The 57,671-nt window shown below is 51.5% G+C and carries 38 protein-coding genes (1 of these 38 running past the window's edge); 25 read left to right on the top strand and 13 right to left on the bottom strand.

The window, feature by feature from the left end; genetic code table 11:
• The 4 genes from DZK30_RS18580 to DZK30_RS18565 all read left to right on the top strand — a co-directional run.
• Nucleotides 1-737, top strand: the 3' portion of a protein-coding gene (locus DZK30_RS18580; RefSeq protein ID WP_118975684.1) for a FecR domain-containing protein. 238 nt of this gene lie to the left of the window's left edge; only the last 737 of its 975 coding nucleotides appear in the window; the start codon falls outside the window, past its left edge; the stop codon is at nucleotides 735-737.
• Between the two features lie 23 nt (nucleotides 738-760).
• Nucleotides 761-2,632 (top strand): carboxypeptidase regulatory-like domain-containing protein, encoded by a 1,872-nt coding sequence (locus tag DZK30_RS18575; RefSeq protein WP_118975683.1) that lies wholly within the window; start codon nucleotides 761-763, stop codon nucleotides 2,630-2,632.
• 77 nt (nucleotides 2,633-2,709) lie between these two features.
• Nucleotides 2,710-4,956 carry a TonB-dependent receptor plug domain-containing protein gene (locus DZK30_RS18570; RefSeq protein WP_205529496.1) on the top strand — a complete coding sequence of 749 codons (2,247 nt, stop codon included), beginning with the start codon at nucleotides 2,710-2,712 and terminating at the stop codon, nucleotides 4,954-4,956.
• An 11-nt stretch (nucleotides 4,957-4,967) separates the two neighbouring features.
• Nucleotides 4,968-5,873: a DUF4249 domain-containing protein gene (locus DZK30_RS18565; protein ID WP_118975681.1), complete on the top strand. Its 906-nt coding sequence runs from the start codon at nucleotides 4,968-4,970 to the stop codon at nucleotides 5,871-5,873.
• A 78-nt stretch (nucleotides 5,874-5,951) separates the two neighbouring features.
• On the opposite strand, the gene DZK30_RS18560 is transcribed toward DZK30_RS18565, so the two are convergent.
• Complete coding sequence (locus DZK30_RS18560; protein WP_118975680.1) at nucleotides 5,952-9,623, bottom strand: T9SS type A sorting domain-containing protein; 3,672 nt, start codon at nucleotides 9,621-9,623, stop codon at nucleotides 5,952-5,954.
• Nucleotides 9,624-10,443: 820 nt separating this feature from the next.
• Here DZK30_RS18560 and DZK30_RS18555 point away from each other — a divergent pair.
• Entirely contained in the window at nucleotides 10,444-10,812 is a 369-nt protein-coding gene (locus tag DZK30_RS18555; RefSeq protein WP_118975989.1) for a VOC family protein, read from the top strand.
• Between the two features lie 225 nt (nucleotides 10,813-11,037).
• Here DZK30_RS18555 and DZK30_RS18550 read toward each other — a convergent pair whose 3' ends face one another.
• Nucleotides 11,038-11,718, bottom strand: a complete 681-nt coding sequence (locus DZK30_RS18550) for a YceH family protein (RefSeq protein ID WP_205529495.1) — start codon at nucleotides 11,716-11,718, stop codon at nucleotides 11,038-11,040.
• Nucleotides 11,719-12,071: 353 nt separating this feature from the next.
• On the opposite strand from DZK30_RS18550, the gene DZK30_RS18545 reads away from it, so the two are divergent.
• From DZK30_RS18545 to DZK30_RS18535, 3 genes are all read left to right on the top strand, one after another.
• Complete coding sequence (locus DZK30_RS18545; protein WP_162903228.1) at nucleotides 12,072-13,856, top strand: fibronectin type III domain-containing protein; 1,785 nt, start codon at nucleotides 12,072-12,074, stop codon at nucleotides 13,854-13,856.
• A 56-nt stretch (nucleotides 13,857-13,912) separates the two neighbouring features.
• A complete protein-coding gene (locus DZK30_RS18540) occupies nucleotides 13,913-14,830 on the top strand; it encodes a hypothetical protein (RefSeq protein ID WP_162903227.1) in 918 nt (305 codons plus the stop codon).
• 107 nt (nucleotides 14,831-14,937) lie between these two features.
• Entirely contained in the window at nucleotides 14,938-16,095 is a 1,158-nt protein-coding gene (locus DZK30_RS18535; protein WP_205529494.1) for a T9SS type A sorting domain-containing protein, read from the top strand.
• A gap of 361 nt (nucleotides 16,096-16,456) precedes the next feature.
• Here DZK30_RS18535 and DZK30_RS18530 read toward each other — a convergent pair whose 3' ends face one another.
• Nucleotides 16,457-20,302, bottom strand: coding sequence for a choice-of-anchor I family protein (locus tag DZK30_RS18530; RefSeq protein WP_118975676.1), 3,846 nt, complete (start codon nucleotides 20,300-20,302; stop codon nucleotides 16,457-16,459).
• Nucleotides 20,303-20,463: 161 nt separating this feature from the next.
• On the opposite strand from DZK30_RS18530, the gene DZK30_RS18525 reads away from it, so the two are divergent.
• Nucleotides 20,464-21,606, top strand: coding sequence for a S1/P1 nuclease (locus tag DZK30_RS18525; protein WP_118975675.1), 1,143 nt, complete (start codon nucleotides 20,464-20,466; stop codon nucleotides 21,604-21,606).
• Between the two features lie 26 nt (nucleotides 21,607-21,632).
• On the opposite strand, the gene DZK30_RS18520 is transcribed toward DZK30_RS18525, so the two are convergent.
• Genes DZK30_RS18520 through DZK30_RS18505 form a run of 4 tightly spaced genes read right to left on the bottom strand, consistent with a single transcriptional unit; the run spans nucleotide 21,633 to nucleotide 24,202 of the window.
• Nucleotides 21,633-22,304, bottom strand: a complete 672-nt coding sequence (locus tag DZK30_RS18520) for a response regulator (protein ID WP_118975674.1) — start codon at nucleotides 22,302-22,304, stop codon at nucleotides 21,633-21,635.
• A gap of 13 nt (nucleotides 22,305-22,317) precedes the next feature.
• Complete coding sequence (locus tag DZK30_RS18515) at nucleotides 22,318-23,133, bottom strand: sensor histidine kinase (protein WP_118975673.1); 816 nt, start codon at nucleotides 23,131-23,133, stop codon at nucleotides 22,318-22,320.
• Nucleotides 23,130-23,762 carry a hypothetical protein gene (locus DZK30_RS18510; RefSeq protein ID WP_118975672.1) on the bottom strand — a complete coding sequence of 211 codons (633 nt, stop codon included), beginning with the start codon at nucleotides 23,760-23,762 and terminating at the stop codon, nucleotides 23,130-23,132. Before DZK30_RS18510 ends, DZK30_RS18515 begins: the two co-directional genes overlap by 4 nt.
• An 11-nt stretch (nucleotides 23,763-23,773) precedes the next feature.
• Complete coding sequence (locus DZK30_RS18505; protein WP_118975671.1) at nucleotides 23,774-24,202, bottom strand: hypothetical protein; 429 nt, start codon at nucleotides 24,200-24,202, stop codon at nucleotides 23,774-23,776.
• Between the two features lie 443 nt (nucleotides 24,203-24,645).
• Here DZK30_RS18505 and DZK30_RS18500 point away from each other — a divergent pair, with 443 nt between their 5' ends.
• The 7 genes from DZK30_RS18500 (at nucleotide 24,646) to DZK30_RS18470 (ending at nucleotide 34,701) form a co-directional block, all read left to right on the top strand.
• On the top strand, nucleotides 24,646-25,185 hold the full coding sequence (locus DZK30_RS18500) for a phage tail protein (RefSeq protein ID WP_118975670.1): 540 nt from the start codon (nucleotides 24,646-24,648) through the stop codon (nucleotides 25,183-25,185).
• 50 nt (nucleotides 25,186-25,235) lie between these two features.
• Nucleotides 25,236-25,784 carry a phage tail protein gene (locus DZK30_RS18495; protein ID WP_118975669.1) on the top strand — a complete coding sequence of 183 codons (549 nt, stop codon included), beginning with the start codon at nucleotides 25,236-25,238 and terminating at the stop codon, nucleotides 25,782-25,784.
• 20 nt (nucleotides 25,785-25,804) lie between these two features.
• On the top strand, nucleotides 25,805-26,341 hold the full coding sequence (locus tag DZK30_RS18490; protein WP_118975668.1) for a phage tail protein: 537 nt from the start codon (nucleotides 25,805-25,807) through the stop codon (nucleotides 26,339-26,341).
• Between the two features lie 26 nt (nucleotides 26,342-26,367).
• A complete protein-coding gene (locus DZK30_RS18485; protein WP_118975667.1) occupies nucleotides 26,368-27,513 on the top strand; it encodes an ABC transporter substrate-binding protein in 1,146 nt (381 codons plus the stop codon).
• Nucleotides 27,504-28,439 carry a methionyl-tRNA formyltransferase gene (locus DZK30_RS18480; protein ID WP_118975666.1) on the top strand — a complete coding sequence of 312 codons (936 nt, stop codon included), beginning with the start codon at nucleotides 27,504-27,506 and terminating at the stop codon, nucleotides 28,437-28,439. The genes DZK30_RS18485 and DZK30_RS18480 overlap by 10 nt, the downstream gene beginning before the upstream one ends.
• Nucleotides 28,440-28,522: 83 nt before the next feature.
• Nucleotides 28,523-32,245, top strand: coding sequence for a T9SS type A sorting domain-containing protein (locus tag DZK30_RS26685; RefSeq protein WP_118975665.1), 3,723 nt, complete (start codon nucleotides 28,523-28,525; stop codon nucleotides 32,243-32,245).
• A gap of 398 nt (nucleotides 32,246-32,643) precedes the next feature.
• On the top strand, nucleotides 32,644-34,701 hold the full coding sequence (locus tag DZK30_RS18470; RefSeq protein ID WP_118975664.1) for a T9SS type A sorting domain-containing protein: 2,058 nt from the start codon (nucleotides 32,644-32,646) through the stop codon (nucleotides 34,699-34,701).
• 1,018 nt (nucleotides 34,702-35,719) lie between these two features.
• Here DZK30_RS18470 and DZK30_RS18455 read toward each other — a convergent pair.
• Nucleotides 35,720-36,919 carry a T9SS type A sorting domain-containing protein gene (locus DZK30_RS18455; RefSeq protein WP_118975661.1) on the bottom strand — a complete coding sequence of 400 codons (1,200 nt, stop codon included), beginning with the start codon at nucleotides 36,917-36,919 and terminating at the stop codon, nucleotides 35,720-35,722.
• Between the two features lie 417 nt (nucleotides 36,920-37,336).
• On the opposite strand from DZK30_RS18455, the gene DZK30_RS18450 reads away from it, so the two are divergent.
• A complete protein-coding gene (locus DZK30_RS18450) occupies nucleotides 37,337-39,313 on the top strand; it encodes a T9SS type B sorting domain-containing protein (RefSeq protein ID WP_118975660.1) in 1,977 nt (658 codons plus the stop codon).
• A 44-nt stretch (nucleotides 39,314-39,357) separates the two neighbouring features.
• Nucleotides 39,358-41,985: an NHL domain-containing protein gene (locus DZK30_RS18445; RefSeq protein WP_162903226.1), complete on the top strand. Its 2,628-nt coding sequence runs from the start codon at nucleotides 39,358-39,360 to the stop codon at nucleotides 41,983-41,985.
• Between the two features lie 135 nt (nucleotides 41,986-42,120).
• Here the strand turns inward: DZK30_RS18445 and DZK30_RS18440 are convergent, their stop codons facing one another.
• The 3 genes from DZK30_RS18440 to DZK30_RS18430 form a co-directional block, all read right to left on the bottom strand.
• Entirely contained in the window at nucleotides 42,121-42,831 is a 711-nt protein-coding gene (locus tag DZK30_RS18440) for an HAD hydrolase-like protein (RefSeq protein ID WP_118975658.1), read from the bottom strand.
• Nucleotides 42,832-42,867: 36 nt separating this feature from the next.
• Nucleotides 42,868-44,190: a DUF5690 family protein gene (locus tag DZK30_RS18435; RefSeq protein ID WP_118975657.1), complete on the bottom strand. Its 1,323-nt coding sequence runs from the start codon at nucleotides 44,188-44,190 to the stop codon at nucleotides 42,868-42,870.
• An 83-nt stretch (nucleotides 44,191-44,273) separates the two neighbouring features.
• Nucleotides 44,274-44,843, bottom strand: coding sequence for a helix-turn-helix domain-containing protein (locus DZK30_RS18430; RefSeq protein ID WP_118975656.1), 570 nt, complete (start codon nucleotides 44,841-44,843; stop codon nucleotides 44,274-44,276).
• Between the two features lie 164 nt (nucleotides 44,844-45,007).
• Between DZK30_RS18430 and DZK30_RS18425 the strand changes: the two genes are divergently transcribed.
• From DZK30_RS18425 to DZK30_RS18410, 4 genes are all read left to right on the top strand, one after another.
• On the top strand, nucleotides 45,008-47,923 hold the full coding sequence (locus DZK30_RS18425) for a TonB-dependent receptor (RefSeq protein WP_118975655.1): 2,916 nt from the start codon (nucleotides 45,008-45,010) through the stop codon (nucleotides 47,921-47,923).
• A 37-nt stretch (nucleotides 47,924-47,960) separates the two neighbouring features.
• Complete coding sequence (locus tag DZK30_RS18420) at nucleotides 47,961-49,250, top strand: alkaline phosphatase family protein (protein WP_162903225.1); 1,290 nt, start codon at nucleotides 47,961-47,963, stop codon at nucleotides 49,248-49,250.
• A gap of 289 nt (nucleotides 49,251-49,539) precedes the next feature.
• Nucleotides 49,540-53,157 (top strand): LamG-like jellyroll fold domain-containing protein, encoded by a 3,618-nt coding sequence (locus DZK30_RS18415; RefSeq protein WP_162903224.1) that lies wholly within the window; start codon nucleotides 49,540-49,542, stop codon nucleotides 53,155-53,157.
• Between the two features lie 143 nt (nucleotides 53,158-53,300).
• Nucleotides 53,301-54,485 (top strand): TIGR03364 family FAD-dependent oxidoreductase, encoded by a 1,185-nt coding sequence (locus tag DZK30_RS18410; RefSeq protein ID WP_118975652.1) that lies wholly within the window; start codon nucleotides 53,301-53,303, stop codon nucleotides 54,483-54,485.
• Here the strand turns inward: DZK30_RS18410 and DZK30_RS18405 are convergent.
• Together DZK30_RS18405 and DZK30_RS18400 are read right to left on the bottom strand one after the other, a co-directional pair.
• A complete protein-coding gene (locus DZK30_RS18405) occupies nucleotides 54,457-54,966 on the bottom strand; it encodes a cupin (protein WP_118975987.1) in 510 nt (169 codons plus the stop codon). The two genes, DZK30_RS18410 and DZK30_RS18405, sit on opposite strands and share 29 nt — an antisense overlap.
• A gap of 58 nt (nucleotides 54,967-55,024) precedes the next feature.
• Nucleotides 55,025-55,630: an alpha-ketoglutarate-dependent dioxygenase AlkB family protein gene (locus DZK30_RS18400; protein WP_118975651.1), complete on the bottom strand. Its 606-nt coding sequence runs from the start codon at nucleotides 55,628-55,630 to the stop codon at nucleotides 55,025-55,027.
• A 131-nt stretch (nucleotides 55,631-55,761) separates the two neighbouring features.
• Between DZK30_RS18400 and DZK30_RS18395 the strand changes: the two genes are divergently transcribed.
• The 3 genes from DZK30_RS18395 to DZK30_RS18385 form a co-directional block, all read left to right on the top strand.
• Entirely contained in the window at nucleotides 55,762-56,409 is a 648-nt protein-coding gene (locus tag DZK30_RS18395) for a response regulator transcription factor (protein ID WP_118975650.1), read from the top strand.
• A gap of 291 nt (nucleotides 56,410-56,700) precedes the next feature.
• On the top strand, nucleotides 56,701-57,003 hold the full coding sequence (locus DZK30_RS18390; RefSeq protein WP_162903223.1) for a hypothetical protein: 303 nt from the start codon (nucleotides 56,701-56,703) through the stop codon (nucleotides 57,001-57,003).
• Between the two features lie 473 nt (nucleotides 57,004-57,476).
• Nucleotides 57,477-57,671: hypothetical protein (locus tag DZK30_RS18385; RefSeq protein WP_162903222.1), on the top strand; the 195-nt coding region annotated here is incomplete at its 3' end.

Here is a 57,671-nt window from a genome sequence, read left to right as displayed (position 1 = left end):
ATGTGCTTCCCTTGCCGCGCCGGTCGGGCCTGCGGCCGCTGAAGCTGGCCGCTGTGGCTGCCGTCTTAGCGATCCTTCTTGCCGTGCCGCTGCTATTGTTATGGCGAAAGGGCGACAAACCGGTAATACTGAGCGCCGGTAACCGTGTAGTGACCGATACCTTACCCGATGGCTCCGTGATTACGCTGAACAGGTTTTCCGTGATCCAGTATGAGGCCGGCTACCCGCGCAAGCGGGAGGTAACACTGGAGGGAGAAGCTTTCTTTAAGGTGCAACACGATGCGGCACATCCCTTCATGGTGAAGGCCGGGAATGTCCGGGTAAAAGTGCTGGGTACTTCCTTCAATGTTGCTCAGGGCAAAGACAGTACTGAAGTTATTGTAGAGACCGGGAAGGTAGAAATGCGACGCGACCAGTATGCCGTCGATCTGCGTCCGGGGCAGAGGGGCCTGGCGCTGGGCGATACGGCGCCTCCTGTAAAAACCCGGCAGGAAGACCTGTTGTATAATTATTACCGCACGCATCGTTTTATCTGTAAAGGTACACCGCTTAACCAGCTGGTTGTGGTGCTGGGTAAGGCTTTTGATCGCGAGATCGTTATCGCCGACCCTGCAAAGCAGGCATTAAAGCTGGATGCTGCATTTGAGGATCGCTCTTTAGACGAGATATTGGCGGTGGTGTGCAATATCTTTGACTTGCAAGTGGAAACGCAGGGTAAGCGGATTATACTCAAATAAATCCGCTTACATTTGTGCCCCTGATGCGGGCTCGTATACTTCTGAAAATAGGGATAGGACTGCTGTTGCTGTGTGCAGTAGATACGCAGGCGCAATGCCTCGGGAAGATCGTGTCCCTGCAGCTACCCGAGCAACAACTATCCACGGCCCTGGATGCATTGGGACGTAGCTGTGGTTGTCATTTTGCGTTTGAGACCGGTGTTTTGCCGGATAAAATGGTAAGTCTCCGGTACCGGGACAAGACTGTGCAGGCAATCCTGGACGACCTGCTTGATCAAGCGTATACTTATAGCGAGGAGCAGGGCTATATCGTATTGAAGCCTTCGCCACGGGTCATTGTTTCGGGAAGAATAAAGGATGCTGCCGATGGTACACCACTGGCCGCGGTTACGGTCAAAGGACCGGTAGAAATGGTTGTTTCCGATGAAAGGGGCAGGTACCGGATCAGTCTGCCGGCAACAGGCAGCGATCATCGCATCAGTTTTTCCAAAGTCGGCTATACAACACAACAGATACCCGCCGGCGGTCAATCCGCTATGCCTGATATCGCCATGGTGCAGGAAGTCATTTACCTGCCTGAGGTGGCTATTGAAGATGATCCCGCTGGCCGCGGCAGGCAAGGCGCCTTGAGGCATATGACCGACCTCAATACATCTGGTGTCAAGATGGGCGGGCTCCTGCATATCAATACGGGCGAGGTGCAGCCCTTGCAGCTATCGCTGGTATTGAATTATGCCGCGCGCTCGTATCGCGGCATTCAATTTACTACTATCCACAATGAAGTGAAGGACACCCTAAAGGGACTGCAGTTTGCAGGCGTGATCAATAAGACGGAAGGCCATATGATGGGAGGGCAGGTCGGTTGCTTCAACTACGCCCGTATCAACCGGGGCTTGCAGGTGGGCGTGATCAATATTGCCGACAGCACTACGGGTTGGTCGCTGGGCTTGCTTAATGTAGTTAAGGGGAGCAATGGATACCGCCGTTTTTCTTTCTACAGCAACAATATCAACAATGCCAATATTGCGTTGAAAACCGGGAATGCCAACCTGTACAATATCTGGATGCTGGGCTATAATATTTCCGGCAACAATTTGCTGATCACAGTAGGGCTTGGCCTGGGTCACGACTTTATCCTAAGCCGGCGGCTACGGCTGGCGACTCAGGTAAGCTATCATCTGGTAGATGGCGGAGTAGGCTTCGAGAACCGGCTGGCGCAACTGAAGCTGCTGCCCGAATGGCGGCTGTCCCGCTATTTCAGCATTAGCGCAGGCCCTGTGCTCAATTGGTATAAGAACCGGTACGGGCCTTCACAGGAGGGCTTTAAGAACCTGCTGAACCTACCTTATCTGCATCCCGGCGACCATCAAAATGCGACCAGGACCTGGCCGGGTTGGGAGCTGGGGCTTACATTTGATCCCAGGTATCGTTACGACAATCCCCGGTCGCGTTATCGTGCCGGCTGGACGCTGGCTTTCGGAGGCGGTGTCGGGCTTAGTGCTCTTATGGGCTTTCAGAATAGCTCCTACCGGCTGTTGGTCAGGGCTGAAAAATACCTCTTCGATGACATCGCTTTTACCCTTTCATCGGGCTACGTTTGGGTCGACGGATACCCTATGAAGATCGTACCGCTTACGGCAGGATTGAAAGTATTCCAGGAACGATTGCTGTATGTAGCTGTCGAAGCAGGAGGCGCTTTTTTATCGGGAGGCCAAATCATCGAGCAGAAGCGAATGGTGGTAAACCTGGCGCCCTCCATAGGCATCAACCTTGGCGATAAGCTGGACTTCAGTATGCGTTGCGACTTTTTTGGTGTACAGGAGATCCACCTGGGCGCTTGCCTTGCTTACGGCATCTCCTGGAGCCACAAACCTGCAACCACTCCTGCCCGGTAATTTCCGGCATTTTTTCAAAGAAAGGTAGGGTAACGCTTAAGTGCCGCGTCAGAATGGACCTTAAGGTCTGTCGGCATATGATGCAATATTATGGTTTGTTTTTTACTATCGGCTGGATATGGTTTTGCCTGGGCTGTGCGGCGCCTGTCCACGCGCAAGCGCCTGTCCGTAGCGGGAATGCCGGTACGGGTCAACAGTCCCGGGACAGTGCCACGGCTGCCGTATCACTTCACCGGCCGGAAGAGATAGCAGACAGCAGCGGAAATGACCAACCTATTCATGAGCTGCATGGGGTGCAGATCACCGGCAACCGGGAAGATCCTGTAACAGCACCCATGAGCCGGATCACACTGAGCGCCGCGCAAATTGCCGCCTTGCCCCGGTTTTTCGGTGAGCCCGATGTGCTGAAAGCCTTACAAACCCTGCCGGGCGTGCAGCAGGGCGCCGAAGGTACCAGCGCCTTGCTGGTGAGGGGTGGCACGCCCGATCAGAACCTTATTCTGCTTGACGGGGCGCCTTTGTACAATCCTTCCCACCTGCTGGGCATCTTCTCTTCATTCAATGCGGCGGCCATCGATGGTGTTACCTTGTACAAAGGCGCTTTCCCGGCGCGTTTTGGCGGCCGTATCTCCTCAGTGGTCGATATAAGCTTAAAGACCGGTGATACCGGGCGTATCGGGGGGAACATTTCCCTGGGCCTGCTGTCGTCCTCATTGACCCTTGAAGGCCCACTCAAAAAGAATAAGACGACTTTCCTGTTCAGCGGGCGCCGTACCTATCACGATCTGTATGGGGCGCCGGTCATCCGCATCATCGAACCCTCTGTAAAAAAAGTGTCCCTGTATTTTTACGATTTCAATCTGAAGCTGGAACATCACCTTTCTGCAAAAGACCAGCTGAGCCTGAGCGCTTATTATGGCGGCGATCATTTCCGCTTAAAGACGCTCGACGAGCGCTCTTCCGGCGATGGCAGCTCGGCTGCCGACAATAGCCTGCAGTGGCGCAATGCCTTTGCCGTACTACGTTGGCAACACACCTTCTCACAAAACCTGCATTGGTCGGTCGCTTTGTCTGCCGTACAGTACCAGCTGCAACTGGGCAGCAGCCAGGAAGACATCTTTAAAGATAAATTGTCGGGGTACGATCTCGATCTGCGTTCCGGTATCCGGGACTATACCGCCCGGACCGATGTGCACTACCAGCTTTCTGCCCGGCAAGAATTGCGGCTGGGGCTCATGTACACGCAGCATCTGTTCCGGCCGGGTACCAGCTATATGCGGGAAACCACGGAAAGCGGCCCTGTACGGGCCGTTGATATCGACTCGGATATCCCGGCTTCGGAAGCGGATCTGTACGCAGAAGATGAGCTGTCTCTGGGTGAGCATCTGAAGGCTAATCTGGGCTTACATGCCAGCGCCTTTTTTGTCCAGGGAAAGCACTATGCGTCTTTGCAGCCGAGGCTAAGCCTGCGCTACTTGTTGACAAGCGACTGGAGTATCAAGGCTTCATACGCTGACATGACACAATACCTGCATTTGCTTTCCGCCAATTCTATCGCGTTGCCAACGGATCTATGGGTTCCTGCAACCCGGAACATTGCTCCGCAACAGGCCCGGCAGGTAGCCCTGGGTTTAAGCGGAAGCCTCTGGCAGCATCAGCTTGCGTTGACCGCCGAGGTGTATTATAAAGCCATGGACCAGGTGCTGGAATACAAAGACGGAGCGAGCTACCTGGCCACCGACCCCGACGACAATTGGGAGCAGAAGGTAGCTGCGGGCAAGGGCCGTGCTTATGGCGCCGAGCTTTTCCTGCAAAAGACTACCGGTCGTGTTACCGGCTGGATGAGTTATACCCTGGCCTGGTCCAGCCGGCAGATACCAGGTGTCAACGGCGGACAAACTTTTCCCTATAAGTACGATCGCCGCCACACCCTTAACCTGGTAGGTGTTTTTCGCTGGCGGCCGGGAATTGAATTGTCTGCCGCCTTTATTTACCAGAGCGCTTCGCCATACACGATTCCGACACAGCAATACGAAAGCTTATCGAAGTTTGGTACGGTATTGGCGCCAGACATGATCCAGTACCTGCCGGGTAGGAATAACATCCGTATCCAGGCTAACCACCGGTTGGACCTGGCCATTCATTTTATCAAGGAAAAGGCAAATGGCCGCGTCCGGACCTGGACTTTGAGCGTGTACAATGTCTATAACCGGAAGAACCTCTTTAATTACAGTGTAGATGGCTATAGCGACAACAGGGTTTATATTTCCGGCTATAGCCTGCTGCCGGTATTGCCCTCGGTATCCTGGAGTTTCCGTTTCTGAATAGATCGCTTATGAAAAAATGCATCATACTATTGTCCTGCCTGGCGCTTACAGCCTGCCACAAAGAGCTGAGCATACCTATACCGGATGCTGAAAAGAAACCCGTTTTGAATGCGCTCTTTTCGGAAGACAGTGTTATCTATGCCCGCGCTTCGCTGTCGGGACGCTGGACAAGGCAGATGGCCATTTTTCAGCCCGATAGTTTCAGCGCGCCGGAAGGCGCGATCGTAAAGCTATATGAGGATGGGGTTTACCAGGAAACCTTGCAGCCGTTCTCTTTTTATACCACCGCTTTCTTCAGGAGTACGCATAAGGTACAAAAAGGAAGACAATATCGCCTTAGTCTCGAGGTGCCGGGTTATCCTATAGCAGAAGGTATCGATACGGTACCGGACCGGAACACTTTCACGGTTTCGGAACAAAAGGTGTATGAAATGCCTGCTGATGGCGACAGCGAGCTTAACTTCAGCTTTATACTGCACAATACAGGTAATCGCCCGGCGCATTATGTGTTCAAGGCCTATATGCTGTACAACTATACCACAACAGAGCAGGGGCAGACAGTTATCCGGTACGAACGGCAGCAGCTATGGCTGGGAGATAAGAACGCGCCCCCGGACATTATTTTCGATAAAGCATCCCATATGTTCATGGGACTGCTCTCGGGTCAAAGCATTCCCCCCGGCTTCCGGCAGCTGTACGTGCTACGCTCCTCGCCGCGCATCAAGGCCGATTCCCTGGTGCTGGAAGTAAATGTGCTATCAGATGCAGCCTGGCAATACCTGTCTACCTACGACAAAGCGCTGCAGACCCTGGACGATCCCACAGCGGAGAAGGTCAATGTTTTCGGCAATGTTCAAAACGGCTTCGGTATTGTAGGAGCTACGGCTTCAAAAGAATACCTGCTTCTAAAGTGATCCTTATATACGGGGCTCAGTATAGCACAAAGGGCCGCCCGGAACAACCGGGCGGCCCTCAGCAGTATGAGTGTGCGCTTATAGCTTCACGATCTTGAATTGGGTAATGTTGCCATTGGTTTGCTCTACCTGGAGCATATAGGTTCCGCGGGAAAGCTTGCCCAGGCTAATGCCATTGCTGGCTTCTCTGGCCTGGAATACCTGCTTGCCGTTGATGTCGAGAATACGTACATCTGTAATGTCCTTCCAGTCGCCGACGGTGATGTTCAGGATATCGGTAGCCGGGTTGGGATAGATATTGATAGCGTTCTCTTTACCGAAGGATACCTGGCGCACTTCTGTATAAGTATAGTGGCCATCCCTGTCGGTTTGTTTCAGGCGATAGAAGTTAAGACCGGAAACCGGGCTGTTATCATAGGCGCTATAATCCAGGCGCTCGTTGCTGTTGCCGCCATCAGCCGCTGTACCGGTAAAGCCGATCTCAATCCAGTGACGGCTGTCGTTGCTGCGTTCGATAGCAAAGCCCAGGTTGTTCTTTTCAGAATACGTGATCCAGTCCAGTCGTACGGCGCTGCCTTCGGCTATGGCCTTAAAGCTACCCATAGTCACAGGTAGGGGAGCACCCCAGCTGATAGCATAAGTGGCAGGAGTAGGATCGGTTACACGAGCGGCATCGGCGTAGCTAAACTGGAACGATGTACCGGATTGGCCTATAGTTGCCGTTGTTATTTTGATCTGCAGCTTGGATGGTTCGAAGTTGCTGATCTGTTGGTTCAGGGTTACCGGCTGGCCATCGTACAGCAATGTCGTAAACGAGGGCAAGGTGGTGATCACGATCGTATTGCCTGCACCCAGCGGTCCGTCTTCGGGATCGGTAGCGGCGGGAGCGGGAGCATTGGTGCCGTTACCGTCAAGTGTATACAGGGTGCCCAGTGAAGGATAGTGTACGTTAGCAGACGCGTCGGCAGCTTCGGGCAGGCGGTCAAGACCGATATTGTGATTGGTTTTGGAGCCGGTCAGGTTCGGGATGGCGACTGCGGGATCGTTCGTGTTCAGGTAGCTGCTGATGTTGCCGTCGGCATTGGTGCTCACGCTGGTCCATGCAGGGTGCAGGTGCGGTACCACTTTACTTTGGGCTGCACCGTTTTCAGGGGCCGCAGTCAGCGATGCGATATGAACGGCATAGTCGTTGCCTGCAGGCACATTGCTGAAGCTATAGCCGGTATTGGCATTTACCGGTGCAGACATCAGTATGGTCGGCGCGCCGGAATAAGTATGGGTATTCTGGATCAGCACGGCGTAAAGCGTCTGGCCATTGTCAGCTGTATTAATGGTATTCTCCCCTGCATCCTGGATGCCGTTGCCGTTAGCGTCGTTCCATACCTTACCGCTGATATTGTAATAGCTGCTGCCTACAAACTGAAGCGTGAGCGTGTTGGCGCTGCTGCTATCGCGGGCATCGTCCAGGGCTTTGAAAGGAATGGTCACAGTAGCGCCACCTTCCTGTATGGGGTCAACGGAAATGACGGGTACGGGCTGACCGTTGTTCATAGCTACGGCCACACTGCCGGGCCAGGCGGTACAGCTGGTTACCTGGGGCGGACAAGTACCGCCATTGGTATACACCGTATTGCCTATCTTGATATAATTGGCGCCGGTAGGGAAAGCAGTAATGCGTATGCTGTCTACCTTGCCGTCGGCATCGCTTGCCGGGAAGGCATTGCCGGGCAGGCTGTAGTCGTTAAAGCCGCCAGGGTTAGCGATATTGGCAATGGTATTATTGGATGAAACGGGCGGGATCTGAAGACCGAAATTGGCATCGGTTACGCTGGCAGAGCCTACGGTGATAAGCAGCTTGCCATCGGTAAGGCGGTCGTCGCCGGTACCGGCGCCCAGGTGCTCGCCTGTAGGCTTGTAAGTTGCGGGGAAGGTAGCTGCTGTAAAGGTATTGCCCACTGCGGGAGCGGTGGTGCTTACGTAGAGGGCATAAGCGCCTGGCGTTACGGTACCGAAGCTGAAGCCGCCCCCGGCCTGTATGGGTTGTACATCGATCACATGGTTATTGGCCGGATCGACACGCACCACATAAAGATCGCCGGCTGCAAACTGGCTGGTTCCGGTGGCATTGACCAGGGTATCGGCCATGCCGTTGATGTCGTGGTATACATGGCCTTTGATGGAGACACAGTTTAGCGTAGCTGTAAAAACGGCATTGGGACTTTCAAAAGCAGTGTTCCTTACGTTTACGGTAAAATTGCGACTACCGGGCGTAGGCGTGGCATCCGTATTGCTGTACTGCAGCGAATCCAGCAGGGCCTCGGCATTATCGACGGTAAAGGCACCGCTGTTTCGGGTAAAGGTCAGGGTGCGCACACCGTTGGCCAGGGTGCCGGCTACCGTGTAGTTAACGCTATTAAGGCCCAGATTGGTAATATTGGGATTGCTGTTGAGCGCAATGCTACCGTTGGTGGCTCCTTTAACAATAAGTTTTTCACTGGCGCCGTCCAATATATCCGCAGTGGGGAAACTTACCGTAAGGCGGTTAAGGTTGCCCGTAGCCCTGATATTGTTTTGGCCGGGAGGCGTAAAAGACAAGTTGGTGCCGCAACCCGAACCAGTATTGTTGACGCCAAGCACTGTGGTATCAAGGTCGATGCTGGGTGCCGTCGTGGTTACGGCGGTAGTAAAGCCCGGGCCAGAGCTGAAGTCCAGGAAGAAATAGGCAGTGCCGCCGCCGCCCAGGCGGATGCTGAAGTCGCTGATGTTGTTATAGGTGATGCGTACACGGGTAGCATCTGCAGTAGCACTCATGCTATTGTCGTCGGTGCTGGAGCGGTAAGTCGTCAGACCCGTGTTGGCGTTATAGACAGGTGTCTGCAAGGTGGTAGGATTGCCCACCTCACTGGTAGAGAAGCCGCCGAATTCATTGATCTGGTTGGAATTGTTGTCCCCGTTGCCGTCGATATCGTAAGTATTGATCTTCACGTTCTGCAGTACCACAGGCAGGCCGCTGCGGGTGGCTACGCGATAAGTGCCGCCCAGGATGAACTGGAAGTTGAACTGGATGGTGCCGCCGGGGCCGCTGGAAGTACCGTTGGCAAACTTAAGCTGGGGTGAGAAAAAGGCGGGATCGTTGTCGCTGTAGCCGCCACCGTTGGGGCTGGCCTGGTCGTAAGCTGTCCAGCTCACAACGCCGTTCATGGCTACTGTCTTCACAATACAATCGATCGCCTGGCCACTGAGCGTAGCGACGTTGCGGTAAACGACCACATCGCCCACGGCCCGGCCCACGCTGGTGTTGGAGGTATTGCTGATGGTGCTGCTGTCGGCGCCGTTAAGCACTATAACACCAGGACCTCCGAATTTGATCGAGGAGTAGTTGTTGTTGAAAAAATTGTTGGTTACCTGAATGCCGGCCAGGAAGCTGGCCGACTGAGATCCGGCGCCATGGGCGGTGATCGTATAGTCGGTTGCAGCGCTGGCTACAGTGGGAACGCCGGCGATGACGCCGGTATTCGGATTGAAGCTCAGGCCGGCAGGTAGCGTTGGCGCAATGCTATAGCTTGTGGCATTGCCCGCCAGGTTAGGAGAAAGGAAGACATTGCTTACATTGGCAATAAATACACTGGGCGTAGGATAGCTCAGCGATGATGGCGCCTGGGCCATAGCCTGGCTGCCAAGACCTAAGGCCGCCAGAGGTATCAATACCCGGCTTATCTTAAGTGTGTTGTGGAAAAGGAATGGTTTCATAAAGGATAATAATAACAAAGGTGGGTTGGTTGTATATAAAATTTATTAATTCATTTTTAAAAACACAAAGCGATCCCCATCATGTTTTCACATGATTTTTTATTCAATTTGAATGAAAGGCTAATCCGGGAAAATCCTTTTTCTCTCGTTCAAATCTTACCAGTACCGGGCGCTGAATAAGTTATTCGTTTGTGGGAGCGTGCTTCTTCTCTCACCCCCTAAAGCCAGGTAAAAACCTGTAAGAAATGACGATGCAAAAGTAGATGGTGTGTTAATGTTTTTCTAACATTTAATATTCGAAGTGTGAGATAAAATAGCAGGCGTACAGTGTTTATTATGCATTTTAATCAGCCTTTCTTTTATTTTGTAGCATTTATACGACAGCTATATTGAAGAATTACAAGGGAGTATCTCTAATTGTGAAACATCTTCGCATTATATATTGTATTTTATTGTCTATTTTACATAATTATTTTTGTTTAGTTTATAAATTTATATTTTACTTTATTTTACCGTAACTGTTTAATTAATTGTTAAATAATGAATGAGGATTTTTTCCGGAGAAAGATGCATAGGCCATTGCTAGTATTATTACTAAGAGTATTTAAATAGTTGTCTTTGTGGCTAAAGTATGATAGGTTGATCAGTTGCGCTGATAGGCTTAACAAGATGACTCTATTCTTTAACCGCGCTGTTTATAATTTAAATATATTGATAAATGAAATGCATAGAACATCTTCTTCCTATAATGATAAGGTACCTTTTAGGGTATGTAAGCTACCTTTTTAAGCTACCTTCGTACAAGGCAAAAAATAAAAGCATGCACACCGAAGTTATTCTTGCTGTAAAAGACGTGAGGCGTAGCGCAGCATGGTACGAGCAGCTGCTGGGCTGTCGTAGCAGCCATGGCGGATCTGTCTTTGAGATCCTGCGTAACGGGCAGGAAGAGATTATGCTTTGCCTGCATCACTGGGGCGATCATGGCCATCCTACGCTTACCGACCCTGGTATCGCAGCCGGAAACGGCATGATCCTCTATTTTAAGGTGGAAAACCTGAGCGACATATGGCGCAGGGCGCAGATGCTCGACGCCGTAATCGAGGAGGAGCCGCATCTCAATAGTAATTCGGGACTGGAGGAGTTTTCGCTGAGAGATCCCGATGGCTATTATATTTCTATCTCCTATTGATCCGTTTCGTTGGTGTTCCAGGAAAGGTTCGGGAGAGCAATGACGCGTAATGGATCCGATCATGCAGGCGCAACAGGATCATTGGTCACTGCAGGGGTAAGAGAGAAAGGGCTACGATATATGATCGTATTAAAAGCGCAGGGAACCGGGTGACCGGTTTGTGCCAACACCGTTCAATCCCCTGCGCCTTAAAGTTGTCTTTAGCGGCCTGTTTCATTTCGTGTATCAGCCCATCAGCTCTTTCATCAACCGGTTGAATTGTTCCTTGAGGTCGGCCAACTCCTGCTCTACAACCGAAAGCCGTTGCTCTACTGCACTTTCTTTTGTGGTACCGGTAGGGCCGCTCTCGATATCCTCCCATTCTGCGGTGCCACCCATCAGGTGCCTGTAGCGCATTTCTTTCTGACCGGTTTGCCTGGGCAGCTGTTCTACGAAAGGCGCCGGTGCGCCGGCGAGTTTCTCCAGTACAGCCTGGACTTCTTCCAGCGAATCGAATTCGTATAATCGTCCCGAATTACTATTAAGCTCTCCCGGGGTTTGCGGGCCCCTCAGCAGCAGCATGCACAGTACGGCCAGCTCCTCGGGCAACAACTGGTAATTCAGTCCTATATTATGTTTGTATTTAACTACACGGCTACCGCCGCCGGTTACAGTAGCCACAAGGCTTTTCCGTTTTAGCCGGTCCAGCGTCAATACTACAGTTTGTTCATCGTACTGCACCACCGGCCTGCGGGAGGTTTTCTGGTTGCAGGCGGCAGTAAGCCCGTTGATGGTCATAGGGTAATACTCCGGCGTGATCCTGGATTTTTCGATCAGGGAACCGAGCACCCGCAGCTCCTGGTCATCAAGCTGGGGCAGGGTAGGCAATTGTTCTTCCATGAGGCTAAAGATAAGTCCGGATCGCATGATGGCCAAGGGAATTTCAATGACTAACTCCTTATGCAAATTTTTCTAATTGACCAACCTGGTACAAGGGCATGGCGCGAATTGGTCCACTGACGGCCGCCGCGTTTTTCTGACATCATTCTACAACTATCCTTTCGGCACACTCAATATCAAGGCTGATCGGCAATTTTCTATTTGTGAAATCAATAACAAAACAACAACATTTATTTAACAATTCCATCATACCGTGACGCTACTTTTACGCCATGTTTAATGAAAAACATGTAATTATGAATTGCAATTTTGGTATTTCGAAGCTTGGTCTTCTATTTTCTTTAACAATGCTTTTGGGTATTCAGGGAAGGGCGCAAAATTTGACCAATGCGAACCCTACCTATACACAGAACTTTGACGGCCTGCCGACTTCAAATACTACCTGGGCTAACAACAGCACACTTGCCGGCTGGTATTACGCATCGAGTACCACCGGGCTTAACGCCGGAACGGGATCTTCTAATGGCGGTTCCTTGTATAGCTTCGGCGCCAGCGGCTCAAATGAAAGAGCTTTGGGTTCAGTCGCCTCGGGAACAACAGACGATCTTTATTATGGTGTGCTGCTGAAAAACACAGGAACAAGCAATATCACCAGCATCACGATCACCTATACCGGCGAACAATGGCGCAATGGCGGTAACGCTGCTGTCCAAAGTCTTGCCTTTGCTTACTCAACCGCGTCAACCACGATCAATTCCGGCAGTTATACCGCGGTTAGCACTCTGGATTTCAAGAGTCCCATCCACACATCCTCTGCGGCTGCATTGAACGGCAACACCGCCGCCAACCAGGTAGCTGGTATCACCGCAACCATTACCGGTTTGAGTATCGCGCCCAATGGTACTATCATGCTGCGATGGTATGATAAAGACGATTCAGGCAATGATCATGGCCTGGCGGTCGATGACCTAAGCGCGATAGCTACCTTTGCCGCTGCGGCTACCGCACCTGCGGTGAGCACCACCAGGGGCAGCGGTGTGACAGCCGCTTCCTTTACCTCCGGTGGCAATGTTTCCAGTGATGGTGGCAGCACGGTTACCGCAAAGGGCCTTGCCTGGGGCGAGACCACAGCCTTGGGCAACCAGACCAATAACGGGACGGGTACAGGCCCTTATACCACAAACCTGACTACGCTCTCGCCTAACACACATTACTACTTCAAAGCTTATGCCACCAATGGGATAGGCACCAGCTTCGGTACCTTGTACGATACGACTACGCTGGCTGCGGTGCCCGGCATATTCGCCGATCAGAGCAGCACTGACCAGGAACATAAGATCGATTTCATTATTGATGAGAACAGCAACCCTAACGGTAGCGCCGGTACCAATACAACCCAGTATGCGGTATGGGAAAGTACGACCGGCAAATGGGTACAGGCCAATGGAAGCCTGGGGACGACAGCGGTGTGGCAACCCTATAACAGCTGGACGGCTACCGCAAACGGTCTGGAGCCGGCTACCCAATATTGCTTCCAGGTAAAAGCGAGAAACAACGACAATAAAGAAACAGCATTAGGCGCAGCAGCCTGTGTCACTACAGCAGCAGTTACCGGCGTCATCACCGGTGTGGCGGGCAACGCCATCGCCGCCTTCTGCAACGGTACAGCTGCGACCACCAGCATAGGCTTTGCGACTACACTAAGCGCAGGCGTCTATACCGTTCAGCTAAGCAACGCTTCCGGCTCCTTTAGCAGTCCCGCAGTAATAGGCTCCGGCAGTGCCAGCCCCATATCGGTAAGTGTGCCGGCAGGTACTGCAGCGGGCAGCGGTTATCGCATCAGGGTGATCAACGGCGCTGTGATCAGTGATAGCACGGCGGCCTTTACTGTAAAAGCAGCGCCTACAGGCGACTTGCTGGCGTTGCAGGCCGTGCTCTGTCCGGGGCAGGAAAGTACGGCGGCGCTTCGTTTCAATAGTAGCGGTGCCGCAGCCGGTCCCTTCAGCCTTCTGATCAAACAGGTACAGGCCAACAATACCTTCAGCTATACCAATATCGCCTCAGGCGCTTCATTTTCACCCGATGCCAGTCAGCTACCGGCCGCCGGCGCCAATCAATACGAGCTGGTACAGATCACCAGCAGCGAAGGTTGCGTCAATCCCTAAGTTTTTTTACCAATCCAATAAAACATAATCTACCCAAATCAAAAATGCAACGTAACATGAACACTTCTTCGATCGTTAAACGCTTTACCGCAATCGGCGCTTTATCAGCAATCGCTTTCCTGAACGTCAATGAGGCTAAAGCACAGATATCCTCTGCAACGATCACTGTTTCGGCTCCTTCTGCAACCGCTCCCACCAACGTAGCGTATTGCGCCGGCGCCACCACCACTGCGATTACCCTTACCGGTAGCAATAGCGCCACTTTTAATGTAAGCGGCGGTACTGGCATCGGCCTTAACAACCTTACCGGCGTGACGTCCATCCCTGCCTTCCTGGTAACCAATGCCACCAACGCCACCATTGCCCAAACCATAACCATAACACCTACCAACGGTACCTGCGAGGGTACGCCTGTATCCTTTACACTGTCTGTAGTGCCGGTACCTACTATTGCAGCAACCGCTCCGGTACTGGCTTGTAACGGCACCCCTGTTACGGCCATAAGCTTTACCGGGACCAATAATCCTGCAGGCACTGTATATAGCTGGACCGCTACCGGCGATGCGGTAGGTCTTGCTACAACTTCCGGTACAGCCAGCATTGCGGGCTTTACCCTTGATAATACCACCGCTGCCAATAAAGTGGCTGCTATAGCCGTATCGGCCAGCTATACCGATGCCGGGAGGACTTGCGCCAGCACAGGCAACGGCGGTGACTTTACCATTACCGCTTATCCCAAGCCCAACGCCACCATCACAGGCGTTACACCTATCTGTTCCGGCGTTACAGCACAGGTTACTTACAACAGCACTGCCGGTACCGGACCCTTCGATGTTGTGATCAGCGACGGCACCACACCGAATACTTACAACAGTATTGCCAATGGCGCGGCTATTTCTTTAGGCATGCCTTCTGCTACCATTACTTATGACCTGACCAAGATTACCGATGCCAATGGCTGCATCAACCAATAAGGCATCCGTTGCCTGACGCTTGCATAAGCCCGCCGGGAACGGCGCGTATTATAACCGCCCGGTGGGCTTATGCTCTTTACACTATTAAATCATTACCTACGATGTGTTTGAAACGAAATACAATAACAGCGGCGCTGACCGGACTTTTCCTGGGCAATAGCCTGTATGCGCAGATCGCCAGCGGAACAATCGTCGTAACGCCTGCAAGCATACCTTCCGCCAGCTATGTGGCCGCGCCGCAGCCGCAGGGCCCGGGCAGTACCACGCAGTACACGACCAACCACAATTGCGAGATGATAGGCACTATCAGCTCGGCTGCCAACCTGGGCAATGTAACGGCTTCGGTTACGGTAAATAACGCTGCCTTCCTGTTCAACGGGCAGCCCCTTGTAGGACGCTACTACGAATTGCATCCCAGCCAGAACGCCCAGCAGAGCGCCACCGTTACCCTGTATTTCAGCCAGGCCGATTTCGATGCTTACAATACCTTGGCAGCAACGCTCGGCAACAGCGATTATCCGCCGATCGATGTTGCTACCAATCCCAATCTTAGGATCACAGTATTTCATGGTCTGCCCTCAGACGGTACCACAGGTCCGAACGGTCAGTATAACGATGCCGTCAAAGAAGTATTGACGCCCGGCAGCATTGTACATAATGGCGCCGGCTTTTACGAAGTGACCTTTACCACGCCCGGATTTTCCGGTTTTTTTGCCCACACCTTAAACAGCACGCCTTTGCTGATCGTCCTGGGCGATATCACTGCTCAGAACGCCGGTAATCGTAACCGTATTGAATGGAGTACATTGAGTGAAGCGGCGGGAGATGAGTTCCGTATAGAACGGAGCACCGACGGCAGCCATTTTGAAACCATCGGCTCGCTCGATGCGAAAGGGAAGGCGCCTTCGCAATATAGCTTTATCGATGAGCAGCCCTATACCGGCGTCAGCTATTATCGCCTGTACCTCGACAATGCTGAAAAAGGTACAGGAACTTACTCGCGTATTGTTGCGGCAACCATGAAGGGCGAAGCATTCGCTATGAATGCCTATCCTAATCCGGCCGGCGATTATCTTAATATCTCGATCCGCGGCGGACAGGATGGCAAGCTCCTGCTGATGGATGCCATGGGCCGGCAGCTGCTTGCGACCCAACCAGGGAACGGCAGCACTATGCTTTCCATGAAGCACCTGGCGCAAGGATTTTACCTGGTGCAATACCAGGATAGCCACCATAGCCAAACCCTTAAAGTCTACAAAAAATAGAAAGGAAAGATAAATGTGTGCATAGCTGCCTCCCAGGAGGCGGCTATTTTTTTGTCCTTGGACAGATGGCAATCTGCCGGTCGGAGCGCTGAATTTTTGTCTTGCTAAGCTGCGCTGGAGCACGGCAAAAATCTATGGCGTCCGGATTGCCTTTTTCATGGTTCGACTGCGCTCACCATGACAGTGGTTTCCCGCTTCCTGCAGCGCCGCAACCTGCCGGTCGGAACACAATAGCGGTCCGCACGGTGAAAGGGGTTACCGATGTGCCGTACCGCTTTCTGTTGCTTAACGATTATACAAGTCTTAAAAAAGAAAGGAGCTGCCAGCCGGCAGCTCCTTTCGATAGCAGGTACTTACAATCTTATTGTTTGCTTAGCTTCATATGCACGGCATGCGCACCGTCTTTGTAGTGCAGCATATAAATGCCTGCGGGCATGCGCTTCATATCCAACCGGACAGAAGGTGCTGTCATTTGTTCCTGCAGCACTATTTTGCCGCTGACATCGCGTAATGTCACTGTAGCTTCATGATCAAACTGGTTTACGGATACAACCAGGGCATCGCTGGCCGGATTGGGATAGGCGTTCAGGCGGAAGGCATTGTCCTTTTCCTGGTAGGCCTTTACGATCTGGCTATAGCTATAGTCGTTGCCGGTATTGCTCAGCTTCAGCCTGTAATAGGTCCAGCCAGTGGCTGGTTGCTCGTCCCAGTAAGTATAAGCGGCGGCATTACCTTTTGCTGTAATCCCGGCCAGGGTGTTGAAGTGCTGTCCATCGGTGCTTTTTTCCAGCTCATACCTATCACCGATGTCTTCGCTGGCGCTGTTCCAGTCAATGCGGTTGCGGCTGTTCACATTCGTTGCCTGGATACCGGTGAGCTTGATCGCCAGCGGCGTATTGTCCTGTACCTGGAAGATCGCCAGCGTGGAGGAGACTTCGTTGGCCAGGATCAATATTCCGGAACCGTTGGGTGAATCTTCGGGCTTGATGTACATGATACCTTCCGCACCCTGGTCGCCGCCATAAGAGGCGATGGTACGGGTATTCTTATAGTCGCTGAATACGGGAGCCGCCGGATTGGTAATGTCGTACACCATGCAGCCTCCGATCCTTTCCAGGGCGACAAAAGCATATACTTTATTGTTGATCGTGGCTACAGTAATCCCTTCCGGCTCGGGGCCTTTATCGTCGCTGCGGTTCTTGAAGGTATTGTTGGCATTGCTGGCATTGAACAAGGGACCGAATACCGGATGGTGTGCGATGATCTGCTCCATATCGTCGCCGCTGTCCCATACCAGGGCACCGGTCGTAGCATTCCATATGGAAAAGGAGCGGCCGCCGTAAGCGTGGATCTCATCAAAGTCGCCGTCATTATCGGTATCGCCCGAAGCTGTGGTAATGTTGAGCCGCCCGATATTGGCCTTAATGGCTTCAGGATATGGGAAAGCCACGGGATCCAGTACATAGGAAGCATCGCTGAGGCGCTTGATCTCCGAATAGCCGTTGTATTCGCGGGAGTCGCCTTCATTGGCGGTGAGCAGGTAAGTCTGACCACCTGTACTAAAGGAAGTGATAGCGTCGGGCATATACAAACCTTTAACCGGCCAGTTGGCGATCTGAACTACGCCGCCCTGGTCGCTGGCGTCGAGCGCATTCCGGGTCTGCATATGATCTTTGGTGCCCAAAGGACGGAGCGCCGTGATCGTCGCCGTCTGCAGATCAAGGGTGGCCAGGGCATTGTTTTCCTGGCAGGTTACCCATGCCGTCTGATCATCAGCCGAGATCGTAATGTATTCGGGTTCTATATCCTGCGCTACAGTGGCCCCCGGGCCGAAGATACGGACCCCGGATGCTTTCAGCGTAGCTACCTGGCTGTTGTAAGCGGTAAATGCTGCCGTGCTTACATTGGCTTGCGTAAGACCTGGAATGCCGCCGGAAATATCAATGATAGAGACCGATCCTTCGGGATCGGAAGTGTAAGCAGTATTGGGTTCGCCTTCATTGGCCGTAAGCACTCTGGTCCCGGCATGGTTGAATACGATCATGTCGGGCATGGCCCCTACCGTTACCTGGTTGATGAAGACGCCGTTGGTATCGAAAAAGACAACCTTACCGGCAGTTTGCGGATCGGCGCTTTCTACGGCTGCCGCTACGATGCCGTTCTTTACCACTACAGAGTTGATATTGCCGTAGGGCGTTATCGAAACAGACTGAAGCAATACCGGGGCTGCCGGATTGTCAAAATCTACAATATCCAGTTTGGCGCCAAGCGAATTGGCGATGAACAGGCGTTGTGAGGCGGGGTCATGCACCACGATCTCGGCCGAATTGGGACCGGCAGGGCCATTGCTGAAGGAATTGAGGTGGTTCAGTACAAGGTTATTGCTGGGCGCAGGAGCAGTAAAATCGTCATCCTGGATGAATACGGTAAAATTGTTGGCCGCAGCGCCGGGAGCTATAGTGTTCACAGGATTGCTGAGGCGCAGGATAAAGTATTCGGAAGGCTCGGCGAGGACATCATTATTGATCGTGATGCGGATGGTGTCATTTACATTATTCGCATTAGCCGGCCAGTTGAACTGCATATCGGCAGGCAGGGTAAAATCGCTTCCGCTGGTGGCGGTACCGATAGGTAACAGCTCCAGGTCGATAGAAGCGGGGCTGGCGCCACCACCGGTAAGATTGGCTACGATGGCCACTTCTGTACTATTCTCCGAAACATTGGTTTTGGTGCCGACAAAGCTTACCGTCGCGGTGGGTGCGATGGCAGGGGCAGGATATTTGCCTGGAGTGGCCCGTACCACACCGCCGGCAGGTTGCGGGCTTACCGTATTGAGGGGTACGGCCCAGTTGCTGCCGAGGTTATTGTCGTTCGTGGCATTATTCAGTTCAAAGGAGTAACCATAGGTACCGGTGGGGGCGGAGGGCCATCCGTTGATGCCTACATAATAAGCAACGGAATCGATCACCTGATTGAGACCATTACGAATTACGAGGATGTCGTCGGTAGAGCCAAGACCATTGTTGATAGTATAAACGGTATTGACATGAAGGCTTGCTGAGGCGGTTGTGGGTGCTGTGGCAAAAATAATGGCGCTGTCGGGTTGCAATGTCATCACCGGAAAGGCGCCGGTTGTACCGTCCGTCCATTTCAGACCACCCAGGGGAATGGCTGTAGGGCCAGGGTTGTAGATCTCGATCATCTCGATATCGTTAGGAGAGTGGATGATCTCGGTGATCACCAGCGGCGGCAGCGCTGCGTTGAACAGCAGGTTGAAGCTGGCGGCGCTCATGGTATTGCCGGCAAGGTCCTGGACACCGTTAACGTCCAGGGTATAGGGCTGACCGTCGGACAAGGCTGCATGGCTGAGCCAAACCGTATCTCCTGTTGGGCTGAGGGTAGCGGTGCTGATCGTCAGCGAAGGTGTAAAAGTATAGTGCGACAGCGTGCCGGCGCTGGCGGCTGAAAGCGGCTCGTTGAACTTGATATAGGAAGTCGTGCTGTTGATGGCCGCCGCGCTGTTGGCTACAGGTGGTGTATTGTCGCCTGCTGTCGATGTGCCTTTAACGCTGACCATATCAAAACGCCAGGTGCCGGCAGGAGCATAGTTGCTGCCACTATTGGAGGCTGCGTAGCTGGTGCCGGAAGCAAAGGCCGATACGATCCGGAAACCGGCATTGGGATTGTTGTTCAGTGCCGGGACCGTGCTCAGGTCAAAGTTGCGGGGAAACCACGCGTCTCCGCCGGTAGCAGCTGCACCCTGGAAATCGGTCCATGCCGGTGTGGTGGCAGTGATATTGGTGGTGTATTGTAATTGCAGGTTGGCCGGGCCGGTATTGCTATGGCGCAGGTCGAAGGTGATCCGGATGTCCTGATAGCCTGTGGTAGCTGCGGCAAACTGGATGCCTGCTGTTTTATTCGCAGTGCCCTGGGTTGGAAAGCTGGTCAATCCCAGTCCTGAATTATCGGCAGTGATGGGATCACTGGAACCACCGCTGGCGTTGGCGGAGGCAAAGTTGGGTGTCAGGCCACCGATAACCGTTAAGGTACCGGCGCCGGTGGAAGGATTGGTAGTACCGGTGCTAAGATCGTTGTCCGGCGTGGCGGAATTGAAGTTCCATTGCGTAATGACACTCTGGGCGTGCAGGGCCTGGCTCATCCACATGGTGAGCAATACCAGGGCCGGCCGGGTAAAGGATTTCATCATAGAAAATATTTAAGCGGCAAAGATTACCGGCTAATGTTATGGAATTGCGACTTCCGTGTTACGAAAATGAAAAATATGCAACAGCGCAACTGTTGTAGTGCAGCGCTACCGGCGCAATGCCTACCTTTAGGCTCAATCCAGTAATACCAATAACCAATTAGATGAAGCCAATAACCAGGGACTGCCTCAGTCCTTTAGTTGCCTGCTTTTTTGCGCTCTTAGCAGGGCTTTTATGCTCTGCCGACAAGGCCCTGGCCTGGGGCAAGACCGGCCATGAGATCGTAGCCGAGATAGCCATGCGTACCCTGAGCGAACCGGCCCGCCAGCAAGTGAAGCAATGTTTGGAGAATGTTACGCCCGAAAAAGCTTCTGTATGGATGGACGAGATGCGTAGCGATCACGACTATGATTTTATGAAGCCCTGGCATTATATCAACATTCCCGAAGGGCAGGCATACCAGGTTTCCGGTGAAGAAAATATTGTCAGCATGCTTACTCAGGCCAGCCGCGAGCTGCGGCACCGGAATACGCTATGCGCCGACCAGGCACGTAAAGACCTGATGATCCTGTTCCACCTAGTGGGCGATCTGCACCAACCACTTCACGACGGTTATGCTTCGGATAAGGGGGGCAACGACATTAAGCTCGATTTTGAAGGCGTGCCTTCCAACCTGCATTGGATATGGGACGACCAGATCATACAGCAACAGCATATCTCCCTTGAAGACTGCCTGAAGCTAAAAGGTGGTCTGAGCGAAGGGGCCATCCGGACGCTGACACAGGTCGATTTTGTACGGTGGATGACCGAATCAAGAGCGCATCTTCCGGAAGTCTACAGCTTTAAAGGTAATACGATAGACGCCGCATATAGCGCGGCACACAGCGATCTTATCCGGACGCAATTGCTGTATGCAGGGCTCAGATTGGGGGCCTTGCTCGAAAGTCTTTTCAATGGAGCTTCTCCGGTAGCGAACGCAAAAACACCGGCAAGCGATCAGCAGAAAACAATACGGCCGGAAGACGCGCAGCAATATATAGGCAAGGATGTTACCATATGTGGGAAAGTGTATGGCGGCAAGTTCCTGGCACAGGCCAAAGGTACACCCACGCTGATCAATATGGGTGCGGCTTATCCTGCAAGCCCTTTTACTATGGTTATCTTCGGCGAAGACCGTAGCCGGTTCTCCTATACTCCCGAAACATTTCTCGACGGCAAGGACATCTGTGTCACGGGAAAGGTGAAGCTATTTAAGGGTAAGGCCGAGATTGTGGTGTCCGATCCCGGACAAATAAAGCTGCCATAAGCAACAAGGCGCCGCGGCATTTTGGTCTAGTGGATCACCACATCATAAATGCCATGCTTAATAGCGAATACAACGAGGCCGGCGGTGTTTTTGCTGCCGGTCTTCATCAATAGGTTGTTCCGGTGCCCTTCGACGGTACGGGGGCTGATGAATAGTTTCTCAGCAATTTCGGTATTGGTGTATTCTTTGCAGATCAGGTTCATGATCTCTTTTTCCCTTACGGTAAGGTCGGCCACATTGCTGTTGAAATGCAGCGGCTGCTTTTTCCTGAAATCTGAAGATTGCTGCAGTGCATTTTTGATCAGGTCTGTGAAGAAGAAGCCGGAAGTATGCACTTTGACGATCGCTTCCTGCAATTCCTCCATACTACAACTCTTGGACAAGTAGCCACATACGCCTTCCTCCACCATTTTGAATACATAGCGTCCCTGGTCGTAGAGGGTAAGCATAATCACTTTGATATCGGGGTATTGCTGGTGGAGGGCGCGGTTAAGCTCTATGCCGTTCATGCCCGGCATTTCCATATCCATTAAAACAATATCAGGTAAAAGCGGGCTCCCGGCCAGGTATTGGAGCAACGCTGTTCCGGAAGCGGCATCGGCGACCAATTTCACTTGCGGGATCTTACTCATCAAGGCGATGATACCCTGCCGGAATAGCTCCTGGTCGTCGACTATGGCTAAGCTGATCTGGTTCATAAAAAGGCACTATTTAGATTGGTTCGGTCACCGGCGCATAGCTAGGCCGTACTAGCTCTAATTCGGGGATAAAGATATTCATTACGAATCCCTTTTTGGTTTCCCTGTCTATATTATAGTAGCCGTTTACAGCCTGTAAACGACTTTCAATGTTCTTAAATCCAAGCCCGTGGAGCAGTGTGTTCGATGACAAACCTTTGCCGTTGTCTGCATAGCGGATAATAAGCTCTCCCGATACCACATGCTGTTCAAAGCCTATGTCTACCTTATTGGCGCCGGCATGCTTGATCGTATTGGTCAGCAGCTCCTGGAATACCCGGTAGATGATCACCGCGGTATCGTATTCCAGCGATTCCGGTATCCTGATTTTCGATTCATCGATGTTAATGGTAAATGCGCCCGATTGCTCGATATGCTCACTCAGCATGAATAAGGCTTCCCGGAGGCCGAACAGCTCGATCTCCGCAACCGATAACTGGTGGCTGATGGTACGTAGCTTATTGAAAATGGAACCTATCCGTTTCTTGTATTCTTCCTTGATCGCAACGTTATCCTGGTTGGGCAGGTACAAGTACTTGTCCAGGTAAAGACGAAGCGAGGCCAGGGCGTTGCCCACATCGTCGTGCAGCTCCTTTCCTATCCGCTTCCGCTCCTGTTCCTGTGAAGTGATGATTACCTGCGTCAGCTTTTTCTGATAGTCCAGCTCTTTCTGCTGGATCTGGAATTGCTGTTGCAGAATATTCTTCTTATAACGGAGATAAAAAAGTAAAAGAGCCAGGGCCAATAAAAATGAACTGCACATTCCCACGATAACGTAAACGTAGATCATTGTTCTTTCCCGTTTTTGTAATAGGCTACGGCAATAATAAGGTACATGATTAATACAAAGGTAGCATGTGTAGTCCAGATTAGCCGGTTGATCGTTTTATTGGCGATAATAAAATCGGATAAGGCAAACAAAGCCAGGGAACCGGAGAAGTACAGGAGCAGCGCCACTACTATAGCAAAATTAAAGAAAGGAACGGGAGCTGCCGAAAAGCTCAGGCTTTTCATCAGGAAGTGAATACATAAAATAAGAACGATCAGGGCCTCAACCGAGCGTGGGATAAGGTTATAGAGGTAGATCGAGTTCAAGTGAAGGATGTTCAGGAGGGCAAGTACAGGGAATAGAATCCAGAGCCAGCGGATCAGTTTTTTTTCCTGGAGGGTAGAAGATGCGGTGTAAAAGAAAGCGGTGATGATGCCAAACTCCAATACGGTGTACAGGTGCAGGAAAGGTAGGTTATTAATACTCCTGGCAGCCAGAACGGCCGCCAGGATATTGAAAAAGCCGGCCAGGAGCAGGTAGATAAAGATCATTTTGCCCGGGCCTTCGCGATAACCTTGCCTGATAATAGCAATAGTAACCGGCAGCAGGATGGTTCCCGGCACAACGATACTAGCATAAATTCCAGGCATAGGATAGGTGATTATTCTTTAATGCCGTACAGTGGGCTCTGAAAATCGCACATGGCCGGGCAGGGTGTAGTGAAGTCCATGATGGTAGAAACAGTTTTACCAGCCTTCGATGCCTGCAGTATATCAATACCGGGATCGGGTACAGGTGGCATGATGTTTGGGTTTTTGGCTACCGGAACAAGCACAATATGCACCTCACTGGCATTGATCACATCGCCCACGCGATCTTCGGTGAGCGCGAGATAAGCCCTTACCGAATCAATATTGTTATCGTCCTTGGCCATATCTACCAGTGCCTGCAGATCTTCCAGGGGAATCTTGAAAGCCCTCAGGGCATCATTGGGATCGGTACCGGTGATGGAGCCATAGTAGTTTCTCCAGTTAGTGGTCCATGCAATTGCCTGATCCTCGGGAACCGGCGGATGTGAGAATTCGCTCATGAGAATTTATTTTTTAAGGTTAAATGAATAGAGGCGCAAAGTAACGGCTAATCGGAAACAACCCCGGCCATTCTTCATCTTATGCTTAAGTTATTCTTTCTGCATGCAAAGATTGGCTTTATTCCGGCGTATGACAACACGTGAAAACACCTGTTTTTTCAGCAATTATCTTTTGCAAAGTATGGTTTTTCTCCGCAAAGCCTTGCCGGGCGTAGATGAAGAGCCTGGTACGGGTACTCTTATTACGGATTGCTTGTTTTAGATAACCAGGTGAAAACACCTGTTTTTGGAATCAGGTAATTATGCGCTCATGGTTGATGCAAACGCAGATTATTTTTGGGGTGTCGTTGTAGTAATTCTATTAGCAACAGCTGGTACTTTATACTGCACACCGGCCAAACTGAATTTAACCATCTTTTTTTAACCACAAAACGATTCATTATATGGAAGGTACTATGGCAGTAGTCACTACATGGGCTGCCGATTTCTCTCCGAAAAACTGGGCATATTGTTATGGACAGCTCCTCTCCATCGCCCAGAACACAGCCCTCTTCTCCTTGCTGGGAACAACTTACGGAGGCGATGGCCGGGTAACGTTTGGACTGCCCGATCTTCGTGGCAGAATGCCTTTGGGCACAGGTCAATTAGCCGGCGGCGAAAATTATGTCTTGGGAGAGGTGTCGGGTAATGCCAACACAACCCTGATGATTGCCAACCTTCCTGCGCACAACCACAACGGAAGCGCTAACATTGCTCTGCAAGCCAATGCGACCAATGGTGCTACCGGTGAGCCAGGCGGCAACTTTCCGGGTATGCTTAACAACGGTTATAGCAACAGCGTGCCCGATGCGACGATGACTGCGCCTACCTATAACACTACCATAGGTGTATCAGGGGCCAGCATTCCTTATAACAACCAATCGCCTTACCTGGCGCTCAATTACATTATCTGTATGTATGGCATATTCCCTTCCAGAAACTAATACTGGATGGATCCTTATTCCCATTTACTAACTATTAATCAATCAGGAAAATGTTTGTAGATCCTTATTTAGCTACAGTCACTATATTCGCCGGCAACTTTGCACCACTTAGCTGGGCTTTCTGTAATGGTTCCCTGCAGAGCATCGCTGCCAATACTGCCTTATACGCGTTGCTGGGCACAACCTACGGGGGCGACGGCGTTACTACCTTTGCTCTTCCCGATCTGAGGGGAAGGTCGGCTGTAGGCACCGGTCAGGGCCCGGGTCAACCCAATTATATCCTGGGTCAGGCTGCAGGAACGGAGCAAACGACCTTGCTGTCCTCCAACCTGCCGATGCATAACCACGTAGTACTCTCTGTTACCGGTGCTCCCGGTGCATTTAATGATTCCGGCAACCAAAGCAATCCTGCAGGTAATGTGCCAGCCGATTTTAGCAGCAGGTATACCACTGTGACCGGCGATGGTCAGCTGGCGCCCACTTCCGCGCTAAGCAACACGCCTATAGCCGGCGGTAGCACACCCGTAAGCAATCTGTCTCCTTACCTGGCGATGAATTACATTATTTGCACAGAGGGAATATTCCCCAGCAGAAATTAACCCTAAAAAATTAACTAACAATGGAAGGCGTAATCGGATTTACAACTTTATTCGCGGGCAATTTCGCCCCCAAAAACTGGGCTTACTGTCAGGGACAAATTATTCCTATTGCACAGAACACTGCTCTGTTTTCTATACTCGGTACTGTTTACGGTGGTAATGGTACCACCACGTTCGGACTGCCCAATCTTTCAGGAAGAAGGGTCGTGGGTGCAGGGCAAGGGCCGGGTCTGTCTCCGTACAGCCTGGGTCAAATGGGCGGCTCCGAAAATGTTACCCTTAGTTTAAACCAGATGCCGGCGCACATTCACCCGTTACAGATCGTAGCGCATTCTTCAAGCTATGACGACACGGGCAATACGTCCTCTCCGGGGGGCAGCATCTATGCGGCCAATGGCAGTGGTTATTCCGGATCGGGTGGCGTGCAGATGAAACCCTATAGCGTTGCCGTACAAATGTCTAACATTGGAAACAACCAGGCCTATAGCATCGTACCGCCATACCTGGGGCTTAACTATGTTATTTGCATGTATGGTGTGTTTCCTGCAAGGGGCTAATGTTTCAATTGAAAAAATAAAGTATTATGGAAAAGAAGATCGGAATATTATTGCCACGTTCGACCGATTATCCGGCAATGGGTTTCGATTTACTGGACGGATTGCGCTGCAGACTGAAATACGATAATCTTGAAGCGATAAAGACAATTCCCGAAAACATCGGCTTTGGAGAAGACAGGAAGGTAATCTACGCCAAGGCGGAAAAACTGTTGCTGCAGGATGAAGCCGATTGCGTGATTGCCTACCTTACTCCGGCCAATGCAGCCTCTTTATACCCGCTGTTTGATGCAGCGGGTAAAACGCTGATCGTGCTGGATCCGGGCATGAATTATCCCGATGCAGCACCGGGCAAGCGCGCTTTGCATATTTCGCTCCAGGGTTTGCATGCCAACTACCTTTCCGGAAGGAAGGCAGCGGAAAGTGCGAAAGGCGTTATTCTGGCCACTTCATTTTACGACGGTGGTTATGGCGGGCCCAATGCGCACGCTCGTGGTGCCGAAGAAGGCGGTAGCGCTGTTGTGCACAATTTCGTAAGCCACTACAAAGAATCTGAATTTTCCGTACAGCCCTTTATAAAGGCTGTACGGGAAGAACAGAATGCGCCGGTGCTCGCTTGCTTCAGCACTTACCTGGCATCTCTGTTTCTCAATGGCTTGTCTGCCGAGCAATTACCCGGCGATATGGCTTTTCATTGCTCGGCCTTCATGGCCGAAGAGCAAACTATGGCTACTTATACGCTGCCGGATGCCCGTTTTTATGCCTATATACCCTGGGCATCGGTACTGGAACGGGACAGTAATAAAGCATTCATCGACTTTGTCGCAGAGCAAAAGGGTAAAACCGCCAATGTCTTCCATCTGTTGGGCTGGGAGGCCGGTATCATTTGCGCACAGCTACTGGCCGGTGCCGGTAAGCAAGAGGATGCCGTTATGGAAATGCTGCAGGAAGGATGGTCTTACGAAAGTCCCAGAGGTGCTATAACCTTCCATCCCCAGACACAAACAGCCTACGGCCCTTTGTATTTTGCCGAAATGCTGAACGATAGCAATAAAAAAGCGGCGCTTAAGATACACGATGAGGTTGCTGTCGCTCCGGATGAACATCTGAAAGTATTGCAAGACCGCCCCCAGGGAATTACCTCGGGATGGTTCAATAACTATTTATGCACCTGACCATGAAGCTGCTGATCCTTTGTAACGATCGCCTGGCACTACCGGCACTGAATCAATTGCTACAGATGAAGATCATAGCGGGTGTCGGTATGACGGCACGGCAAAGCGAGGTTCAGGCTGTGGTACATATGATGTGCAACCAATATGGCGTTCCCCTGCGGCTATTCAAAAAGGCAACTTTTGCCCCCGACCTTGAAGCATGGGTTAGGGAGACCGGACCAGATGCAGTATGGGTAAAAACCTTCCCCTGGAAAATACCGGAATCAGTGCTAAGCATACCACCGTCAGGCTTTATTAATTTTCATTATGCGCCCCTTCCGGAATACCGGGGGGCGAATCCGCTTTTCTGGATGATCCGTAACGGCGTTGCAGAAACCGGGGTTACAGTCCACCGGATGACCGCCGGGATCGACGAGGGACCGATGCTGCTCAGCAGCAAAATGCCGATACTGCCAGGGGCCACTTTTGGAATGATCGTTGCAGGGCTGGGTTTTAGCGGCATGGAGCTGAGCGGAAAGCTGCTGCAGCAAATGCAAGCGGGCACAATAACAGAAGCGACGCAGGATGATACCCAGGCTTCCTGGTACGATCGGCCGAACCCCCAGGACCTATGGATCGAATGGAGCAGTATGGATGCGGCTGCGGTACAGAGGCTGGTCAACGCTTGCAATCCATGGAATAAAGGAGCGCCGGCCCGGTTGAATGGCTGGACGATAGGTCTGAGCTATGTGAGTATTGTAGCAGATGAAGGCGGTAGCAAGGCAACTCCCGGTACCCTATTGACTGTTGATGAAGTCAAAGGACTAAGGATCGCCTGCAAAGATAATACGGTGATCAGGGCCGACGTCGTGTTTACAGAAGAAGGCTTTTTGCCCGGGTTCGCATTGGCCGGCTTTGGGATACGCAGTGGTATGGCATTTATGTGATGTACGATGGCCTGATAACGGCGGTGTGCTCGTTTTTGATAATATATTGAATATTCTATTGACCAATTCCAATTACCAAATTTATGAACAAGTTTTACCTTTCCGTGATTGCGTTGTTCCTTGTGTTGCTTACGGGCGCCAGGGCAACCGCACAAACCGCACTTTCTGCCGGCGACGTCGCAATTGTTGGCTACAACACAAGCGTAGTGGCCAATGATGAATTTTCGTTTATTCTGCTAACCAATGTCAGCGCCACTACAGAGATAAGCTTTACTGACTTTGGCTGGTGCTCAGGAGGCAGCTATACCGGTTTTCAGAATTTCAACCCCTGTGGCGTCGGTACCGGTTCCGCCTCGGACGGGGTGATCAAATGGAGCACTTCAAGCGCGTTGCCCTGCGGTACGCAGGTTAAGATACAATGCCAGGGCCCTACGCTCACGGCTTCGGTGGGCAGCGTTACCGGCGTACAGGTACAGGGTTCCACACCGGGACAATATATGAGTCTTTCTCCTGCCGGCGACCAGGTCTTCGCTTTCCAGGGCACACTGGCCTCGCCGATCCTGATTACCGGCCTTAATATGGATGGAAATTGGGTAACCAGCTTAGGGCAATGCGATCAGACTTCAAGCGCATCCACCTTACCAGCTGCGCTGAATGCCAGTAATTCTTTGGCTGTGGTTCCTGAGGTAAACAATGCTGTTTATAACGGTACTGTTGTGTCGAATTCTCCGGCGATTCTCCGGACCGCTATTTTCAATGTCGCCAACTGGAACACTGACGATGCTAATCCGCTCACACTCCCGCTGCCGTATACTTTTAGCTGTGCCACTTGTACCGCACCCGCGGTTACCTCACAGCCCGTGAACCAGGCGATCTGTAATGGCACCAACACAACTTTCGGTGTCAATGCAACCGGTACCGGCATTACTTATCAATGGAAAGTGAATACCGGTGGTGGTTTTAACAATGTCAGCAATACACCACCTTATAGCGGTGCTACCGCTGCCACACTTGTTGTAACCGGCGCTACCGGTGCGATGAACGGCTACCAATACCAGTGTATCGTGACCGGAACCTGCGGCACGGCTAACTCTAATGTCGTAACGCTAACGGTGAGTAATATGAATGTTGGCGCTTCAAAGACAGATGTTGCCTGTAATGGCGGTAACGACGGCACGGCCACAGTAACCGTTAGCGGTGGCGTTGTGCCTTATACATACAGCTGGTCGCCCAGCGGCGGCTCGGCTGCTACAGCGACCGGGTTAACACAAAATACATATACCTGTCTTGTAACCGATAATATTGGCTGTACCCAGTCGGCCAGTGCTACGGTTGGCCAGCCCTCTGCTTATACGATCACTACGGGCAAGGTTGACGTGCTCTGCAACGCCGGTACCAATGGCTCGGCCAGCGTAACGGTAAGCGGCGGCACCAATCCTTATACCTACAGCTGGGCCCCTAGTGGTGGTACCAGCGCAACGGCTACGGGCCTTACTGCCAATACTTATACCTGCACGATCAAGGATGCGCACAATTGCCAAACCACCAGGATGGTCACAGTATCGGAACCTACTGCACTGACAGGCATCACTTCAAAGACAGACTTATCGTGCAATGGCGGGGGTAATGGTACAGCTACGGTTACGCCAAGCGGCGGTACCAGTCCTTATACTTATAGCTGGTCGCCCGGCAGCGGCACTACTGCTACGATCACCGGCCTTGCAGCAGGTACCTACACTTGTACTATTAAAGATGCGAATAACTGTTCTATCATCCGTTCTGCTACGGTAGGAGAACCCCCTGCCTTCAGTGTGAGCACTTCAAAAACAGATGTGCTGTGCAACGGTGGGAACACAGGTACGGCAACCGTAACTGTAGCCGGAGCAACACCGGGCTATACTTATCTCTGGTCGCCCAGCGGCGGCACCGGCGCTACGGCATCGGGGCTTACAGTTGGTACCTATACCTGCAACATCAAAGATGCCAATAACTGTCCGGCCACTAGGACCATTACCGTATCGGAGCCGACAGCAATAACGGGGACTATCTCCAAGACGGATGTTTCCTGTAACGGCGGCACTAACGGCAGCGCAACGGTAAGCATAAGCGGCGGCACAGGCGGCTATACCTATAGCTGGTCGCCCAGCGGCGGTACCGCTGCCAGCGCTAGTGTTCTTGCAGCCAATACCTATACCTGCTCCATCAGAGATGCCAATAACTGCCTCTTCACCCGTTCGGCTACTGTAAACGCACCGCCTGCATTCAGCGTGAGCACTTCTAAAACGGATGTATCCTGCTTCGGCGGCACCAATGGTACGGCCACGGTAACGGTGAGCGGCGCAACACCGCCTTACACCTATAGCTGGTCGCCCAGCGGCGGTACTAGTGCCACGGCCAGTGGTCTTGCCGCCGGTACCTATACCTGCGCTATCAGCGATGCGAATACTTGCAGCACTACCGGTACCGCTACGGTAGGTCAAAGTGCACAGATCACGGTCAATACAGCACCCGGCGCTTCTATATGTGCCGGTACATCAAGCCCCCTGCTGGCGATTGCATCGGGTGGTACGCCGGGCTTCACCTACACCTGGCAACCAGGTAACCTGAACGGGCCCATTCAGACGGTGAGTCCGATGGTAACGACAAGCTATATAGTTACCGCTACCGATGCCATCGGTTGTACCGGTAAGGATACAGTGGCGCTCGTCGTGTCGCCCAATACCGCCCAGACCGATCTTGCCGGTACTTCTGCGCCCGGGGCCTCTTCCAATACAGGAAGCCAGACCAGTGGCCCGGTTACTTCTTATTACAACGGCAGTTGTGGCCTCATTGCCTCGCTGCAGCCTACAGCATCGCTGGGTACCGTTACGGCTACGGTAACCGTGATGAACAGCGTACCCGTATTTGGCGGCCGGCCTTATGTAGCGCGCTGGTATGAAGTAATACCTCAGAACAATGGTCCTGCGCAGGTTACTTTATACTTCCGCCAGGGTGATTTTGATGCCTATAATGCCTATGCCGGAACACATGGCTATCCTCTGCTGCCCCAGGCGCCCAACGACCAGGCTGGTATCGATACGCTGGTGATCACCAAGATCGACGGTGGTACCCTTGGCGGTGGTATAGCCAGTCTCATCCGGCCCGCGAGCGTGACATGGGATGCTATCATGAATTACTGGAAGGTAAGCTTCGCAACGCCCTCCTTCAGTCAGTTCTTCATCCATGCCAACAATGCCAACAGTTCGCCGCTCCCGGTAGAGCTGACCTCCTTCGATGCGGAGAAAGCACAGGATAAAGCCATTTTAACCTGGTCCACTGCCTCTGAACGCAACAACCGGCGCTTCGTTATAGAGCGTAGCAGCGATGGCAAGCAATATAATGCTATCGGCTATGTAGGTACCCTGGCGGAGAATGGTAATAGCAATGCAACGCTCAATTACCTTTATACTGATCAGGCGCCGTTGACCGGCAAGAACTACTACCGCCTGCTTCAGGAAGACCGGGATGGCAAGCAAACCTATTCCGTAGTGCGGTCGCTCGAATTCGGCGACAGCCGTGGCTTTAGCTGCTATCCTAATCCGGCTAAAGAAACGTTGACCATAGAGCATGATGCCCTGCGCGATGCAGTTGTAACCCTGCGCTTAATAGATATTACAGGCCGTCAGGTGTTACAGCAAACTATATCGCTGCAAAAAGGGAATAATAAGAACACGTTGCGTCTGCAGGGGATACCTCAGGGAATGTACCACCTGGTTATCCTTGACGATAGCGGTGTACGCTACCAAACCAGGATTGTACGTAATTAAACCAGCATACCTCCAGAGCTGTAAGGGCCGTCCTCATCAGAGGATGGCCCTTTTTATCAGGGCCAGGCGAAAACCTGGTTTGGCGCTACTCCCATAAGAACGAACACCAATGTTATCACTGCATTATCGCAATATTATTTCTCGCAGGGTGGGTTCAGAATTAATTTCCGGGTAAGGTTTACTTAATGATTTGACAAAGGCCGGGATGCCTTTCCAACGGGTTTTATTGTTCAACTTTACACTGTATTTGCGCAAATACACCGGCCAAACCAGATACTATCGACTATTTGTTTCTTCACGTCCACTTCACCAACGATCCTCAATTTTTTTGGAAAAAAAGTTCCCATTGTCCTATCTGAATTTTTTCAAACAAAAGAAACCAAACTAAAAAAACACAAATGAAAAAATTAATTCTCTCTGCAGCTGCTGCAGCGGCTCTGTTCGCTTCTACCGGCTCTTTCGCCCAAACTCCCGGCGTTCTGCTGGTAAACGAGTTTTCAAAAGGTACCGGTAACGTAGGTCCTTATATTGAGCTGCTGGTAGGTTCTACTTCAGCTACTAAGAATGTTGACGTTCGTAACTGGATCGTTGACGATAACAACGGCGTATTCAGCACTACTGCTCCGGGTAATGGTATCACTACCGGTCACCTGCGTCTGGTGAACGACGGCTTCTGGTCAAGTGTTCCCGCCGGAACTCTGATCCTGATGTTCAACAATGCTACTGGTCAAAAGCCTGCCGCAGCCGGTCTGCCTAACCTGGCTAGCATCAACGCTGCTTCAGCTGCTGCAGATGGTACTTTCACTTCAGGTGGTACTATCTACGTTGCTGTAGGTAAAAGCCCTTATGTTGCTTATATCAACAACATTCCTAACGTTGGCGTTTTCCCTTACAATGGTAGCTATTGCGGTAGCACCAGCGCTCTGGTAGCTCCTGGTCTGTTTAGCACTGTTGACCTGGCAACTGACCTGACAGGTGACGGCGTTCAGACACGTTGCCCCGGTTGTCTGGACAACCTGCAGTCTGAGCCTTCTTTCTATTCTGGCGCTGCTTACGGTTCTCTGATGAACGCTGTAACTGGTAGCGGTATCGGTGGTGCTAAAGTTACTACTAACCCCGCTTACACTACTTTCGCTGGTAAAGTATTTTCCCTGACTGCCGGTTCTGCTTCAAATGCTCCTGGTGTAAGCGCTAACTGGTCAGCTGATACTGCCACTATCGCTACTCAGACTCCTGGTTCACAGAACAATGCTGCCAACGGTGCTTTCATCGCCAGTGTAGCTGGAACAGGTACTGGTTTCCGTTATACAGCTTGCGCTCAGCCCGATCCTATGACCGAGCCTAAAGGCGCCCTGGTTGTAACTGAGATCAGCAATGGTCCTAGCGGTGAGTGCGAGTACGTTGTACTGGCCGTTGCTGCTTGCTCTTCTTCTAACGACGCTGAAAATGTTGACGTTCGTGGATGGATCCTCGACGATAACAATGGTGCGTTCAACCCTGCAGGTGCTGGTACTGGCCGTGGTATCACTACTGGCCATTTCCGTCTGCCTTTCAGCGCCAAATGGGCTGCTGTACCCGTAGGTTCCAGCATCGTGGTATACAATGGTGCTTTCAACTGTATCGGTCTGCCTACCGGCACCGCTACTCTCGGTGGTCATAATGTTTACTATATCGACGTAAACAATCCTGGCACTAACACAGATATCGAGCGTTATGGTTCTTTCCCCACTTCTGCTAACGGTAACTATTGCAATCCTAACGGTCTGACTACTCCTTATGTAAACCCCGCTACTTCTTATGCTGCTACAGTAGGTCTGGGCAATACAGGTGATGGTTTCCAGGTTCGTTGCCCTGGTTGTAACACTATGAATGCTGCTGGTCCTGATTTCTATCATGGTATCGGTTACGGTACTGACGTAGGTGCTAACGCTTTCGCCAGCGCTGCCGGCCTGATCGGTGGTCCCGTTAAGACTTTCTCTTCTCTTACCGGCCAGAGGATCCTGTTCAAGTTTACTGGTTCTATCTCTTCTTCTTCTGTACTGGCTAACCCCGCTAACTTCGACACTGCTGCTGCTCTGACTTCTCCTGCTACTGTAGGTGACTATAGCGCTGCCCTGTTCGCTTACCTGACTAGCGGTGCTGGTGACTTCCCTTGCTGCGGTGCTGCCCAGGCTCGTCCTGCAGTTCAGCAAGAGTCTGCTAAAGCTATCCTGAATGCTACTGACGTTAAAGTTTACCCCAACCCTGCTAAAGCTGTGCTGAACATTGAGTTCCCCGCCGCTCAGGAAGTTGCTGTTAAACTGTTCGACATGAACGGTCGTATCGTAGCCAATCAGAACGCTAACGGTAAGAACAAAGTAAGCATCAATGTTGCCGGTTTCACTCCTGGTCTGTATTTCTACCAGGTAATCAGCAACGGCGCTGTACAGTCTGGTAAAGTGACTGTAGGTAAATAAGTTCTCTTTCTGCCTTATTAAGGTTTTGATATTCGCCCCGGCCATTCCTGGCCGGGGTTCTTTAATGATAACACATTTACCCTGCGACAAATGTGCCAATCTGATGATTAATGGAGCGCCGCCCATTGCCTTGGCGCGTAAAACGGATCGAATGGCATTCCTGGGGATTGGTAAGAATGCGTCAAACGGATCGGCGATCACAATCCGGGCTACCACTACTCATAAAGCGGTCATGGGCCATTCTGTACGACTGCCGGTCGGAACGCGCCAACGGTCTGAACCGAGGCCAAATGTATATAGGATATTTATGCCTGCCTTGTTTTGCTCCTACGGAGCAATTATGGGTTTATATGGTTTTGGCTACAGACCTTTTGTCCCTACGGGACAATTTCAAGGCTGCTTTTTGGTTGCAAACCTTTACCCTGCAAGCAATGCCAATAACTTAACAGTAGTTGTGGCCCAATGGCATTCAAATGCCTCTATGGCGCCAGCATATGTTGACATGACCAATTTCTGGTGTGGTAGCGCTATGTTCACATAGATGTTCCCTGCAGACCGTTTTTTTGCCGGGATATGAAATCCCTTTGAAGATTCGTTCCTTCTTCCGGCTTTTTCGGCTAATCACGTAGAGCAGGCCCGGCATACTATCGGCGGAATAAAGCCCCTTTACCTTTTTGGGAAACAAGCATATCACTGCGTCCCTGTGTTGCAGCGAGCAAAAATCTTCCTGCCTTTGCGCCTTTGTGGGAAACAGGCATAGCGCCGCATTCCTGTGGCTCTGCAGAAAAACGTATTGGTCCTTTGCTGAAAATAGACATAGCTCTGCATACCTGCACCGTTTCGGGCAAAAATCCTGATGCCTTCGCGCCTATGGGAAGTAAAATACAATACAGCTTTCTTTGCATCGTGAGGAAAATACAGAGCGCCATACGATGCCTGCAATAGCACATATATTATTATGCAAAACAAAATCGCCTCCGAAGGGAGGCGATTAAAAGATCAGGTGAAAGGAAGAATATTAGCGAACGATAAGCTGCTGTGTGCTGATTTGTTGGCCGTCCTGCAGCTTAATGAGGTATATTCCTTTAGCAAAAGAAGTTGTATTCAAATCAGTCTTATGAAAAGCTTTCTCCAGCTTGTACTCCGCTACTACATGGCCTGTAGTATTGAATACCTGAAGTAAACCGTCTGCGTCGAGGTTGGTCTCGATAGTCACAGAATTAGTTGCCGGATTAGGATACACCAGCAAGGACTTTTGTATTGCATTGCCTGCATTAACCCTTACCACATTGCTATAGGTAGCAGTACCATCCTTATCTACCGATTGCAGGCGATAGTATTGATGATCGCTGTTCAACAAAGCGCCGGCATCTGTGTAGGTATAGCGGGCTCCATTAGCTTCGTTCTTTGACGATATTTTGCCTATGCCGGTAAAATCTTTTCCATTGCTGCTGCGCTCTATAGTGAAGTAGCTGCTGTTTTTCTCCATTGCTGTTTTCCAGCTCAGATCCGCGTCATTTTGCTGTGCTACTGCCATAAAGGATTGCAGTTGCACCGGAAGCGGACCCGAAGGCACCACACTACCTTCCACCGTTAGTACGGATGCTGTATCGTTGGTGATAGAGCGTCCAATACCAAACATAGCTGTGTTACTGCTTAGGTTCCAGGCTACAAGGCGCATGGTAATAGGGCTTGTTACGTTTTGCAGTGCAGCAATGCCCGTCAGATCGATAGGTGTCTGCACTGTGCCGTTTATGGTTGATGCAGGCATAGTGATGTCTGCGGCACCGATATCGATGAAGTTGACACCGTCCAGGCTGTATTGCCAGCGAAAACTGCCGGCAGGAATCGATCCCGAATTCCTTACTTTATAGCTAAGGTTGCTTAAGGATACCTTGTAGGTGGCAGCAGGCGTAATATTGAAGATGAACCCTTGATCGCCTTTGGTAGTTTGGGTGAAATTAGTGCTCATAAACGCACGCTGTTGCGGGGTCGTTACCACAGGAGCATTGACCCTGCTCAATACCGATGTCGACAGGTGTGGATCAGTTGATGTCGAATTCACAGTAGCTTCATCGCCGTTCAGCAGAGGATTGGCGAATTGCCAGGCCAGGATCCGCTGGGCTTGCGCAAAGCCTGGAAGCAGCATCAAAGCCGCGGCTATCCCGATCTGCCTGATACCTTTAAGGTTTTTGGTTTGCATGTAGAGCGTTTTCATAAAGTTTGTTTGGTATCCGTCGAAGGGATAAATGTTAGTTTAGGATGGTTAAGTATACTACAGGGGGTAAAGTTACCCGAGACGTAGGGGCGCGCGTTAATACGATCGCTATGTATGCATATTCTTAATTCGTAACGAAGTGGGAATAAAGGATAGCTACGGAAGAATTAACCGTTTAGTAATGCCCTGGAGCCCAACTGTTGGAGCGGGGCTCCACGGCGCAGCAATAAGGGCATTTGAAATATTGCTCTTGTATTAAGAAATTGTTAGTTTATTTCTGTAATCTTCTTTTTTTTAGCTTGTTATGTATGCAATTGTACGATACATAACAATTGGCTTATTGCGTTCCCTGCTCCTTCCCGGTACCTTTGCACTGTTTTTATAAGCGATCTGTAAGCAAATACCTCCTCCATATTTATGCGCCTTTTTCTATTAACCCTGTGTTGCTTGTTCCTGGTGAGCCGGACTTCGGCGCAATTGATCATTAACGAGTTCTCACAGGGAAATAGCGGCAGCAGGGAGTATATAGAGCTTGTGGTAGCGGGTACCCGCAATTGCTCCGGCGACAGTTGCATGGATATCAGGGGATGGATCATAGACGACAACAATGGCTGGTGCGGCGCCGGGGCAGGGCAGGGGATAGCGATCGGGCATATGCGTTTTACCAACGATCCCAACTGGTCCTGCGTTCCATATGGTTCGATTATTCTGCTCTACAACAGTGGCGACAAAAATCCACAGATCGTACAAGCCGATGATCCGACCGATGCCAACAACGACCACGTGTACATCGTTCCTTCTACGTCCACGTTGCTTGAGCATACCAATACGACACCTGCCTCACCCTCATCGCTCACCTATGTTTACCCGGCTACTACAGCCTACATAGCGGGCGGCGACTGGAGTACGGTGGGCCTTGCCAATACCGGCGATGCAGTCGTAGTCGTATCACCGGCAAGCCCGGGTACTGCCGTTCATGCCATCGCTTACGGTAGTGTAAGCAACCCGGCAGGTGCCACTATATATAAAACAGCCTCGGGCGGCGCCCGCAATTATTTTCTGACAAACGGCTTGTATACCAGCGCAGCAGACTATACCGTAGGTAATGCCCCCGCAGATGAAACGCCCGGTGTACCAAACGGGGCCGCTAATACCGCATGGATCAACAGCATGCTGGCCAATCCCGCGGGCAATGTGACCAATACCACCGCAGCATGTATCCTGCAAGGCAACAGCTATAATTTTTACGGTACACTACTGACGGCAAGCGGAACCTATGCCGACACTTTTTCTGCGGCATCGGGTTGCGACAGCATTGAAGTATTGCATCTGTCTGTGGTAACACCTGTAACACAAAACCAATCGATCGCCGGCTGTAATGCCGTGGTGTTTAATGGCGTGACTTATACTTCATCTACCACACTGCTGGATACATTGCACACCAGTCTGGGCTGCGACAGCGTATACCGCAACGTCTTCATCCAGATCAATACGGCCAACCCGGTTATCCTGCGCGATACCGTAAGCAGCTGCCAGACCGTAACCTATAAGGGCATATCCTATACCGTAAGCCAGGAGGTGAGCGATACGATAAAGACCAACACCGGTTGTGACAGCATTTATCGTAAAGTATGGCTTGATGTGCTGGAAACGCCTGTAATTACTGTTGATCCTGCCGATGCGACCATTTGCCGGGGCGCCACGATCACGCTTACGGCATCGAGCCCTTCGGCAACTGTGTCCTGGAACGGGTTTCCCAATGGCAATACCATCACGGTGCAGCCTACGCAGGCCACCGCTTATGTGGCTTATGCCGTGAACGATCTGAATTGTATCGGCACGGCGCAGGCCATGGTGCATGTAGAAGACCTCGGACTGAAGCTAAGCTATAGCCCGGCGCCCGCAGAAAGGGGATCGCCCGTCACGCTGACTGCTTCGGCCGATATTGCTTATACCGTACTGCATTGGTTCCCCGAAAACCTGTTTGCCGATCAGAGTGCTTATACACAGACCATCACTGCCGGTAACCCGGGTTGGTTCTATGTAGTAGGGCAAAGTGAACATGGTTGCCTGGATACCGGAAAGGTATACATGGAAGTGGTTCCCAAAGCGCAGATCTTTATACCTACAGCCTTCTCGCCCAACGGCGACGGGTTGAACGACTATTTCGGGCCACAGTTTACCCGGGAATATAAGATAATTGACTTCGCGATCTTCAATCGTTACGGCCAGCGGATCTATCATGTGCCTTACCTGAGCCAGATCGGCCAGGGCTGGGATGGCCGTATGAGCGGTAAGCTTTGTGACCCGGGAACTTATTACTATACTTTCTCTGCCGAAGATCCTTCCGGCAAAATAGAAAAGCTTAAAGGCGATCTGACACTGGTACGTTAGGCTGGATGCCAAATGAACAATCACCGAAGAAAAACAAATACCTCATGAGGAAATTAAACCTATTATTGCTGAACGTTGCCTTGTGTTGTATGGGAAGCATGGCCGCTACAGCACAGACCGTATCAACCGTTGCGGGAACAGGCACATTTGGTAATACCGGCGACGGTGGCCTGGCCACTGCGGCGCAGATCGCATTCCCCCCTTGCGTCGCATCAGACGCTTCCGGCAATCTATATTTCGGTGTATTGAGCACGAGGATCAAGAAAGTAACTGTCGGTACCAATATCATTACCACGATTGCCGGTACCGGGACCGCAGGTTTTAGCGGCGATGGCGGCGCGGCAACGGCAGCCAGTATATCCGACGTGCGGGACATCACTACCGATGCAGCCGGAAACATCTTATTTACCGATGGTAGCGGGCGTATCCGTAAGATAACCATTAGTACCGGCATCATCAGCACTATAGCCGGCACAGGAGGCACAACATCCGGATATACGGGTGACGGTGGTCTTGCTACTGCTTCTCAGCTGGGATATCCCCAGGGGATTGCGGTAGATAATGCCGGTAATATCTATTATACCGAATATGCTTCTCAAGCAACGGTGCGGAAAATTGACGTGACCACCGGCATTATTAATACGATAGCAGGCGTTCCCGGTGCATCCAGCCTGGGCTTCAGCGGTGATGGCGGACCGGCTACTGCGGCGAAGATGGCCAATCCCTGGGACATTGCGTTGGATAATGCCGGCAACCTGTTCATCACCGATTTTTTTAACAACCGTATCCGCCGTGTAGACGCGCTTACCGGTATCATCACTACATTTGCCGGTACCGGCATAGGGGGTACCAGCGGTGATGGCGGACCTGCCACGGCCGCCAATATGAGCCCTTTGGGTATTGTGATCGATCCCGCCAACAATATTTACTTTACACAGTCAGACAACCGTATCCGCCGAATAGATGCGTTAACCGGTATTATTACTACGGTAGCAGGAACAGGCGTTGCCGGCTTTCTCAACGGTCCCGCAGCTACCGCGCAGTTCAGCACACCCTACAACCTGGCGCTCGATGCTGCCGGTAATATCTATGTCGCCGACCAGCTGAACAACCGTATCCGCAAGATAGCGGCCAGCTGCAGTACGATAATCCCAGGTACCATTACGGCTACAGGTCCCAATCCCGCCTGCAGCCCCGCGAGCAGCACATTGACGCTCGGCGGCGCTTCCTCATCGGGCGTTAGTTATCAATGGCGTTCCTCCACCGACAACGTGAACTGGACCAATGTGGGTACCGGCGCGGCGACTTATGCTACCGGCAGCATTACCGGTACCCGTTATTATAAAGTGATCGTTAGCTGTACTGCCGGTGCGTTGAAGGATTCCACACCGGTATTTACCCTTACGGTAAATCCTTCGGTAACACCCACGGCGGCCATTACGGCAAGCCCGGGCAATGTGATCTGCAGTGGCACTCCGGTTACCTTCTCTGCCACAATCACTAATGGTGGCGCCGCACCGGGATACCAATGGAAAAAGGGAACGACACCAGTAGGGACCGGCACAAGCTATACCGGCACCGGACTGGTTAACGGTGATGTGATCACACTCGAGCTGACCAGCAATGCCAGCTGCGCAAGCCCGGCTACGGTCACCAGTAATGCCATCACCATGACAGTGAACACGGCAGTCAATACGACCGATAGCCGTACAATATGCAACGGCCAGCTTCCCTATACCTGGAACGGCATCATCGTTACTGCCGGTGGACCCTCAGCAGCAACAAAGACATTTACGGCAGTTAGCGGATGCGACAGCATCGTTACATTGGATCTTACCGTTAATCCCTCTGTCACGCCTTCAGTGAGCATTACGGCAATGCCGGGAACAGCGATCACGGCCGGCACCCTCGTTACGTTTACCGCCACGCCGGTGAACGGCGGCGCAAGCCCTGTATACACCTGGCGGAAGAATGGCATTGGCGTAGGAACCAATAGCCCGGTATACAACGATGCCGCGCTCAACAACGGCGACCTGGTTACCTGTACGCTGCATAGCAGTGAGACCTGCGCGCAGCCCGATACGGCAATCGCCTCGGTGACAATGAATGTGACCGTGCCGGTGATCCCTTGCGCTGTACCCTCCGCACTGGTGACCACCGATGTGAGCTTTACCTCTGTGAAGTTTGTATGGAGCAGGGTACCCGATGCCCTGCATTACGAATACAAATTTGATCAGTCTGCTGTGGACCCCACTTCCTGGACAGAGACCAACGATACTATGTATCGCGCTACGGGATTAATCAACGGGGATTATTACCTGCATGTGCGTACCAAATGCACATCGGGACAATATTCTCCCTGGATCAGGATCATCGTGCATATCAGCGATGGCACTACCGGTATCCCTTCCATTACCGGCGGTGAAGGCTTTATGCTTTATCCCAATCCCAATAAAGGCGTCTTTACCGTGGAAGGTCCGGTGGGCGAACCTGCTGTAAGCCTTGATGTCCTGAGTTATTCGGGGCAGCTGGTTTACAAATCGAAAGAGAACACCGTTAACGGCCGGTTGAAGAAAACGATCGACCTGCCGGCGATAGCTTCGGGCGCTTACCTGTTACGAATTGCAGGTAAGGACCAGGTCTGGGCTATACGATTCGTTGTTACGAAATAGTCAGCGCTGTTTCGCCAGGCTCCGGGCTGTACTGCCGGCCCTGGAGCTTGACGAAGCGGCAAGGCTTTTCCCGGCGAAAAGAATATAAAAAGGGCCGGATCCAATATGGGATCCGGCCCTTTTTTATATGTTTTATCAGGCTTCTGCAAAAGTAAAGTCACGGATCATATCCGGTACCTCGTTGATAGAGCTTGCCAGGTGTGTGTGGGGATATTGCTCCAGCGTGCTCCTGTCGGCGGCGCCGCTCAGCACGCCTATTACCAGGCCGCAGGCCGCATTGCTACCTTCCTGCAGGTCAACGGGCGTATCGCCTATTTTGGCTACTTTTTTTACATCGGTAATATCCAGAAGAGCCATGGCCTTATACACCATGTCGGGATGCGGACGGCCCTGCGCTACTTCGTCGCTCGCCACACTCACGTCGAGTATGCCTGGCTTGTGCCAGCCCAGCCGCTCGATGATGATGTCGGTAATGTCACGGCTGAAACCGGTGTCAAGGCCTACCTTGATGCCCATCTCCTTCAGGCGCAGAAAAGTGTCCGTAGCACCTTCCATTTCCCTGATCCCCGGCGCATGCTCATAAAAGTCGATCATCGCGTTGAGGAAGCTTTGATGAATACGGACGATATCGGCTGCTGCGGCGGCTTCGGGGTAAAACTGCTCCAGCAACAACTTTATCGCTACCGGTTTGGCTATGCCCATTACGGCGTTGGCGGCATCAAGGGTTACGGCTTCGTATCCATGTTCGCCCAGTGCTTTACATAAGGTTTTCGCTACAAATTGTTCGTCGTGCACAGTAGTGCCGGCCATGTCGAATAAGGCCAGGTGAATGCTGTTCGATTGCATAAATATGGATTATGAGAGAATGAGCAAAAGTAAACTTTATTTTACTAATACTAAACTTTTTTTAGAAAGAATACTTTCCTTTTCCTGGCTTTGGCTATTTCTCGCCTTACGGTTGAAGTATATCAGTGAGCCCACCTGGGAAAGGATAATGAGGATCGATGCACCCAGCGACCCGTACTCGAAGAAACGGCTATAGCTTAGCTTTGCTTCTCCGAAATTCTTGTAAAATAAAATGCAGAGGCTACCGAAATAGCCATAGAAATCGGCCATGATCACCAGGAAGCCGGCATTGCCACGCTCCCGGAATACAGCGATCATACGTTCAAAGAATACCGAATTGGCCGGTACATAGGCAATATAGAGACCTGCTCCCGTGCTGCAGATCCATAACATGGGGCCAATGACCTTCAGAGAGAAAAGCAGGGTAGCGGCAAGAATGATCAAAGCTCCTCCGATGCTCATGTAATGCAATACCTTAAAGGCTTTCAGGTTATCTTTTATCTTCTGGAACCAGAGCATCATTACCAGGATCAGCAGCGATACTGGTATCTCCGTAAGTGTGAATAGTTCCGAGTGGCCCGAATAGCCGAGCCCCTGCCATATTTCCGCGGCGAAATTATCCCTGAAATCGCGGTAAGCGGTCATGAGCACATAGCTGAATAAAAAGATGATGATACCTACGTAATAGCGGCGTATCAGCGCGCTGCGTTCGGTAACCGACAAGGGCGTGCGTTCCGATTTCAGCACAATATCGGCTGCAGACTGCGGCGGCAGTTGCTCCAGCATCCATACCGACAGGAGCAGGATGGGCAGAAAGGCCAGCGCCACAAGGAAGGGGGTAAGTGTTTCGCTAATGCCATAGCCGGTGATCAGGAAACGTCCGATAGATTTTACAAAGCCCGACGAAAAGATCTGGGTGACCGTAAGTCCGACAACCAGTATCTCGGTACCCCGCCGGCCTTCAAGGTAATTAAATACCAGGCCAAAGATCATACCGATAGGTAATCCATTGAGAAAAAGGCAAAGGATATTGAATGGCGCCGGTACCACGGCAAACAAGCTCAGGGCAAGCGTGGCGATCAATACCAGGCCTATAATATATCGTGGCCGCTGGCGGGCGGTATTCTCCGCCACTATCCTGATCCCGATCCATTTGGAGAGGGTATAACCTACCGTTTGCGCCGTCACCAGCAATACTTTGTAGTCTACGCCCAGGAAGCGCTGACCCTCAAAAGTCCCGGCGGTGAAGGTCTTTCGCACGGCATACATAGAGGTATAAGTAAGGAATGCCGCAACGGTGGCATACACCAGGAAGAATACCGAATGGGAATGTAACGAAAGATATTTGCGCAAAGACATTAAACTATTGTTTAGTATTTATAATCTTGCGCAAAAGTAATACCGCAATATTACCTTAATGTAAAATTTTGTTTAGTATTTGTTTACTTCTGGTTGAAGAAATAAACGATGAGCATGATGCATTTATCGCTGCCTGTATTCCTTGGCAGGTGCGGCAAGCGGCCGTCGAAGAAAAGAGAGTCACCTTCTTTAAGCACATAGCGCTCCCCGTTGATCAGGTACTCGCATTCGCCTTGTATAATATACTTATACTCGAAAGCATCGGTGCTTACTTCTTCCCGTTTCGCATTTTTGGAAAGCTCCAGGATTACAAAATCCAGTGTAGAGGCCGATACGTTTTTGACGAAAATCCTTTTGTACAGAAAGCCTTTGGCATCTTCCTTCGTAAAGGATTCGTATTCTTTTTTTCGCTGTACGATCACGTTGGGCGTTTGCAGGTTCAATCCATCGAAAAAGCTGCTCACAGCCATTTCTAGCGATTGTATGATCCCGAAAAGGACGGGCAGGGAGGGTATGCTACGCCCGTTCTCGATTTGTGAGATGAGGCCTTTGCTCACACCGGACCGGTCGGCCAGCTCCTGCACTGTTAACCTTTTCTCCAGGCGGTATTCCTTGATGCGCCGGCTTACTTCCAATAAGAATGCTCCTTCCATGTTTTGTGTTGATGAACGACAAAGATATTACCTGCCGGCATTTATTCGGCAATGTTTCACATCTGTAAACTAAAAATAGTAAGGCTTAACAATTTGGTAAACATTCGTTCAGCATTTGTAAACTTCTGTAAACTACTTTTGCCTCGGAATTAAAATTTCAGGCGATGAAATATGGTTTTACAATAGCCTTAATGATCGGAGGTTCGGTTACCCTGATGGCGCAAAAAGGTAATGTCAAAGGTATCATCAGAGATGGGGCCGAAGTGCTTCCCGGCGTATCGGTAAGTCTTGATGGTAAAGAAGGGACCACAACCGACATCGATGGCATCTTTCAGCTGGTGGGCGTCGATACCGGTAAGCATGTGCTCAAAATAACTTATATAGGTTATAACGCACTTGAGTATCCTGTTATGGTGTTGCAGGATCAAACGGTCAATACGGCTGATATACAGCTGAAAGAAAACGGTCACCAGATCGATGAGGTAAAGATCGTTGGCAATTACCGGCAGGGTGGGAAGGCCAAGTCTATTAATATGACTCATATTTCCGACAAGACCCTTACCGTCCTTTCGTCTGAGCTCATCAGTAAATCGCCGGCGAAGGCTACGGCTCTGGTAATACGGCAGGCGCCTGGAGTAACCGTAAGAGATAACAAGATATCTCTTCGTGGTACACCTGCCGAATGGACCACATCCCTTTTGAATGGTGACTGGATGCCTACTGCCGATGAGAAAGATGCCTCGAGGGTGTTTAACTTCGAAGTTTTTCCTTCAAGCCTTATCGATTATATAGTCATTAATCGTACGGTTACCCCCGATATGGAAGGCGATAACATCGGGGGCGTGATCGACTTTATTTCTAAGGAGCCCGTTGCCGAAAAAACGTTTAACCTTGACATCAGCAGCGGGTATGATGCCTTAAGCAATAAGCCGCTGTACAGCGGTAGCTTTTTATGGGGTAATGTTTCGCATAACAATAAGTTCTCTTATACCGTATCTGGTTCTTATAATGGTGAGAACTATGGAAAAGATGCGCCTTCTGTCGCTTACGGCACCAATTACAATCATAGCCTGGCCCGCCTGCAACTGGATCGCGTGAGAGGCCTGCGCCAAACCTTCGGGCTCACTGCGGCGGCCCGCTACCAGTTTACAGACAATTTCAAGCTGGATGCCAAGATCCTGGGCGGCCGCATGATCGAGGATGAATACCGCAACAGGACCAGCTACAACTGGTCCGATGGCTCAGGGGCGAGAATCCGCCTGCAAAATTCAAGGGGTATTTACGATCATGAGCTTTATGGCGGCGCCCTGAATGCCTCCTGGAATGTTTCCGAGAAACTGAAGATTGAAGGGCATGTTGCTTCTTATTACAACCGTTTCCAGTTTGGGAAGACACCGCAGGCCGCCAATGGCGCACCCAATGGTAATTATACTATTGAGTACGTAAGCCCTTTGCTGCAATACAATGATATGATCAAGACCAACTTCTTTGGCGGTCCCTACGATCCTAACAATAGTGTAGATCCCAATGCCTACGGCTACAAAATGCTGGATATCGATAACCCTTACGGCACCGGAGGCGATCACTACAACAATATCCAGCCTGTGTACCAGCAAATAGATGGCTCCGGGCCGCTCACAGCTTCTGATTATTACCTCAGCAGTGTGTTTGCCGATATGAATGTTACAAAGGAACGCGACCCGGTGGTGGGAAAAATGGATATTACCTATACGACAAGCAACCAGCTTAAATTCAAAGCTGGGTTCAAGTACAGGAGAAAGGAAGGAGAAAGGAATATCAGCTTTTACGAATACCGCCTCAATCCTGTCACCTCGCCCAAAATATACCTGTCCGATCAGCAAACTACGGCATTCGATCCCGGTAACAATTACCTGAGAGAATGGGGGTCACCCTATAAAGGTACCTTTCAGCCGGTACTGACAAAAAGCGAGATGAACAATTTCATTGGTCAGCATAGCGCCGATCTTGTGGCCTTCCCTATGGATATCAACAACAACCTGTTCAACCAATGGCTCGGATCTACTTATGCTTATACCGAAAATGTTGCCGCAGGCTACCTGATGTCTGAGTGGAAGCCTAGCTACAACCTCACCCTTACCGGTGGCTTGCGTGTGGAGCATACCTCGCTGCAGCAATCCTCCGATACTATCGTTACCGATGAGAATGCGCCCCTGGGCGTCAATGCCTCGCCGGTACATATTGACCGCACCTATACTGCTTTGCTGCCTTCGTTGAACGTACTGTACCAGCCCGACCTGAAGTCGAATGTCCGTTTCGCTATATCCCGCACCTTTCACCGGCCAAATTTTGAGCAAACCAAGCCGGGCTACGCTTTGTATGTCAGGGACCAGTTCCTCTATGTGTTCGGTAATCCCGACCTGAAGCCAACCTATTCTTTAAACTTCGATCTGAACTACCAGCATTTCTGGGGAACCAAGGGCATGTTCTCGGCTGGTGTCTACTATAAGCACGTTACCGATCATATTTTCAAGACCAACCAGATCGACGAATCACAATCGGTAGCAGGCTACACCCTGAAGGGCTATGCCAACGCCCGCAGCTCTTATGTGTCCGGGGTCGAAGTGCTGGTCGATCGTAAGCTGGATTTCCTTCCTGGTTTCTGGAACGGTTTTGGAATTTCGGCAAACGCTTCCTGGTCCTATTCCCGCATGCAGGTGCCGGGCCGCAGCAAAAGCCAGCCGCTTACCGACCAGACGCCGCTCACGGCCAATGCTTCGATCTCTTATGAAAAGGGTAGGGTAAGTACCTGCGTGGCGCTCAATTATACAGGTGCGTTCAGCACCGAGCTGAATCTCTTTTCTGATCCCAACACACATGAAGTAGTGCATGACAATACAGACTATGACATATTTATGGCGGCGCAATATTCCCTCGACTACCAGTTCTCTTTTGCTGTGTCTCATCATTTCGATTGCTATATCCTGGCCAACAATATACTGAATACACCCTATCGTACTTACATCGGTGTGCCCGACAGGCCGCAGCTGACGGAGTATTACAGGCAGCGGTTTTATGCCGGCATCAAATTTCATTTATAAACGATACCAAAAATTAAATCATATTAAATCAATAACAATGAAAAAGCTGATTTTAGCCACACTTGCGGTAGTTGCCCTGACCACACAGTTCGCTTCTGCTTCACAAAAGAAAAAAGTAATGATCATCGGTATGGATGGTGTGCGCTCCGATGCGCTGCAGGCTGCCAGCACACCCAATATTGATGAGCTGATCGCAACCGGATTTTACACTTACGATTCCTGGCACCTCGGCTATACCGTATCCGGTCCCTCCTGGTCTGCTATGTTCACCGGTGTATGGCATCAGAAGAATGGTGTTACTGATAATAGCTATGCCGGCAGCAACTTTGGTCAATATCCTTATTACCCGCACAGGGCAAAAGAGGTGAAGCCCAACCTGTATGCCGTTCAAATCGTCGACTGGGCGCCTATGAGCACCCAGGTGACCAATGAGGGCTTTGACCAGAAGATCGTAAGGACAGAGAATGATGTAACTGCTGTAGCCAATGCAGCGATCACACAGCTGCAGAACGCCAACCTGGATGCGATCACCGTTTATTTTGCTAAGGTGGACAATATGGGCCACGGCAGTGGTTTCAGCCCGTCTAACCCCATCTATATGGCGGCCATACACGAAGTGGACTCAGCCATCGGCCGCGTAATGGCAGCCTTGCATGCCCGTCCCAATTATGCCAATGAAGACTGGCTGGTGCTTATCTGTACCGATCACGGCGGTGTAGGCACTTCCCATGGCGGCAACTCCGATAACGAACGCCACATCTGGTGGATCGGCAGCGGCAACAATGTAAGCCGCAAGCAGTTGGTAGCGCTCCAGGATCCCGGAAGCTACCTGATGCCTGCCAATCCTGTGAATCCGGTACTGCTGGCCAAAACACCGGTACAAAGCGATATCGCCGTAACAGCCATACACCACCTGTTGTCTGACGACTTGGATAGCGCAGGCTTTGCCCAGAAGCGCCAACAATGGGATCTCGACGGCAAATCCTGGCTGGATTCGCTCAGGACAACCAGCGATCCCGTAGATACTTCGCATCCGCCTACAGCGATCGGTAAGACAAATCTGCCCTCAATGGATATAAAAGTATATCCCAATCCCTCAAGTGGCTGGACATCGCTTTGGTTTGACGGTGGTAAAGGCAATAAAGAAGTGAGCTGCCAGGTTTACGACGTTACCGGAAAGCTGGTGCTGCAGGCAGGCCCATCTGCCATGGTAAGCCAATACCGCATGAATGTGGATCTGTCGCCACTGCCGGCCGGCCAGTATTTTGTACGCATCTATGCCGATGATAAAATAGCAACCAAACCGGTAATTCTTCACCATCAGTAACGATAAATAAAGGGGCAGCGGAAGCCCCTTTATTTTTTCCGGCACATGTAGTGTAATAAGCTGCTGCCTGCTTCGGCAGGCGGAATGGGGCCGCTGTGCCTTTAAAAAAGTCTGAGTATCCGGATATAGGAAAACAAAGCCGGTCCTTGAGCTTGTCGAAAGGACAAAGATGGTGCTTCGACAAGCTCAGCAACCGTTATATAGAAGCAAATTGTATCCTGTTTCCTATATCCGGATAATCACTAAAAAAAAGATAACCAATAAACAATTTTTACAAATCAATCCGACAATGAAAAAGTTTTTATCGATTGCCCTGATGCTGCTGGGCCCTGCAGCAATCAACAGCAGCTTTGCCCAGGGAGCAGGATCGGCGCTGAGCTTTAACAACAATCAGATGCAAACCAGCGCGGCCTTCAACCACAACATAGGCACCGGTGACTTTACCTGGGAAGCCTGGGTAAAGCCTTCTGTAGCCGCCAATGGTACTTCCGGTACGGGTAAAGGTATAATGGCCAATGGCAATTACGCACCAGCTTTATATGTATCAACGGGAGGCACCGCACCACAGGCGGGCTTCGGCTCGCTGGGCATTTACTGGAGTGGTATCGGCGGCAATTCCTGGAAAAACTCAGGCGTGAAGCTGGCTGCCGATAAATGGTATCACGTAGCTATTGTACGCAATGGCACTACGCTCAGCTTTTTTGTCAATGGTGTGCAGGCGCCCAATACCTATGCCATCAATGCAACCGCTTCGATGTCCAATGCGATATTCCGGCTGGGATACAGCGGCGACGGCTCCGAATATATGCAGGGAAATATAGACGAGGTAAGGATATGGGGTGTAGCACGTTCTGCAGGCGAGCTTCGTGATAATATGTGTAAAAAGCTGGCCGGTACCGAAGCCGGTCTGAAGCTCTATTACCGCATGGATGAGGGTAGCGGCAATACCTTAACCAGCGAGGTGAGCGGTACACCTTCCTTCACTTTGCCCGCAGCCGCACCTTCCTGGACGGTCTCAGGTGCGCCAGTAGGCGATACTTCCGTATCGGTTTATGCAACTACTTACTCAGGACAATCCCTGTCGCTGCATTCACCCGCCAACGGTAATATGCTGCTGAACAATATCAGCGACGTATCGCAGGGCATGCATCTTTATCGCGTCGATGCCGCGCCCAATACGGTTGCCGGTATTCCCAGCGCAGGCGGCAACAATGTTTATTACGGGGTATTCAGCGCCGATACGGCAATGACCTCTCCCGGCAGCACTTACGATGCACAATACGACTATAGCAATTTCCCGGCTGCCCTTACCTACGCTTCCGGGATCAGCCTGTACAACAGGCTTTCCGCCGATGTAGCCTGGTCGGTTACGGGCGCGGTCAACAATATGAGTACACATACCCTTCAACTTACAGGGAACAGCAGCAGGAAAGAGCTGTTTATCGGCAATTTTGTATTGGCAGCTACCTGCAATATGCCCACAGCATTGAACGCGCAGAATGTTACCACAACGGCAGCTTCGCTAAGCTGGACCAGTGGCGGATCCAATGCCTGGAACCTTTCCTGGGGTACCGGCAGCTTTGCGCCTGCAGCAGGAACCCTGGTGCACAACTTATCTGCTGCCAGCTACGATCTTGCGGGGCTTACCGGTAATACGGCTTATCGCTTTTATGTGCAGGATACCTGCGGCGGCATCGGCAGCAGCGCCTGGGCCGGGCCCTTCAGCTTTACTACCGCGCCGGACCTGTCTATGGGAGCCGGTACCGGTCTTTACTTCAACGGTAGCGAAAGCATTGTGACCGCCGCCAATGTGAATCATAGTATCGATACCAACGATTTTACCTGGGAAGCCTGGATCAATCCTGAAAAGATCACCGGCTCTACCTGTATCATGACCAACGGCAACTTTGTGCCGGCGCTTTACGCGACCACAGCTGGTTCGGGTGGTAATGGCTCGGTGGGCTTTTACTGGGGCGGCTGGAAAAATTCGAATACGTTTATCGAAAAGAACAAATGGAGCCATGTCGCCATGGTGCGTTCGCAGGATACCATTACCATTTATGTAAACGGTATCGCCGCGCCTAACCGCTACGTGATGCCCAATGCGATGGCCAATAGCAAGTTGCGTCTCGGCTGGTCGGGAGATATTTCAGAATACTTTCAGGGTGTGCTGGATGAGGTACGTGTATGGAAAGTAGCCCGTACTGAAGAAGAGCTGAAGGCCTTTATGTGCCAGAAGCTGCAGGGCAACGAACCCAACCTGGTCAACTATTACCGTCTTGACGAAGGCAATGGTCAGGCGGCCGGCGACAGGGCCGGGAACGCTACCCTTAATGGCATAACGCCCGCGCGTTGGCGCGTATCCGGCGCTGCCATAGGCGATACCAGTGTATATGTCTATGCCTCGGATTGGACTGGCGTACAGCTGTCGTTGGGTAGCAACGGACAAGGAGTGCTTACTGCCGACAGTGTTGCCGGCAATGTAAAGGGCATGCATGCTTACCGGGTAAACAGCGTACCCAATTATACCGCCGGTGTACAGAACATTGGTGGTACCAACCGTTATTTCGGCGTGTTTGCCGCCGGTGATTACAATAGCGCCGATTATCGCGTTACCTACGATTACAATAGCTATCCGGCCGCTGCGGCCAATAATGCCAATGTGCACCTGTACAATCGCAAAGACAACAGCACGAACCAATGGGTACAAACACCGGCGACCAATAACACCAGCAGCAATCAGCTGCGGAAGAAGCAGGCCCTGGGCACCCGTCAGTATCTCCTGGCCGATTTTGTCCCATCGGGTTGTAATCCCCCTGCCGGTGTATCCGTATTCTATACCGATACTGCCCATGCGGGTGTTACCTGGAGCAACAGTACTGCGGCCACCCACGTATTACAGTATGGAGAACCGGGCTTTCAGCCGGGATCAGGTACTATACTTTCTGTAACCAATGATACGGCACAAATAGCCGGTCTGGATCCCGATCATGACTATGAATTCTATATGCAGGATTCCTGCTCGGCAACTAGTGGCAGCGCATGGTCAGGGCCTTATGCCTTTACCACTGCAGACCCCTGCCCCAAGCCTTACCAGGTGACCGGCGACAGCATTACGAGCGCCCGCATCATTCTGAAATGGGAAGATAATGGCATGGTGACGCAGGACTATACGGTAAGCTGGGGACTGCAGGGCTTTGGCGATCCGGCTATCGGCATCATTTCCAATGTTGGAGAGAAGCGATTTAATCTTGACGGCATCACCGCCAATAGCGGTTATGATTTCTACATCCGGGCCAATTGCAATTCAAATAAGCCGAACAGCGGATGGGTAGGGCCCTTTACGTTTACCACACTGGCCTGCGATGTGCCCTATAATTTGTCGGCACAGAATATTACCGCCAATACAGCCGGTATCTCCTGGATCACAGGTGGCGCTGCACAGCACAACCTGCAATATGGAACAGCGGGCTTCAGCATCGGCAACGGTACCCTGGTGGCCAATGTTGCGGCCACAACTTATACGCTGAGCGCACTGCAGCCCAATACCGCCTATGATGTCTATGTACAGGACAGCTGTTCGGTAGCCTTGGGCAGTAGCACCTGGGTAGGACCACTACACTTTACCACGCAACAGGGCACAGGGATCAGCGGTCGTAGCAGCAACAACAACCTGAAGGTATTCCCCAATCCTGCGCAGGAAAGCTTCCGCATTGCCGTGACAGGCGAGCACCTGGCCACAGTGTCTTTGTTCAGCAGCACCGGTCAGCAGGCTATGCTTGCCGATGGTCAGGGTAAAGAAGAGCTGAGCCTCTCCGTTCGCCAGCTGACGAATGGCATCTACTTCCTCGAGATCTTTACAGATAAGGGTACAAGGGTTACCGGCCGCATCGTGGTACAGCACTAGTTATGTTTTCGTTTTGTAAATATAAGGGGGGCTTCTGCCTCCCTTTTTTTTGATGCTATAGGCTGTTAACAATTAAGTAAACTAATGTTTATTAATATTAAACAAAAGTTTTGTTTCTTTGCAAAAGAATCAGGCTTTATTTTATGACACATTTCGATCTTATTATTGCCGGCTCCGGCGTTTTAGGTACTTTTCATGCTTACCATGCGTTGGCTGCGGGAAAAAAAGTATTGATACTGGAAAAGGATAAGCGGCCGCAGGAAGCTACCGTACGGAATTTCGGGCAGGTGGTCACTTCGGGGCTCCCGGTGGGCGAGTGGAACCGGTATGGCCGTGAAGCCACAGCGATCTACCGGCAGATCCAGGCCGAATATGATATCAGCATCCGCAACAATGGTACTTGTTATATTGCCTCCGATGCCGGGGAAATGGCCGTGTTGGAAGAGATGCAGCAGCGTTTTGCTGCCGATGATTATGAAAGCAACCTGCTCACGCCGGCACAGGTGCTGGACAAGTACCCTGCGGTAAAGCAAAGCTATGCCGCGGGCGGACTCTTCTTCCCGCAGGAAGTGTCGGTCGAGCCCGAGCGCATGATCCACCGGTTGCACGAGTACCTGCGTTATAAATATGGCGCACAGGTACAGTTTTGCTACCATACGCCGGTGATCGATATACAGACCCTGCAGGATAAAGCCTGCATTACCGTTGCCGGCGGAACAGTCTATACCGGGGAACATGCTTTGGTCTGCAACGGCAGGGATGTGAAGTTGCTGTTCCCGGCGCTATTTGCTGCCAGCGGCCTGGTGGTGTCCAAGCTTAATATGATGGCCACCTATCCGCAGCCGGAGGTAAAGCTGCCCGGCAATATCCTCACCGGCCTCAGCATCCGCCGCTATGAAAGCTTTCAGTCCTGCGATGCCTACGAGGCGCTGGATCCCCTTGATGTAGCGCCCGAGCTGAAGCAATGGGGTATTCATCTTCTGTTCAAGCAACGGATCGACGGCAGCATTATTATCGGCGACTCGCATGAATACGCCCCGGTACTGGACCAGGACGACCTGAGTATTTTTTACAATGAAATGCATATTAACGAGCTGATGATCGCCGAGGCGCAAAAGATCGTGGCCCTGCCCGATTGGCGTATGGCACAATACTGGTGCGGTTTTTATTGCCAGCACAACGAGCTCGATATTTTTGAGCACAGCATCGGCGATCGTATTCATATCGCTACCGGCATCGGGGGTAAAGGCATGACCACATCAGCCGGTTACGCTGCGGCACACTTAAGCAGCATGGGCATTATTGCACAGGCGGCGCCTGCCATATAAGCAGTAAGCCTGCCGCTGCGCCGAGATAGGGATCCTTTTCCGGCAGGGCTACAGTGGCAATGCGCTGGTCGGCCCCGGGCCGTTCGCCGGGAGCGCCCCTGAGCAGATCGGGTTCGACGCCCCCGGGATATGCGCCTACTACGCCGAGGCCTTCATCTTCCAGCCGCCGGTGGCCTACACCGGCGGGTATTACCAATATATCACCCTGCTGCACCATCAGCTTTCGCCCCCTTGCCCCGCCAAACTGCAGCAGGGCAAATCCCTTATAAATGCCCAGCACCTCGTGGGTATTGCTGTGATAGTGGTGAAAAGGATAGATGCCGTTGCGCCAGGAATTGGTCCACCCGTTGCGGGCAAAGAGCGCCTCCATGGCCGCGGCTTGGTCGCCGGATTCCCCTAGCGCATGCTTGTAGAGCAGGAGCGGCAGCCTGCTGTTGGGGATCACACCATCATCGGTAAAATACAAGCTCTGGAAATGCATGGATATCCGGTAATTGCCGTACATAAAGTGCAGCTACCTACCTAACAAATACCGGCCCCTAATGGATCATTCTGAATGTTAAATTGATACGGGCCGCCATGGGGCGGGCCGATTTGGCGATGCGGTGTTCCCAGTGTTGCTGGAGGTCCCCTTTCATGAGCAGCAACGAGCCATTGCCCAGCAGCAGGGAGTGCTTGTTGTGGTGATCCTGCCTGCTGCGAAAGTCGAAGCGCCGTTCTTGTCCCAGGCTCACTGAGGCGATATGGGGCTTGTCGCCCAGCTCCCGCTCATTGTCGCTGTGCCAAGCCACTGAATCATTACCATCTCGGTAGTAATTGAGAAGTACACTATTGAAAGGTAGCCCGGTAGAGGCCCCTATCATCTGCCGGAGCTTTGCCAGCGTGGCTGTCCAGGGCAGGGGCGTAAAGCGGGTACCTGAAAACGTATAGTGGCTGCCGGGGTCGCCGTACCAGGCTGTGAGCCGGGGCGATGGTATGGTCTTGCCATACATTTTTACAACCTGCTGCTGCCATGGCGTATCCCTTTGGAGCTCCCCGAGCAAGGCAGCTGCCCGGTCTTCTTCCAGGAAGCGGGGATAATAGTCGATCAGCTGTCCGGGAAAAGACAAGCCTTCCTGTTCCTCAAAAAAGTGAAGCTGGCTCATAACAATAAGAAAAGGCCTGCAAATTACCGCTAAATCAGGTGGTACTGTTACCCCGGGAGTGTAGGGCTGTAATAAAAAAGCTACAAGGGGCCTGTTAGCAATATTTGAAAAATTGCCTAACCTTTGCCACAATGCCCCTTAACTTGCTTATAGCAGATGATCATGCGGTGGTGCGGCACGGTGTTTCCCTGCTGCTCCGGGAAATGATACCGGCAGCGACGCTTTCCCAGGCCTATGATTACGATACACTGACAGCAGCCCTGAAGAAAGGGTTTGTGGACCTGGTGATCTGCGATATTAACATGCCGGGCTGCGACGGCTTTCATGTGATCGACGATCTCCGGAGCATACAGCCGGACGTCAGGATCCTTATCTTCTCGGCCTATCGCGAAGACCTGTATGCACCCCGTTACCTGCAGGCAGGCGCGAATGGTTACCTGCACAAGGATGGTGACAACGACCAGATACGGAAGGCGGTGCTTACCGTACTCCAGGATGGGCGGTATATGAGTGATGCCGTTAAAGAAAAATTGCTGCATAAAGCCCTTGGCGCCCACAAGCAAACATCAGATAATCCGCTCGATCTCCTGTCACAAAGGGAGATGGAAGTAGCCCGTTTATTGCTCAGGGGACTTGGGCTGCTGGAGATATCCAATGCCCTTAAGCTGCATATCGCCACGGTAAGCACCTATAAGAAGCGTATCTATGAAAAAGTGCAGGTGGCCAGTCTGCCTGAGCTCATCGCCGTTTTCCGCAACCATGCGGGCTCCCTGGAGTAAATGGTATCTTATCCGCTTTTTTCCCCACTTCTCCTATGAACAGAATGGCAATATATCGTTGCCAGGAGGAGATCGTATGTCGCTAAGAAGCAGTATGTCGCACCTTAGCTGATGAGTGTTACTGGTATATTTCTGACAAGAGGTTATAAAAATACCAGTTGCTCATCTGGTGATCATGATCTTTGCCGGGAAAAGCAGCCGGCTAAAAAGCTTTGTTAATTGGCAGAGTGCCATTTTAACCCCGGACCATTTGTCGTCTCTGATCAACAGAGTGGTTTAAAAACACAGCATATGAAAACGATACAGAAAGGGATTATTGCAGCAGCTATATTTTTGTTGCCGGCAATGGATAGCCAGGCGCAGATCTATGTACGTATCCGGCCGCCCCGTCCGCAGGTGGTTGTCACTGCCCGCCCTGTCGCCCCTTCGCCAAGGCATGTATGGGTAACAGAAGACTGGGTAGTGGATGGCGGGGCTTATCGCTGGCATGGTGGTTATTGGGCGGCCCCGCCTCGCCCCGGGCTGGTATGGGCGCGGGGGCATTGGCGTCATAGCCGTCGCGGCGATCTGTGGATACCCGGCCGTTGGCGCTAGGCTATCTTTTATATAGCAGGCATTTCTTTTCCCGCGGTGCGTCCTGTCGCCGCGGGATTTTTTTGTCGTGTTTCGAAGCGTTCAGTGTGGCGGCTACTGTCATGGTGAGCGCAGTCGAACCCTGAAAGGGCGATCCGGGTTCCTGTGTTTTTTATCAATGCTTAGTGCCTTGGTATGAACAAAAATCTTGCCCGCAAAGATACAACGACACTAAGAAATATGATTCTGTAGCTGTATTTCTTTCCCGCCGCGGCGCAGTGTCGCTGCTTTTTTTTGTCGTAGGGCCTTACTGCTATCGTCATGATGAGCACAGTCGAACCATCATTTTTCTGTTTTTCAACAACGAGTAATAATTTTTACTTATTTAAAAAATAATGCAGCATTTTCTTAAAAAATTGCAAAAATGGTATCATTTTTGCGGCGCGGAAGGGTAGGCTGTTGCTACGGCCAAGTTAAAACCCTTTTTTCAAACTATGATACCCAACTGCTTACGGCAGCTGCCAGCCTTATTGCCGGCCCTGCTGTTACTACCGGCGGCCCTGTGGGGCCAGGACCTTGACGGTACGCCCGCCAGCAACAAAGCGCAGACGGAAGCCACGCGCAGCGGCGGCGGCAATGGCGCTTCAAGCCTCTATAGCCCCAACCTGTTTGACGGCAGCGTCGATATC

The sequence above is a fragment of the Taibaiella koreensis genome, assembly GCF_003545715.1.
Lineage (GTDB): Bacteria > Bacteroidota > Bacteroidia > Chitinophagales > Chitinophagaceae > Taibaiella > Taibaiella koreensis.
Note: the sequence above shows the minus strand (reverse complement) of the source record. Positions and strands in the feature narration are given on the sequence as shown.

Bases quoted from the DNA above. Each gene is read 5' to 3' on its own strand.
- DZK30_RS18520 (WP_118975674.1), bottom strand. From the start codon at position 22,304: ATGAACCAGATCAGCTTAGCCATAGTCGACGACCAGGAGCTATTCCGG.
- DZK30_RS18525 (WP_118975675.1), top strand. From the start codon at position 20,464: ATGAAGCCAATAACCAGGGACTGCCTCAGTCCTTTAGTTGCCTGCTTT.
- DZK30_RS18540 (WP_162903227.1), top strand. From the start codon at position 13,913: ATGAACACTTCTTCGATCGTTAAACGCTTTACCGCAATCGGCGCTTTA.
- DZK30_RS18515 (WP_118975673.1), bottom strand. From the start codon at position 23,133: ATGATCTACGTTTACGTTATCGTGGGAATGTGCAGTTCATTTTTATTG.
- DZK30_RS18555 (WP_118975989.1), top strand. From the start codon at position 10,444: ATGCACACCGAAGTTATTCTTGCTGTAAAAGACGTGAGGCGTAGCGCA.
- DZK30_RS18575 (WP_118975683.1), top strand. From the start codon at position 761: ATGCGGGCTCGTATACTTCTGAAAATAGGGATAGGACTGCTGTTGCTG.
- DZK30_RS18500 (WP_118975670.1), top strand. From the start codon at position 24,646: ATGGAAGGTACTATGGCAGTAGTCACTACATGGGCTGCCGATTTCTCT.
- DZK30_RS18560 (WP_118975680.1), bottom strand. From the start codon at position 9,623: ATGAAACCATTCCTTTTCCACAACACACTTAAGATAAGCCGGGTATTG.
- DZK30_RS18395 (WP_118975650.1), top strand. From the start codon at position 55,762: ATGCCCCTTAACTTGCTTATAGCAGATGATCATGCGGTGGTGCGGCAC.
- DZK30_RS18435 (WP_118975657.1), bottom strand. From the start codon at position 44,190: ATGTCTTTGCGCAAATATCTTTCGTTACATTCCCATTCGGTATTCTTC.
- DZK30_RS18400 (WP_118975651.1), bottom strand. From the start codon at position 55,630: ATGAGCCAGCTTCACTTTTTTGAGGAACAGGAAGGCTTGTCTTTTCCC.
- DZK30_RS18420 (WP_162903225.1), top strand. From the start codon at position 47,961: ATGAAAAAGCTGATTTTAGCCACACTTGCGGTAGTTGCCCTGACCACA.
- DZK30_RS26685 (WP_118975665.1), top strand. From the start codon at position 28,523: ATGAACAAGTTTTACCTTTCCGTGATTGCGTTGTTCCTTGTGTTGCTT.
- DZK30_RS18570 (WP_205529496.1), top strand. From the start codon at position 2,710: ATGATGCAATATTATGGTTTGTTTTTTACTATCGGCTGGATATGGTTT.
- DZK30_RS18455 (WP_118975661.1), bottom strand. From the start codon at position 36,919: ATGAAAACGCTCTACATGCAAACCAAAAACCTTAAAGGTATCAGGCAG.
- DZK30_RS18410 (WP_118975652.1), top strand. From the start codon at position 53,301: ATGACACATTTCGATCTTATTATTGCCGGCTCCGGCGTTTTAGGTACT.
- DZK30_RS18485 (WP_118975667.1), top strand. From the start codon at position 26,368: ATGGAAAAGAAGATCGGAATATTATTGCCACGTTCGACCGATTATCCG.
- DZK30_RS18530 (WP_118975676.1), bottom strand. From the start codon at position 20,302: ATGATGAAATCCTTTACCCGGCCGGCCCTGGTATTGCTCACCATGTGG.
- DZK30_RS18565 (WP_118975681.1), top strand. From the start codon at position 4,968: ATGAAAAAATGCATCATACTATTGTCCTGCCTGGCGCTTACAGCCTGC.
- DZK30_RS18405 (WP_118975987.1), bottom strand. From the start codon at position 54,966: ATGCATTTCCAGAGCTTGTATTTTACCGATGATGGTGTGATCCCCAAC.
- DZK30_RS18470 (WP_118975664.1), top strand. From the start codon at position 32,644: ATGAAAAAATTAATTCTCTCTGCAGCTGCTGCAGCGGCTCTGTTCGCT.
- DZK30_RS18490 (WP_118975668.1), top strand. From the start codon at position 25,805: ATGGAAGGCGTAATCGGATTTACAACTTTATTCGCGGGCAATTTCGCC.
- DZK30_RS18505 (WP_118975671.1), bottom strand. From the start codon at position 24,202: ATGAGCGAATTCTCACATCCGCCGGTTCCCGAGGATCAGGCAATTGCA.
- DZK30_RS18430 (WP_118975656.1), bottom strand. From the start codon at position 44,843: ATGGAAGGAGCATTCTTATTGGAAGTAAGCCGGCGCATCAAGGAATAC.
- DZK30_RS18415 (WP_162903224.1), top strand. From the start codon at position 49,540: ATGAAAAAGTTTTTATCGATTGCCCTGATGCTGCTGGGCCCTGCAGCA.
- DZK30_RS18450 (WP_118975660.1), top strand. From the start codon at position 37,337: ATGCGCCTTTTTCTATTAACCCTGTGTTGCTTGTTCCTGGTGAGCCGG.
- DZK30_RS18495 (WP_118975669.1), top strand. From the start codon at position 25,236: ATGTTTGTAGATCCTTATTTAGCTACAGTCACTATATTCGCCGGCAAC.
- DZK30_RS18510 (WP_118975672.1), bottom strand. From the start codon at position 23,762: ATGCCTGGAATTTATGCTAGTATCGTTGTGCCGGGAACCATCCTGCTG.
- DZK30_RS18445 (WP_162903226.1), top strand. From the start codon at position 39,358: ATGAGGAAATTAAACCTATTATTGCTGAACGTTGCCTTGTGTTGTATG.
- DZK30_RS18480 (WP_118975666.1), top strand. From the start codon at position 27,504: ATGCACCTGACCATGAAGCTGCTGATCCTTTGTAACGATCGCCTGGCA.
- DZK30_RS18440 (WP_118975658.1), bottom strand. From the start codon at position 42,831: ATGCAATCGAACAGCATTCACCTGGCCTTATTCGACATGGCCGGCACT.
- DZK30_RS18550 (WP_205529495.1), bottom strand. From the start codon at position 11,718: ATGCGATCCGGACTTATCTTTAGCCTCATGGAAGAACAATTGCCTACC.
- DZK30_RS18390 (WP_162903223.1), top strand. From the start codon at position 56,701: ATGAAAACGATACAGAAAGGGATTATTGCAGCAGCTATATTTTTGTTG.
- DZK30_RS18425 (WP_118975655.1), top strand. From the start codon at position 45,008: ATGAAATATGGTTTTACAATAGCCTTAATGATCGGAGGTTCGGTTACC.